Below are 57671 nucleotides of genomic sequence, written 5' to 3' on the forward strand. Positions count from 1 at the left end.
GCGAGTCGTCGATGAAACGTTCCCCCTGGGCGACGCGCCGGATGCCGCGCACGAGTTTCTCGGGCGAGCTCTCCTTGTCCACGTAGCCGAGCGCCCCGGCCTCGGCGGCCCGTTTCAGCAGGCCGGGCCTGTTGGCGCCGGCGAGCACGAGCAGCCGTGGCGGTGTCCGGCCCGCCTCGCGCGCGCAGAGCTCGCCCAGCGGCGGGATGCCGTAGGCGTCGGAGCAGTCGAGGTCGGCCGCGCAGACGTCCGGCCGCACGGATCGCAGACTGCCGGGCGCGCTGTGCCATGAGGCGTCGAACACCCCGAGGTCCGGTTCCCGGCGGAGCCACTCCGCCAGGACCGATCTGACCAGACACGCGTCGTGCACCAGAAGCACCCGGATCACTGCCCGTCCTTTCGTCTCGTCCTACGCCGGTTTCGTGGTGAGGAGCGCGTGCCCCATTGTTCGCGTCCGGCACCGCCACCGGGCGCGAAGAATCGGCCATCAGGGTGCGCGGGGGCGCACGTGCGGCGCCCGTACGCCGCGCCGCGCTTCGACTGCGGGGGCATGGGTCGGTGGGGAAGGGGTACGTGGCGGATCCCGCCGTAGTGCGGGTATCCCTGCGCCGGTTTACGGTCTCCCGCGCCGGTGCGGCCCTCGTCCTCCGGCGCACACCAGCGCGTCCCCGCGCCCAACCGGCACTCCACCGAATACCCGCTCCCGGCCACCGCAGAGACTCACCCGGCCCCCCTCACCGCAGACTCACCCGCGCCCTTACCGCCCCCTCGCCGTGCGCGAAGGGCCGTGAGGGGGGAGATTTGAGCCCTGGGGCCCGGCTCGTGCAAGCGGCCCGGGTCGCCTCCGGGGCGCGCCTGTGCGAGGAGGTGGTCGGCGTGTCCGACGGGCAGACGTCCGCCCAGGCGCCGGCGGCCGCACGGACGCGGGTCGGCCGGCCGCTGCTGTCGCTCGCGCTGGCCTCGATGATGGACGAGGTGCAGGCGCACTCCGGCGCCGTGTATCTGCTGGCGGCCGACGAGCGCGTGCTGGAGATGGCGGTGATGGCGGGGCTGCCCAGGGCGTTCGCGGCGCCGTGGGAGCGGGTCGGGCTGAGCGCGCCGATCCCGGTGGCCGAGGCGGTGCGGGAACGGCGGCTGGTCTGGGTCGGGGGCGAGGAGGACATGGCGGCGCGCTATCCCCGTATCGCCGTCGTCCTGCCGTATCCGTTCGCGCTCGCCGCGCTGCCCGTGGCCACCGAGTCCGCCGCGTACGGCGCGATCTTCGTGACCTGGCCCGGTTCGCATCCGCCGGAGCTGTCGGACCGGGAGCAGGAGCATCTGACGGCCGCCTGCCGACGGCTCGCGGTGCGGCTGGAGCGGGCCATGGAGGACAGCCGCCCACCGCTGCCCGAGCCCGATCTGGTCGCGGGACCGACGTTCAGCGGCGCGGCCGGGACCCTGGGCACGGTGGAGGCGGCACGGATGGTGTCGCGGCTGCCGTACGGGCTGTGCTCGCTCGATCTGCACGGCCGGATCAGCTTCGCCAACCCGGCGGCGGCCGAGCTGATCGGCCTCCCGGTCAACCGGATGCTCGGCAACCAGTTGTGGGCGACGGTGCCCTGGCTGAACGACCCGGTGTACGAGGACCGGTACCGGGCCGCGCTGATGAGCCAGCACACCACGTCGTTCGTGGCACTGCGCCCGCCCGGGGACTGGCTGTCGTTCCGTATGTATCCGAGCACGACCGGCCTGAGCGTGCGCATCAGCCGGGCCCGCGCGGTGGCCGAGATGACTCGCAACGGGCCGCAGCCGGGCGACGCACCGGCCCGGCTGGTGACGATCTCCCAGGTGCTGAGTCTGGCCGGTGCGCTCACCGAGGCGGCGGGTGTGCAGGACGTGGTGCAGTTGGTCGCGGACGAGATCGTCCCGGCCGTCGGGAGCCAGGCCCTGGTCGTCCTGGGATCGCGGGCGGGCCGGCTGCATGTGCTCGGGCACCGCGGCTATCCGGATCCGCACGTCGTGGAGCAGTTCGACGGGCTGCCGCTCGCCGAGCCGACTCCGGGTGCCCATGCTCTGTCCACCGGGGTGCCCGCCTTCTTCGACTCCCGGCAGGAGCTGGAGCGGCTGTATCCGGCGCGGCAGGCGACCCCCGACGGCTTCGCGGCCTGGGCGTATCTGCCGCTGATCGCCTCCGGCCGGCCGGTCGGCACCTGTATGTTCGCCTACGCCGAGCCGCACCCCTTCCCCGCGGACGAGCGGGCGGTCCTGACCAGTCTGGGCGGGCTGATCGCACAGGCGCTGGAGCGGGCCCAGCTCTACGACGCCAAGCACCAGTTGGCGCACGGCCTGCAGGCCGCTCTGCTCCCGCACTCGCTCCCGGAGCTGCCCGGCATCGAGGCGGCCGCGCGCTATCTGCCCGCCACGCAGGGCATGGAGATCGGCGGCGACTTCTACGACCTGGTGCCGACGGAGCAGGGCCTGACGGCGGCGGTGATCGGGGACGTGCAGGGGCACAACGTCACCGCGGCCGGCCTGATGGGCCAGATCCGCACCGCCGTACGGGCGTACACGACCGTCGGACAGGCACCCGAGGAGGTCATGCGCAGCACCAACCGGCTGCTGCTCGACCTCGGTTCCGACCTGTTCGCCAGCTGCCTCTATCTGCGCCTCGATCCGGCGCACGGGCGGGCGGTGATGGCCCGCGCCGGACATCCGCCGCCGCTGCTGAGACGGCCGGACGGACGGGTGCGGGTGCTCGACCTCGCGGGCGGTCCGCTGCTGGGCATCGACGGCTCGCCCGCCTATCCGACGACGGAGGTCGACCTCACGCCCGGCTGTGTGCTCGTCCTGTACACCGACGGGCTGATCGAGTCACCCGGCCTCGACATCGAGGACGCGCTCGCCGACCTCGGCCAGGTGCTGGCCGAGGCCGGGGAGCAGCCGCTCGACGAACTGGCCGATCTGCTCGTCCGGCACAGCACGGCGGAACGGGAGCGGGTGGACGACGTGGCGCTGCTGCTGTTGCGGGCGCGGGGCTGACGGTCCGGACACGAACGTGGTCCGGCCCTCCCGCCGGAGGGCCGGACCACGTTCGTGTGGATCACTCGGATCCGTACGCCGGTATACCTGTGTCGGATTCCGGCGTGCCGGTGCCGAAGTCGTCAGTTCCGAAGGTGTCGGTTCCGGAGGTGTCAGTTCCCGACGCCGTTGCCGATGATCTCGCCGAGGCCGTTGCCGGTGCCGTCGGCGTTGCCGTTGCCGACCTCTTCCCCGGCTCCGGCCTCTTCACCGGCGCCCGCTTCCTCACCGGCGCCCGCCTCATCGCCGGCCCCGGCCTCCTCACCCGCGCCCGCGCCGCCCGCGGCGTCGCCGCCGAGGGTCGCGCCGACCGCCTCCAGGGCGGTGGTCACCGGCTGGAAGAAGGTCTCGCCGCCGACCGTGCAGTCACCGCTGCCGCCGGAGGTGAGGCCGATCGCGAGGCCGTCCTGGGTGAACAGGGAGCCGCCGCTGTCGCCGGGCTCGGCGCAGACGTTGGTCTGGATGAGCCCGGTGACCGTGCCCTCCGGGTAGTTGACGGTGGCGTCGAGCCCGGTGACCTGGCCGTCGCTCAGCCCGGTGGTGCTGCCCATCCGGAAGACCTGCAGACCGACCTCGGCGTCCGCGGCCTGGCTGATCGCGACGGTCTGGTCGCCGAGGTTGACCTCGCTGGGCGCCTGGGTCGCCGGGTCGTCGTACTTGACGAGCGCGAAGTCGCCCGCGCCGGGGAAGGTGGCCTGGTCGACGGTGGCGATCGGCTGGCCGCCCTCGGCGTCCGACCACTGCTCGGCCGCGACCCCGCAGTGACCGGCGGTCAGGAAGGCGGGAGTGCCGTCGCCCGCGGTGACGTTGAAGCCCGCGGAGCAGCGTGAGCCGCCGGCGAAGATGGCGTCGCCGCCGGAGAGGAACGTCTTGAAGGTGCCGGCCGACTTCTTGACGGACGCCATGCCCGAACCGAGGCTCTGGACGGTCGACTCCAGCTGGTCCCAGTTGTCGCCGGTGACGGTGCTGTCGGCGGTGACGAGGATCTTGTTCGTTCTGGGGTCGACGGCCCACGCGGTACCCGGGATGGTCGCCTCGGACTTCAGGGTCTGCGCGCCGGACGCGAGCTCGTCCAGGCTGTTCTCGACCTCACGGACCTTCGCGCCGGCCTGCTTCGCCTGGACGATCACGTTGTTGTTGTCGCCCGGGACGACGTTGACGACGAGCTGCTGGCTCTCGGCGTCGTAGTACGAACCGGCAAAGGCGTCGCCGAGCAGACCCGCGAGCTGCGAGGCGAGATCCGACGCGTCCCCCGCCTTCAGGGTCTTGGGGGCGGCGGCGGTGTCCGACGCGCCGTCCTGGGACGCGTTGGCGTTCGGCAGCAGGATCGCGGCCGCTCCGAGCGCCACCACGCTCCCCGCGGCTATCGCGGCCTTGCGCTTCGGAATTCGCTTGTGACTCAAACTTCTCGACCTCCTGGGGGACGGGGTCTGTGCCGCTGTTCGTGCGGCAGCTGTTCGGGGCGCCTGGTTGGCAGTTGGTACGCACGGGTCGCGTGGTGCGTTCAATTCCGTTTGCGCGCGCCTTGCTCGGAACACCGAATCGGCCAAGGACCACATCTGGGAGTCCGGCGGCGGGAACAATCCCCCATATGACGATGACCACCGCTGAAGCCGACAAGATCCTCTCCACCAATTTCGCCCCCTGGGTCCTGGCGCTCGGCCTGTCCGTCGAGTCGGTGGAGAGCCACCGCGCGATCCTGCGTCTGCCCTGGTCAAATGAGCTCGCCCGGGAGGGCGGCGCGCTGTCGGGGCAGGCTCTGATGGCCGCCGCCGACACCGCGACCGTGATCGCCGTGTCGGCGGCGCGCGGGGCGTACGGGCCGATGACGACGGTGCAGCAGTCGACGTCCTTTCAGCGCGCGGTGATCGGTTCGGATGTCCTGATCGAAGCGGTCGTCACCAAACTGGGCCGCCGGATGGCCTTCGCCGACATCTCCATGACCGTTGAGAGTTCTGGGGAAATCGCGGCCCGGGCGAGCACGGTGTACGCCCTTCTGGGCTGACACGATCCGCTACTGATCGGCAACGGTCAGTTGAGAACCTCGATCGGAATCCCGGCTCCAGGGAATCTGCACATTCAATGCTCAACGAAGTCACCGTGCGCCGGGGTTCTGCACAAGGGGCTACCCACGGTCACCCCCTTGGGGCGGGAGTGTCGGATTCGCCTCCGCGCCCTCCCGGACCGCCTGTAACAGAAGCAACAGCCCGTCCGAGCCGATGCTGTGACGCTTGTGAAGAAGTCGCCGACGAGACGTGCGCGAGTCTGCACGGATCGATGCCTCCCAGGCTCAAGTGCCCTGGTGAGACCGTCGTTTGATTGGAAGCCCGCACCCGCAGCGTGCTTTGATCCATCGCACCGCAGGGGCCACTGACGGTTCCCGGAAACGGGCGCCGGGCACCCGCGGTCGCGGCCGTCATCTGTCCCCCAGAGGGGGCCGCTCCCCCTTGTGAAATACCCATTAGGAAGGGAAGTTCCATCATGAACTCCACCCCCCAGGTTGCGACCGTCGAGATCTCCGACGCCGAGCTCGACAACGTCTCCGGCGGCCTGCAGGTCAACGCCGTGAACGGTGCCCTCGACGCTGTCAACGGCATTGCCCCGGTTTCCGGCCTGGTCGACACGGTCGTCGGCACCGTGGAGGGTGTCACCGGCCTGAACACCGCCCCGGTCTCGGGCCTGGTCGCCGGTCTCTGATCGCGCCTTTGTACCGCTGAGTCCCGGAGCCGTTCCCCGGCTCCGGGACTCTCGGGTGCCGGAAAACAATTCCGGCACCACTCGCAAAACGACCGGCCCTCTCGAGCGCCGGTCTCCCGTCACATCAGGTGAGGGATAGTTCCATGCAGTTCCGCCAACAGGCCCTCGCCAAGCTCCAGTCCCCGGAGGAGCTCGATCTTCCGGTGCGCTTCGCCCGCCCCCAGGGCTGGCTGGTCCTCTCCGTGACGGTCGTCGTGATGGCCGCCGCCTCCGTGTGGGCGGTGACCGGCTCGGTCACCTCCACGGTCAGCGCGCCCGCCATCCTCACGCACGGCCAGGGCAGCTACATCCTGCAGAGCCCGGTCGCCGGCCAGGTCACCGCGGTCGTCGCGAAACAGGGCCAGCGGCTCCCGGCGAACTCCCCCGTCCTGAAGGTCCGTACGGCCGAGGGCGAGACCGTCGTCCGGACGGTCGCCGCGGGCCGGGTCACCGCGCTCGCCGCCACCATCGGGCAGATCATCTCCACCGGCGCGAACGTCGCCGCCGTCGAGAAGGTCGCCCACACCAAGGACCCGCTGTACGCCACGGTGTACGTCCCCGCCGAGAACGCGGCCTCCATCCCCGACAAGGCGGCGGTGGATCTCACCGTCTCCTCCGTGCCCACCCAGGAGTACGGCGTCCTGCACGGCCATGTGAAGTCGGTGGACCGCTCCGCGCAGTCGGCGCAGCAGATCGCCGCGTTCCTGGGGGACAACCAGCTGGGCGAGCAGTTCACCAAGGACGGCAGGCCGGTGGCCGTCCTGGTGAAGCTGGACAAGAAGTCGACCACGAAGAGCGGCTACGCCTGGTCGTCCGCGGACGGGCCGCCGTTCGACCTCACCTCCATGACCCTGGCCTCGGGCTCGATCCGGCTGGCCGACGAGCGTCCCGTCGATTGGCTGCTGCCGTGAGCGCCGCCCAGGAGACCCGCAGCAGGCGCCGCGCCGCCCCGCCCAAGCGCCCTGTCCCCAAGGGGCGGGTGAAGACCGTCCGCACGCCCACGGTGCTGCAGATGGAGGCCGTGGAGTGCGGCGCCGCCTCCCTCGCGATGGTGCTCGGCCACTACGGCCGCCATGTCCCGCTGGAGGAGCTGCGCATCGCGTGCGGTGTCTCCCGCGACGGCTCACGCGCCAGCAACCTGCTCAAGGCGGCCCGCAGCTACGGCCTGACCGCCAAGGGCATGCAGATGGACACGGCCGCCCTCGCCGAGGTGAAGACCCCGGCCGTCCTGTTCTGGGAGTTCAACCACTACGTCGTCTACGACGGCATGGGCCGCCGCTTCGGCCGGCGCGGCGTGTACATCAACGATCCCGCCAAGGGCCGCCGCTTCGTGCCCATGGAGGACTTCGACGGCAGCTTCACCGGCGTCGTCCTGGTCATGGAGCCCGGCGAGGGCTTCAGCAAGGGCGGCCGCAAGCCCGGCGTGCTCGGCGCGATGCCGGCCCGTCTGCGGGGGACCGCGGGCACGATGCCCGCAGCGGTGCTGGCGAGCCTGCTGCTGGTGGTGGTCGGCGCGGCGGTGCCCGCGCTGAGCCGCACCTATATCGACATGTTCCTCATCGGCGGCCAGACCTCCCTGCTGAGCGTGCTGTTCGCGTCCATGGGGGCCAGCGTTCTGCTCACGGTCGTGCTGACCTGGCTGCAACAGGCGAACCTGCTGCGCGGCCGCATCATCTCCTCCACCCTCTCCAGCGCCCGCTTCCTGCGCCATCTGCTGCGGCTGCCGGTGACGTTCTTCTCCCAGCGCAGCCCGGCCGACCTGGTGCAGCGGCTCCAGTCGAACGACGCCGTCGCCGAGACACTCGCCCGTGACCTCGCGGCGGCCGGCGTGGACGCTGTGGTCGTCGTCCTCTACGCCCTCCTCCTCTACACCTACGACCCCCAGCTCACCTTCGTCGGCATCGGCGTGGCCCTGCTGAACGTGGTCGCCATGCGGGTCGTGATCCGTCTGCGCGCGACCCGTACGGCGAAGCTGCGCGCGGACAACGCCCGGCTGACCAACACCGCCTACACCGGTCTTCAGCTGATCGAGACGATGAAGGCGACCGGCGGTGAGGACGGCTACTTCCGCAAGTGGGCGGGCCAGCACGCCACGACGCTGGAGGAACAGCAGCGCCTCGGCGTGCCGAGCGCCTGGCTGGGCGTGGTCGCCCCGACGCTCGCCTCGCTCAACAGCGCGCTCATCCTCTGGATCGGCGGCATGCGGGCGGTCGAGGGTGGCATCTCCGTCGGCCTGCTGGTCGCCTTCCAGGCCCTGGTCACCCGCTTCACCGCGCCGATCACCCGCCTCAACGGCGTCGCGGGCCGCATCCAGGACTTCGCCGCCGACGTGGCCCGCCTGAAGGACGTGGAGAACTTCGAGGCGGACCCGCTCTACGGCCGCCCCGGAGCGGGCGAGTCGACGCGCCGCCTGCACGGCCACGTCGAGCTGCAGAACATCACCTTCGGCTACAGCCCGCTCGACAAACCCCTGCTCACCGGCTTCGACCTGACCGTCGGACCGGGCCGGCAGGTGGCCCTGGTCGGCGGCTCGGGCAGCGGCAAGTCGACGGTCTCGCGCCTGATCTCGGGCCTGTACGCCCCCTGGGAGGGCGTCATCCGCATCGACGACCAGCGCATCGAGGACATTCCGCGCGGCGCGCTCGCCGCGTCCGTCTCCTTCGTCGACCAGGAGGTGTTCCTCTTCGAGGGCACGGTCCGCGACAACGTGGCGCTGTGGGACCCGTCGATCCCGGACGACGCCGTGGTGGACGCGCTGCGTGACGCGGCGCTGTACGACATGGTCATGCGCCGGCCCGGCGGCATCCACAGCAGGGTGGAGCAGGACGGCCGCAACTTCTCCGGCGGGCAGCGTCAGCGCCTGGAGATCGCCCGGGCGCTGGTGCGCCGCCCCAGCATCCTCGTCCTCGACGAGGTGACGAGCGCGCTGGACGCCGAGACCGAGCAGGTCGTGATGGACAACCTGCGCAAGCGCGGCTGTGCCTGTGTGGTGATCGCACACCGGCTCAGCACCGTGCGCGACAGCGACGAGATCGTCGTACTCCAGCACGGCACGATCGTGGAACGCGGGCGGCACGAGGAGCTCGTGGCGCGCGGCGGCGCGTACGCGGCACTGGTCAAGGAGCGGTGAGATGACCTCCGTCCACGAGGGTGACCTCGTCCTCGACGCGCTCGGTCAGATGGGCACGCGCATCGACTGCGCCGGATTCAACCGCCTGGACCTCGAAGGCCCGCAGGTGCTGTGGCTGGTCGCGTCCGGCGCCGTGGACCTGTTCGCGGTCGACGCCGGGCAGCAGGGCCACTGGCATCACCTCGGCCGCCTGGAGGCGGGCTCACTGCTGCTGGGCCCGGTCGCCGGACCGCAGCACACACTGGTGGCCCGCCCGCTCAGGGACTGCGTGGTGCACCGCATAGGGCTGCGCGAGCTGTACCAGCCGGCCAACACCCAGACCTGGTCCTACGACGAGTACGGCAACCCGCAGTACGTCCCGCCGCAGACGAGCCCCCTGGAGTACGCCCTCGCCCTGGGCGTCGGCCGCAGCCTGACCATCCTCTTCCAGGCGCCCATGGCCACCGAGCGGGCCGCCGAGGTGACCGACGACGACGTCTTCTGGATGCAGGTGCCGCCGGGCAGTGTGCAGTACGGCTCGCTGTACGGCGCGGAGGCGGCCGCCGACCTGCTGATGGACCCGGCGGTCTGGCAGTCCATGGTCGACCAGCAGTACCGCCTGCTGACCACGCTGGACCGCTGGATCGAGCAGCTGGAGCGCACCCACGAGTCGCGTACGGCCGAGGGCATCAAGGCCGGTGAGGCGGTGCGCGCGCAGGCCGACCGGACGCTGCTGGCCTCCATCGGCAAGCGCAGCGACAAGCGGACGACGGCCGCCGACGCGGACGCCAGCTACGCGGCCTGCAAGCTGGTCGCCGAGGCGGCCGGGATCACCCTGGCGGAGCCCGCGCAGAGCGGCACCGAGAGCGACCGTCTCGACCCGGTCGAGCGGGTGGCCCTCGCGTCGCGCGTGCGCACCCGGGCCGTACGGCTGGACGGGCGGTGGTGGCGGGACAACGTAGGGCCGCTGGTGGGCCACCGCGCGCTGTCGGGCGCGCCCGTGGCGCTGCTGTGGCGGCGCGGCGGCTATGTCGCCGTCCATCCGGCGACCGGCCGTGAGACACCGGTCGAGAAGGCCAACGCGGAGGAGTTCGAGCCGCGCGCGGTGATGTTCTACCGTCCGCTGCCCGACCGCGCGCCCAGTCCGCTGCGACTCCTGCGGTTCAGCATGCGGGGCACGGGCGGCGATCTGACGAACCTGCTGATCAGCGGCCTGGTGACGGTCGCGATCGGTGCGCTGGTGCCGATCGCGACCGGCAAGGTGCTCGGCGAGTTCGTGCCGAAGGCCCAGACCGCGCTGATCGTGCAGTTCTGTCTGGCCGTGATGATCAGCAGCGTGGTGGCCGCGGCGTTCATGCTGCTGCAGAACCTGACGATCCTGCGTCTGGAGGGCCGGATCGAGGCGACCCTCCAACCGGCCCTGTGGGACCGGCTGCTGCGGCTTCCCACGAAGTTCTTCACCGAGCGCTCGACCGGCGAGCTGGCGAGCCAGGCCATGGGCATCAGCGCGATCCGCCGCCTGATGGCCGGAGTCGGCCCCGTCGTGGCGCAGTCGGTGACGGTGGGCGCGATGAACCTGGCGCTGCTGTTCTGGTACAGCGCGGCGATGGCGCTGGCCGCGATCGGCATGCTCGTCGTCATCGCGGCCGTGTTCCTGGGGCTCGGGCTGTGGCAGGTGCGCTGGCAGCGGCGGCTCGTGGTGCTCGGCAACAAGCTGAACAACCAGGCGTTCCAGACGCTGCGCGGCCTGCCGAAGCTGCGGGTCGCGGCGGCGGAGAACTACGCGTACGCGGCCTGGGCCGACCGGTTCGCGCGCAGCCGTGAGCTCCAGCAGAAGGTGGGGCGGATCAAGAACCTCACCGCGGTGCTGGGCGCCGTGTATCTGCCCCTGTGCACGCTGGTGATGTTCATGCTGCTCGCGGGCCCGGCGCGCGGCTCGATGTCCGCGGCGGCGTTCCTCACCTTCAACACGTCGGTGACGATGCTGCTGACCTCGGTCACCCAGCTGACCGGCGCATTCGTCTCGGTGGTGGCCGCGCTGCCGCTGTTCGAGGAGATCAAGCCGGTGCTGGACGCGACGCCCGAGGTGCGCACGGCGAGCACCCGCCCGGGCCCGCTGACGGGGTCGATCGAGGCTCGCCGCCTGTCCTTCCGGTACTCCGACGACGGTCCTCTGATCCTCGACGACGTGTCCTTCGACGTACGCTCCGGCGAGTTCGTGGCGATCGTCGGCCCGAGCGGCTGCGGCAAGTCGACGCTGCTGCGCCTGCTGATCGGCTTCGACAAACCGGTGTCCGGGAGCGTGCTCTACGACGGCCAGGACCTGTCGGCGCTCGACCAGTCGGCGGTGCGCCGGCAGTGCGGGGTGGTGCTCCAGCACGCCCAGCCGTTCACCGGGTCCATCCTGGACGTCATCTGCGGTACGGAGCCGTACACGCCGGAGGAGGCGATGGCGGCGGCCGAGATGGCGGGGCTCGCCGAGGACATCAAGCGGATGCCGATGGGACTGCACACCATCGTCTCGGGCAGCGGCGCGGTCTCCGGCGGCCAGCGCCAACGGCTGATGATCGCCCAGGCGTTGATCCGCCGCCCGCGCATCCTCTTCTTCGACGAGGCGACCAGCGCCCTGGACAACGAGACGCAGCGCACGGTCATCGAGTCGACCAAGGCCCTCAACGCCACCCGCATCGTCATCGCGCACCGCCTGTCGACGGTGCTGGACGCCGACCGCGTGATCGTCATGGAGGACGGCAAGGTCGCCCAGCAGGGCCCGCCCGCACAACTCCTCGCGGACACGAACGGGCGGCTGCACGAGCTGGTACGGCGCCAGATGGCGTGAGTGCGCATCAAGTCCGGGGAAGCTTCGGGGGTTCGTCCGGCAACCCCTGGGGCGTCGCCCCGGAGACGGCCCTGACCCCGCCCCCGAGCCTTCCCTGATTCCCGTCCCGCACGGTTGTGCCCCCGATTGGATCACTGTCACGTTGATCATGCGGGCGACCCCCGTGATCCGTTTCGCAGGACTTTCGGAAGGGACTTCATGCAACCGCTCTTCAGGGCTCTCACCGGAGTGCTCGCCGCCGGATTATTACTGGCCGGAGTGTCGATCCCGATCGTGGAGGCGGCGGAAGCCGACCCTCGCGGCCATGGCTCCACCAAGCCGCGGGCGATCAACTGGAAACCCTGCCCGCAGGACGCCACGGCGGAATGCGGGACCCTGCGCCTGCCCGTCGACCGGGCCCGGCCGACGGGCGGGACGTTCGACATGGCGGTGGCCCGGCGCAAGGCGACCGATCCGGATCGCCGGGTGGGTGTACTGCTGGTCAACCCGGGTGGACCGGGCGCTTCGGGCGTGGCCTTCGCGGTGGACCAGGCCAAGTCCCACTTCAGCCCGGACATCCAGGAGAGGTTCGACATCGTCGGCTTCGACCCGCGGGGCGTCGGCCGCAGCCATCCGGTGAAGTGCTCCACCGAACTGCTGAGCCGACAGCCGTCGGTCCACCCCCGCAACCAGGCGGAGTTCGATCGACTCGCCGAGTTCAACCGCGCGTTGCGCGAGGACTGCCGACGCCACACCGGCCCGCTCTTCGACCACGCCGACACCTTGAACGTCGTCCGGGACATGGACGCACTCCGCGGGGCGCTGGGCGAGGAGAAGATCAACTACTTCGGCCACTCCTACGGCACCTTGATCGGCGAGCAGTACGCGGAGGAGTACGGCGACCGCATCCGGACCATGGCCCTGACCGCGAACATCGACCACAGCCTCGGCGCCCGGGAGTTCCTCGTCTCCTCCGCGGCCGCCGCCGAGGACTCCTTCCACCAGTTCGTGAAGTGGTGCGACCGCACCAGCTCCTGCGCCCTGCACGGCCGGGACGTCACCGCCGTATGGGATCGCCTGCTCGCCAGGGCGGACCGGGGGGAGATACGCGATCCGCACAAGCCGGACCGGGTCCTGAGTGCGTACGAGATCACCTTCTACGCCTTCAAGGAGAAGTTCTACGGGCCGGACTGGGACGAGCTGGCCACCTATGTGGCGGGCCTGGACGCGCAGGAACAGAACGAGCCGCGACGATCCGCGCAACCGCGGCAACACCGGCCGCCGTTGCCGCAGGCAGCGGACGAGCAGACGAAGGCGGAACCGTTCTACGCGGTCTTCTGCCAGGACTGGCGTATCCGGCCGAAGGACCACCGGGAGTACGCCCGGCTGACCCAGGCCGAACTGCGGGCCGCACCGCACATGCGCGGCTCACCCCGTGTGCATGCCGCCGTGGCCGGCTGCATAGGCTGGCCCGACGAGGTGAACAACCCGCAGCACCGTCTGCACGTCACCGACGCGCCCAAGATCCTGATGCTGCATTCGCGGCACGACCCGGCGAACCACTTCACGTGGGCGGCCAACGTGCACCGGCAGACCCGCGGGACGACCGTCCTGCTGCCGTACGCGGGCGCCGGACACAGCGTCTACGGGCGCAGTGCCTGCACTCGTGACGCCGTGGACGACTACCTCACGCAGTTGAGGACTCCGAGTGCCGGAAGCGAGTGCGCCCCCGCCGGGACGCACTGACCGCACCGCCCGCGCCCGGATCAGGCGTCGACGCCCGGGACCGGGGCGCCGGAGGGGACGCCTGCGGTCACATAGCCGTCGTAGATCTCCTTCCAGGGCGCCTCGGCCCCGGCGTGCGGCCCCTCGAAGCGTTCCCCGCGCGCGTGAGCGTCGAGGGCGGCCAGGCAGACCTCCCAGCCGGCGCCGTTGCGGGCGGCCGTGTTCTCGGCGGCGAGGACGTTGGTGAGCGTGAAGCGAGTGCGCCTGTCGTCCAGGGCCTCCAGGTCGAAGTGCAGCTCGTCGCCGCCCCACTCGAAGGACAGGTGCCGGGGCTCGTCGACGGCGATCACTCGGCCGGTGGAGTCCTCCATGTGGGGGTCGCCGCCGAACCTGATCGTGCCGCCGGGGCGCAGATCGATGTCGGCGCGGGAGGGGAACCAGTGGGCCAGTTCGTCGGCGTCGGTCACGAACTGCCAGACGCGCTCGACGGGATGGTCGTAGGTACGGCTGAAACGGACGGCCGGGCGGCCGTCGTCCAGGGTCAGAAAGGTGCCGGTGAGGTCGGCGGTCATGGTGGATCAGTCCTTCGTGGTGGGTCCCTCGGTGTCGTGCGGGGTCTCGTCCGACGCCTCCCGCCCTGTCTCGTCGAGACGGCGGCCCAGGGCGTCCAGGCTGCGGTTCCACAGCTTTCTGTACGGGGCCAGCCAGGCGTCGAGCGCGGCGATGGGGGCCGGGTCGAGGGCGTAGACGCGGCGCTGGGCGTCCTGCCGCACCCGTACCAGGCCCGCCTCGCGCAGCACCTTCAGATGCTTCGACGTACTCGGCTGGCTCAGCCCGCACCCCTCCACGATCTCGCCCACGGGCCGCGGCCGCTCCAGCAGCAGCGCGACGATGGCCCGCCGGTGGGGATCGGCGAGGGCGCTCCAGAGGGAGGCGTCGTCGGACATGAGACCAATATGCCTCGGCGGTTATATGTCCGTCAAGGAATACACAACGGTCGAGGGATACGACAGCTCCGACCGTTCTCCCTGGTCGGGGTCACTCCGTCGGCACCGCCGCCGGCAGGCCGAGGGCGGTGGAGACATGGCGCCAGATGGAGGTGAGGGCCGTGTCCAGGGTGACGGTCGGGTCGCGCAGCATGAGGCGGATGCCGTAGCCGTCGCTCAGGGACAGCACGAGGGTGCTGAGGTCGTCCACGTCGGTCGGAGTGAACTCACCGGAGGCGATGCCCCGCCGTATCGCGTCGGACACCCAACCGTGCAGCTGGGCGTACAGGTCCACGGCGAAGACCCGGGTGGTCTCGTCGCGCAGCGCCCGCACCCACAGTTCCTGCCACAGCCGCCAGTCCTGGTGGAGTTCGGGATCGGCCGGCAGCAGGTTGCGCAGGATGCGGGCCAGGATGACCGCCGCCGGTGCCGTCTCCGCGTCGCGTTCCAGGTCGACGGCGGTGTTGGCGAAGGAGTGGGTCATCGCCTCGGTGAACAGCTTCTCGCGTGTGTCGAAGTGGTAGTGGAGCAGCGCCGTCGACACCCCGGCCCGCTCGGCGACCATGCGCATGCGGATCTTCTCGAAGCCGATGTCGGCGATGACCTCGCACGCCGCGGTCAGGATGCGCTCGCGCGTGTCTGCCGTGCGCACCTTCGTGGACACCCTGCCGCTCCCCTCGTTCTGTGGTCGTAGGCCCTGACCATCTTCCCTCACGGCCGCCTCGCCGGTGCCGGTGCGTCGCGATGCGGCTCCTCGTCGTACGCGTGGAAGCCCCGCCCGGACTTCCGCCCCAGCAGCCCGGCCTCCACCATCCGGGACAGCAGCGGGGGCGGTGAGTACTGGGGCTCGCGGAACTCCGCGTACAAGGACTCGGCGATGGCCCGTGTGGTGTCGAGACCGATCAGGTCGGTCAGGGCCAGCGGCCCGAGCGGGTGCGCGCAGCCGAGGACCATGCCGCGGTCGACGTCCTCGACGGTCGCGCTGCCCGACTCCACCATGCGGACGGCGGCCAGGAGATAGGGCACGAGCAGCGCGTTCACGACGAACCCGGCCTTGTCCCTGGTCCGGACGACCTCCTTGCCGAGCGTGCCGGTCACGAAGTCCTCGGCCCGTGCCGCGGTGGCGGGCGAGGTGAGCAGCGACGGCACCAGTTCGACGAGCCGCAGGACCGGTACGGGGTTGAAGAAGTGCACGCCGACGACGCGATCCGGGCGGGATGTCGCGGCGGCGAGCCGGATGACCGGTATGGAGGAGGTGTTGGTCGCGAGGATCGCACGGTCCTCGGTGATCACCGAGTCGAGGCGGGTGAAGACGTCGACCTTGAGGGCCTCGTCCTCGGCGACCGCTTCCACGACCAGGTCGTGGTCGTGGAGTGCTTCGAGCTCATGGACGACGGTGACCAGGGCCGCGGCCACCTCCCGTCGTTCGTCGCTCAGTCTGCCGTTGGCGGTCGCGCGGTCGAGCGAGCGGGTGATGCGGAGGCGGCCGGCCCGGGCCGCCTCCGCGTCGCGCTCCACGACCGTGACCGGTACGTCGGCGCGTGCGCAGACCTCGGCGATGCCGGCGCCCATCAGCCCGGCGCCGACGACTCCCACGCGCTTGATGTCGGTCATCCGTCTCCCTCTCTGCGGTCTGCGTGGTTCGGGTCAGGCGCTGGGCAGGTCCAGGACCCCCGAGCCGCGCTTGACGAGCTCGTTGGCGATGATCAGCCGCTGGATCTCGGAGGTGCCCTCCCAGATCCGGTCCACGCGCAGTTCGCGGTAGAGCCGTTCGACGGCGTACGAGCGGTCGTAGCCCCGCCCGCCGTGGATCTGCAGGCACCGGTCGACGACCCGGCCCGAGGCCTCGCTCGCCGAGAGCTTGGCGATGGCCGCCTTGGCGTGCAGCGTCTTGCGGTCCTCGGCCGAGGCCTGGTCGATCTCCCAGGCGACCTGGTGGGTGTAGGCGCGGTTGACCGCGATGTCCACCGCGCTGTCGGCGAGCATGCCCTGGATCAGCTGGTACGAGGAGATCGGCGCCCCGAACTGCTCGCGCTCCACCGCCCAGTCACGCGCCAGCTCCAGCGCCCGCTCGGCCGCGCCGACGGTGCGGGCGGCGATCATCAGGCGTTCCTCGGTGAACCAGGAGCGGGTGATGTCGTACCCCTCGCCGACGCCGCCGAGCACGGCGTCCTCACCCACCTGCACGTCGGTGAAGGTGAACTCGGGGTGTTCGTACACGAAGGTGTGCATCCAGCGCGGGACGCGCGTCATCTCTGTGCCGGGGGTGTCCTTGTCGACGAGGAAGAGGGTGGGGGCGCGCTCGGGGCCGGCGGCCGCGAGCACGATCAGGAAGTCGGCGTGGTCGCCGACGGTCACGAACCACTTCTCGCCGTTGAGCACCCAGCCCCGGTCGTTCCTGGTGGCGGTGGTGGTGAGGTTCTGCGGGTCGGAGCCGGCGCCGGGCTCGGTGACGGCGTAGCAGTCGCGCCGCTCGCCCTTGATCACCGGGACGAGGAAGCGCTCACGCTGCTCGGGGGTGCAGAAGCGCAGAGCGTTGGCCGGGCGCCACACCATGTCCCACAGGGCACCGGTGAGCCGCCCCAACTCCTCCTGCACGGTGACCTGTTCGGCGATGGTGAGACCGGCGCCGCCCCACTCGGCCGGCATGTTGACGGCCTGGAGCCCGGCGTCGAGGACGGCGTCACGGACCTTGGCGTGCGCGTCGGCGGACAGGCCGTTGTCCTCCTCGCACTGGATCTCGTACGTGGCGATGAAGTCGGTGAGGGCGCGCGCGTCGGCCTTGAGCTGAACCTGGCGCGGGGTGAGGCGGAAGTCCATGGAAGTCCTCGCTGGGGAAGGGCTGTTGCTGGTGAAGGGCTGTTTCAGTGCGTGGGCAGGGCCAGGGCGCGGGTGCCGCGCTTGATGAGCTCGTTGGCGATGATCAGCCGCTGGATCTCGGAGGTGCCCTCCCAGATCCGGTCGACGCGCAGCTCGCGGTACATGCGCTCGACGGGGTAGGTGCGGTCGTAGCCGCGCCCGCCGAAGATCTGCAGACAGCGGTCGGCGACCCGCCCGGCGGCCTCGCTGGCGGCGAGCTTGGCGGTGGAGGCCTTGGCGTGCAGCGTCTTGCGGTCGGTGCCCGGCTGGTCGGCTTCCCAGGCGACCTGGTGGGTGTAGGCACGGTTGACGGCGATGTCCACGGCGCAGTCCGCGAGCATGCCCTGGATCAGCTGGTACGAGGAGATCGGCGCCCCGAACTGCTCGCGCTCCACGGCCCAGTCGCGGGCGAGTTGCAGGGCGCGCTCGGCCGCGCCGACCGTGCGGGCCGCGATCATCAGGCGTTCGTCGGTGAACCATTCCTTGGTCAGCTCGTAGCCGTTGCCGACACCGCCGAGCACGTCCTCGTCGGACACGAAGACGTCGGTGAAGGTGAACTCGGGGTGCCCGTTGACCGCGGAGTGCATGAAGTGCGGGACCCGGGTCATCTCGACGCCGGGCGCGGCCCGGTCCACGAAGAACAGCGTGGGCTGCCGCTCGGGTCCGGCGTCCGCCTGCACGAGCAGGAAGTCGGCGATGTCGCCGCAGGTGACGAACCACTTCTCCCCGTTGAGCACCCAGCCGCCGTCGGTGCGGTCGGCCGTGGAAGTGCCGGAGGACGGGTCGGACCCCGCGCCCGGCTCGGTCACCGCGAACGCGTCGAACTTCTCCGCGCGGATCACGGGCAGCAGGTACTTCTCGCGCTGCCGCTCGTCGCCGTACGCCAGAACGTTGGCGGGCCGCCAGGGAATGTCCCACAGGCAGTTGGTGACCTTGCCGAACTCCTCCTCCACGATGACCTGGTCGAGGAGGCTGAGACCGGCACCGCCCCACTCGGCGGGCATGTTGATGGCGTAGACGCCCGCGTCCATGGCGGCCTGGGTCAGCTCGGTCACGAGGTGCTGCGGCAGGGGTCCGCCGGCCTGCTCGGACTGGTCCTCGTACCGCATGAGCAGCCGTGCGTACTCGGCGGCGCGACGCTTCAGGTCGGCCTGCTCGGGGGTGTAGCGCATGTCCATTCGGACCTCCGTGGTCGGGCGAGGGGCAATCAGTCGAGTACGGCGCGGGAGTCCAGGGCGAGGACTCCGTCGGGGCGTACGAGCAGGGGGTTGACCTCGATCTCGGCGATCTCCGGGTGTGCGGCGGCGAACGTCGTGATCGTCTCTACGGCCCGCGCGGCGGCGGCGACGTCGACGGGCGGGCGGCCGCGCACCCCGTCGAGCAGTGCGGCGGTGCGCAGTCCGCGCAACAGGTGCAGGGCGCGGTCGGCGGGCACGGGGGCGAGGGTGAAGGCGACGTCGTGCAGTGCCTCGGCCAGCACGCCTCCCAGACCCACCATGGCGACCGGGCCGAAGCGCGGGTCCCGGTTGACGCCGACGATGAGCTCGATGCCGTCGGTCAGGTCCGCCATGGCCTCGACGGAGTAGGCGCAGGCATCGAGCCGGGCGTGCATCTCGCGGAAGGCGGCGAGGAGTTCGCCGGGGCCGGCCAGGCCCAGTGCCACGCCTCCGGCGTCGGACTTGTGGAGCAGATGCAGGGCCTTGAGGACGTAGGGGCCCGTGAACTCCTCGGCTGCGGCGAGGAGTTCGGCCTCGTCGTGGATCTCCCGGGCGGCGGGGAAGGCGAGTCCGGCCGCTCCGAGAGCGACGCGCGTCTCCATGTACCCGCTCTCGCTCATCGGGGAGGCGGGGCGAGGAAGAGGGGAGACGCCCGGTGAGGCCAGTGACCCCGGTGAACCCGTCGCCGTGGCGGCGAGTGCTCGGGCGGCGTCCTCGGTGGCTCCGAAGACCGGTATGCCGGCGGCGGCGAGGGTGCGGCAGCTGGGCGAGTCGGGGTACATCGACTGCACGACCAGGGGTTTGGCGGTGGCGCGGTGCCGGGCGGCGATGAGGCGTGCGGCGGCCTGTTCCCCGTCCGCGAGGGCCGTACCGCCTCCGCCTAGCCCGCCCTGCGCGGCCGCGTAGCCGCCGAAGTAGCCGGTCATCAGCACGGCGGCGACCTCCTCGGCCGCGAGCAGCGCGGCGACGATCTCCGCGTAGGACCCGGGGTCCTGCTCCCCCATCCCGGCGAGGTCCACCGGGTTGGCCACGGCCGACTGTTCCCACAGGGCTTCGCGCAGCCCCTGCCGCGTCGGCTCCCGGAGTTCGGGCACGGCGAGGCCGGTCGCCTCCACCGCGTCGGCGGCGATGACACCGTGGCCACCACCGTCCGTGAGCACGGCGACCCGGTGGTCGGCGGCCCGGCGCCCACCGTTCAACGCGGCCAGGACGACGGTGAGTTCACGCGGCGTGGCGACCAGCTCCACCCCGGCGTCCCGGCACGCCGCGGTCACGACGTCGGCCGAGGTGGTCAGCGCGCCCGTGTGCGACTGCGCGCTGCGCGCCGAGGCGTCCCCGCGCCCTGCGGTGAGCAGCACCACGGGCTTCCCGGCGTCGGCGGCCGCCTCGGCGAAGGCGCGCCCGTCGCCGAAGTCCTCGGCGTAGACCGCGATGGCCCGGGTGCCCTCGTGCCGGGCGCAGTCGGCGAGCAGGTCGACGAGGGTGACGTCGGCCTGGTTGCCGAGCGAGACGAAGCGGGAGAAGCCGAGGCCGTGCGGACGGAATCGGAGCTGGAGTTCGAGCGCGAGGTTCCCGCTCTGGCTCAGCAGCGCGACACCGCCGGGGGTGAACGTGTCCGACGCGAGGAAGAGGTCGGTGGTGTTGTCGGCCAGCCCCAGACAGTTGGGCCCGACCATCACGGCACCGGCGGCGCGCACCCGCTCGGCCACGGCGTTCTGCCGGATCCGCCCCACGTCTCCGGTCTCGGCGAACCCGGCGGTGATCGCTACGATCGCCCGCGCCCCGCACCGCAGGGCCTCGTCGACGGCGTCCTCGAACCCGGCGGCGGGCACGGAGACCACCGCCAGGTCGACGGGTTCGCCGATGGCGCTCAGGCTGGGCGAGGCGGTGCGTCCGAGTACGGTTCCGCCACGGCGGTTGACCAGGTGCACGGGACGACGGCCGTTAGCGCGAACCGCCTGGGCGGCGATGGCGTGGCCGTACTTGGCCGGGTCGTCGCTGGCTCCGACGACGGCGACGGAGACGGGGTCGAAGAGCGCCGACAGATCGCGTCCCATGTCACTTCACCAGCCGCAGCGCGGAGTTGGGGCAGGCGGCGACGGCGGCCTCGGCGGCGTCCTCGCCACCCGACGGCACTTCTGCGGCGCGCACCCGCGCATAGCCCCACTCGTCGAGGTCGATCAGCTCGGGCGAGGGTTCCTGGCAGAGGCCGTAGCCCTGGCAGCGGGTGGAGTCCAGCAGGAGTTTCATGGTGCGGTCCTTTCAGTACGGCGGGTTCGTGCGTGTCGGCTGGGGGGCGACTCGTGGGTCAGGGGCCGACTCGTGGGTCAGGGCACCGGCACCGCGAACCGGCGTCCGTCCTCGGACGCCGCGTCCGAGCACGCGGGGCAGCCGGAGCCCCGATGGGCGTCGACCTGATCGGGAAAGCGGTCGAGGAGGGTGGCGCCGATGCGTGCGGCGGCGTCGAGCAGCCCGCAGGCGCCACGGCCGGGCAGTTGCCGCGACCAGCGGTGCAGCTTCTCGACCGTGTCGTAGCCCGCCTCCCCGTGCGCCACCGCCGACAGTGCCCTGGCCAGCGCCCCGGTGCCCGAGACACACACCCCGCACTGCCGGGCGCTCTGCGCCCCGAGGTAGGCGGCGGCCTCGACGGCCACGGCGACCGGGCAGTCCTCCGGGCCGAGAAAGTGCAGCGCCCCACAACCGAGGGCCCCACCAACCGCGTTCAGGCTGTCGTGCCCGAGCGGAAGATCCGCCCACCCCTCGCCGTACAGCCCGCCGAAGAGCCCACCCAGCAGCACCGCATCGGCCCTGCCGTGCCCGGACAGATCGGCCAGGACCTTCAGATGCGTGCCGGCGGGCACCTCGACGAGCGCGGCACCACCACCTGGACCTGACACAGTCACCAGATGGGAGCCCGCGACGGGATCCGCCGCGTCGGGCCGCGAGTACATCGCCGCGACGCGGGCCAGCGTCTCCACGTTGGCGACCAGGGTGGGCGCGCCGCCGACTCCGCTCTCGAACGGGCGCGGGGGTTTGGCCGTGGGCAGCGCCGGGCCACCGTTGATACGGCGGACGACCGCGCTCTCCTCCCCCGCGACGTAGGTGTGCTCCGTCCGTACGACGTCGATGCGCAGCTCGGGGGCGCACTCGGCGAGCGCCCTTCGCACGGCCCGCTCGGCGGGGGCGTCGGAGAGATACACGAAGCCGCGCTCGGCGCCGGTCATGGCCGCGGCCAGCCGGAGTCCGTCGAGGACCACGTGCGGGCGATGCCGCAGCAGCCAGCGGTCCTTCACGGAACCCGGCTCGCCCTCCTCACCGTTGGCGACGACGACGCGCGGGCCCGGTGCGGCACGGACGGCACGGAGCTTGACCGCGGCCGGGAAGCCGGCCCCGCCCCGGCCGCGCAGTCCCAGGGCGGCGATCCGGTCGAGCAGGCGCTGGGGCGCGACCAGCGGCGCGTAGCCGCCGACGGCTAGGTAGCTGTCGAGGTCCTCGCTCCGGCCGAGCGGCGGGACGAGCAGGCCGTGCCGTCCTTCGGGGAGGAGGGAGATCACGCCGGTCATACGGTGCTCCTGGGCTTGCCGGTCATACGGTGCTCCTGGGCTTGGAGGGGCCGAAGAGTGCGGGCCCGGGGTGCGACCTCAGGCGGGCCAACGCGCGCTCCAGATCGCGCCGCTGCGTGGCGGTGCGCTCGTAGCCCGCTCCGGGCAGGCCGATCAGCATGCGGTGGTGATCGAGGACGACCTCGCCGGCCAGCAGCGCCGCCCCGGGGTCGGTGCCGGGGGAGCCCGCCGCGTCGACGACCAGGTCGGTGACTTCGCGCAGGTAGCGCAGCCAGCCGCGTTGTGTGCCCCGCAGCACCAGCCGCTCGACGCGGTGACGCTCGAGGGCGACGAGGGCCGACGGCGGGCGGCCGGGCGCCGGGGACCGCAGGGCGGCCACCGCGGCGGGCAGCTCCTGTTCGGGCTCCGGTGTGAGGCCGAGCCATACGAGACTGCGGCGAGCGCTCATGCGTGCCTCCGGGGTCGCACCGTTTCCGGGTGGTCCGGAGTCGCTCCATGTCCGGGTGCTCCGGAGACAGGGGTGGCGCGGCCATGACGTGGGACGGGGATGCTCCGGTGCCGTGACGCGAGGGGCGAGGGAGCTGTGCGGAGTGTCCGGATCGTTGGGCGGGGTGTACGGATCCGGACACTCGGCGTGGCGCGGACCGATGGCCCGCGGGCTTGCGGAATGCGCCTGGGCATCCGTCTGCGGGCCCCGGGCCATTCGCTCGCCACGAGACTAACTAACTAATTAGTCAGCTCACAAGTCTTGACTTGCCGCCACGGCGATCCCACTCTGACTAACCAATCAGTCAGCCGGATCCCGGCAGGTCCGCAAGCCGTACCCGCCCCTGTCCGGCCACGCCCTCACCGCCCATCGCCGCCGCAGCGGCGCGGAGGAGGACCCGCACATGAACCCCTCGACGACCCGGGCAGTCCGTGCCGTCTCCCCTGCCCCACCGCAGCCGCCCCCCGAGCATCCCGGGGAGGCCCTGCCGGCCCGCTACTACACGGATCCGGCCATCGCGGAGGCCGAGACCGGCCGCATCTTCGCCAAGTCCTGGCAGCTCGTCTGCCACGAGTCCGACCTCCCCGGCCCCGGCGCCCGTTTGACCGCCACCACCGCGGGCCGGGAGGTGCTGGTCGTGCGCACCGAGGGCGGCGGACTCGCCGCCCACCTCAACGTCTGCCGGCACCGCGGCACCCGCCTGGTGACCGAGCCGGAGCCGTCGGGCAAGGCGATCCGCTGCCCGTACCACGGCTGGACCTACAAACTGGACGGAAGCCTAGTCGGCGCGCCGGAGGCCCGCCGGATCCCCTGCCTGGACAAACCGAAGCTCGGTCTCCACCCGGTCAACGTGGAGTCCTTCCTCGGCTTCGTCTTCGTCAACCTCGACATGGAGGCGACTCCGCTGGCCGAGAGCTGTGCCGGACTGGCCGAGGCCGTCGGGCGCTACGCGGGGTCCGGCCTGGTGCCCGTCGGCAAGCACCGCATCCATGACCTGGCGGGAGGCGAGCAGCAGAACGCCAACTGGAAGGTGATCGTCGACAACTATCTGGAGGGCTATCACGTCCCCGTGGCCCACCCGGCGCTCATGCGGCTGCTGGACTACGCGGCGTACACGGTGGACGTCCAGGAGAACTACGTACTCTTCGAGTCCCCCCTGCGCGACAAGCCCTCCTCGAACTGGACCGAGCGGCTCTACCAGCGGCTGGCGACCCCGATGCCGGGGCTGACCGAGGCCGACCGGCGTGTGTGGCGGTACGCCGTGATCTATCCCAACACTCTCATCGACTTCTACCCTGACCACGTGCTCGCGTGGACCGCCCTGCCCACCGCCCAGGACCGGGCGGCGATCCCCGGCGCCTTCTACACCCGGCACGGCGAGAGCGTCCGTACGCGGCTGGCCCGGCGGCTGAACATCCACATCGGTTGGGTCACCAACGACGAGGACGCCGAACTGGTGGAGCGGGTGCAGGCCGGCCTGCGCACCCCCGGATTCGAGCCGGGTCCGCTGTCGCAGCGCGAGGCCGCCGTCGGCTGGTTCGCGCGCCGGGTCCGCGAGGACCTGGAGGGGGACGCTCGGTGACGGCCGCCCACACGGCCCCGTCGTCGCGCCCGCGTTCCGCCGCCGTACACCTTCCGCCGGCCCCGGCGTCGCCCTTACCGCGCGCCCTCTGATCCGCGCACGCACCCTCCCCCAGACCGGTCTTCACTACGGAATCAGGGCCTGAAGTGAGCCGACCAGCCGGTCCAGCCCTGGACTTGTGCCGTTCCTCGACGGAGAGGACGCTCCATGTCCCCCGAGGTACCACCCCCGTCCCGACGCGCCTTGCTGCGGGCGGGCGCCTGCGGCCTGATCGGCGCCGCGGCCGGCGGTTGCGGGTTCATGCCCGCCAAGAAACCCGACACCAAGCAGCTCGCCCCGGTCGAAGCGCGCGTCGACGGCGATCTCGTCTACTTCAACTGGGCCGACTTCGTCGACCCGTCCGTGTTCAAGGGCTTCGAGAAGGAGTACGGCGTCAAGGTCGTCCAGTCGAACTTCGACTCGATGGAAGGCATGGCGGCCAAGCTCAACGCGGGCAACCGCTACGACATCATCTTCCCCACCGCCAAATGGGCACAGCGGCTGGCCCGCGGGGGTCGGCTGCGCCGTATCGACCACTCCCAGCTCAGCCACTCGCAGGACATATTCGGCGCGTACCCGTACTTCGCCGACCCCTGGTACGACCCCGGCTCCGCGCACACCGTCCCCTTCACCGCGTACAAGACGGGCATCGGCTGGCGCCGCGACCGGATCGGTGAACTCACCGATTCCTGGCGGGACTTGTGGAGCGACCGGGCGAGCGGCAAGGTCTTCCTGCTGGACGACCGCGACGAGGTCCTCGGCATGGGCGCCCTCGCCCTCGGTCTCGACGTCAGCACCGGTGACACCGGCGACCTCGACCGCATCACCTCCCTGCTGGGCACTCTGCGGCCGCGGCTGCGCGGCTTCTCCAGCGACAGTTACAACAACCTCCTCAACGGCAACGCGCTGATCCAGCAGGCCTGGAGCGGCGACATGGCCGCCATGCTCTACCAGGCGAAGGACCCGTCCGTGTTCGGGTTCGAGGCCCCCGAGGAGGGCACGCCGATCAACACCGACTGCTACGCCATCCCCTGGAACGCGCCCCATCCCGGTACCGCGATGCTGTTCATCGACTACATGCTGCGGCCGGAGAACGTGAAGAAGAACATCGAGTACATCGGCTACCCGATGCCGGTCGCGGGCTCCGAGAAGACCTACGCCGATCTGGTCGAGCCCTTCCCGGAGTGCATGGTCACCCAGGACGACCTGAAGGCCGGCCTGTTCTTCCGCAACGGCGGCAGCGCGGCGGAGGACGCCCGCGACACCGCCTGGACCCATGTGAAGGCGGGTTGAGACATGGCGCTGCTCCGCCCCTCCTCACGCACCCGGCGCCGGGACGCGAACGGCACCCGTATCTGGACCTGGCTCATGCTGCCCGGCACCCTGTGGATGACCGGCTTCCTGATCGCCTCGCTGGTCCTCGTCGCCGTCCTCGCGGTCGGCACCACCGACGAACTCGGCAACCCCCGCTTCGGCTTCGACCTGGCCGGCATACGCGCCCTCGCCGACCCCGCCTACACCGAGGTCCTGGCCCGCTCCCTGGGCTATGCCCTGCTGACCTGCGTGATCTGTCTGCTGATCGCCTATCCGGTGGCGTACACGATCGCCCTGTACGGCGGCCGGTACAAGCACGCGCTGATCGCGGCGATCGTGGTGCCGTTCTTCGCCAACTACCTGGTGCGGATGTACGGCTGGTCGGTGGTCCTCTCCGACGACGGGCCGGTGCTGAGCGCACTGCGCGCGATCGGTCTGGCCGACGCCGGCACGAGGATCCTCAACAGCGGGTTCGGCGTGGTCGCGGGACTCGTCTACGGCTTCGTCGTCTTCATGATCATCCCGCTGTACGCGGCCCTGGAACGCCTCGACGTCTCCCTCATCGAGGCCGGCCGCGATCTGTACGGCGGCCCCGTGCGCACCTTCTTCTTCGTCACCCTGCCCGCCACCCGGCAGGGCGCGGCGGCCGGGCTCGTCCTGGTCTTCCTGCCCGCCATGGGCGACTTCGTCAGTGCCCAGCTCATGGGAGGCCCGGACCAGATCATGATCGGCAACCTCATCCAGGACAAGTTCTTCCAGGGCCAGAACTGGCCGCTCGGCTCCGCGCTCACCATGCTGCTGATGCTGGTCCTGCTCGTCGGGATGCTCGGCTACCTGCGGCGCACCCGCAAGGACGAGGCGGAGGCACTGCGATGACCCTGGTCCGCATGCCCTCCGCCACCGCCCCGGCGAGTCCGACCTCGCGGACCCGCGCCCGGCGCGCCCGCGCCCACCGCCGGCCCCGCGTTCTCATCGCGGTCACCGGGCTGTTCTTCGCCCTGCTCTACCTGCCCATCGCCGTAGTGGCCCTCTTCTCCTTCAACTCCCAGAAGTCCCTGACCGTGTTCGACGGGTTCAGCCTGCGCTGGTACCGCGCCTTCGTCCACGACGACGTGCTCATCGCCTCTCTCGGCACCAGCCTGCGCATCTCCCTGGTGGCGATGGCCGGTTCGGTGATTCTCGGGGTGGCGCTCGCGCTCGGCCTGGTCCGCTGCCGCACCCGGCTCGGCTCACTGGCCGGACTGGTCATGCTGGTGCCGCTGATCACGCCGGAGATCGTGACGGGCGTGGCGTCGATGCTGCTGTTCAAGGGCCTGGGCGTGCCCCTGTCCACCGCCACGGTGATGCTCGCCGAGATCACCTTCTCGATCTCGTACGTCACCGTCATCCTCCGCTCCCGGGTCGCCGCGCTGAACCCCGAGGTGGAGGAGGCCGCTATGGACCTCGGCGCCACCCGCTGGCAGGCGGTCCGGCTGGTGACGCTGCCGGCGCTGCTGCCCGCGGTGCTCGCCTCCGCCGTACTGATCTTCGCGCTGGTCTTCGACGACTTCGTCCTCGCCTACTTCACCACCGGCGTCGACCCGCAGCCCCTGTCGGTGCGCATCTACTCGGCGATCCGCTTCGGCGTGCAGCCCACCATCAACGCGGTCGGCACCCTGATGCTCGCGGGCTCCATCGCCCTGATCGCCCTGGCCCTGTTCATCCCGCGCCTCTTCGGCCGCCGCGGCGGCCTCGACATCCTCTCCGGGAAGTGACTCCATGGACGCGACCCCTGCCGTCCGGCTCGACGGCGTCTCCAAGCAGTTCGCCGACTCCTACGCCGTCCACCGACTCGACCTCGACATCGAGGCCGGACACTTCTACTCCCTGCTGGGCCCCTCCGGCTGCGGCAAGACCACGACGCTGCGCATGATCGGCGGGTTCAGCGACCCCACCGAGGGTTCGGTGCTGCTGGCCGGTGAGGACGTGACCGGCCTGCCGCCGAACAGGCGCAACGTCAACACGGTCTTCCAGAGTTACGCGCTCTTCGACCACCTGAGCATCGCCGACAACGTCGGCTTCGGCCTCAAGCGCCGCGGCGTCGCCAGAGCCGAGATACGGCAGCGGGTCGGCGAGATGCTGGAGTTGGTCCAGCTCGCCGGATTCGCCGACCGCAGGCCCCGTACCCTCTCCGGCGGCCAGCGCCAGCGCGTCGCCCTCGCCCGCGCGCTCGTCAACCGCCCGGCCGTCCTGCTCCTCGACGAGCCGCTGGCCGCCCTCGACCTGAAGCTGCGCCGGCAGATGCAGGTGGAGCTGAAGCAGATCCAGCGCGAGGTCGGCATCACCTTCGTGTTCGTCACCCACGACCAGGACGAGGCGCTGACCATGTCCGACCGGATCGCCGTGATGAACGAGGGCCGTATCGAGCAGTGCGGCACTCCCGAGGACATCTACGAGCATCCCGCCACCCGCTTCGTCGCCTCCTTCATGGGCACCTCCAACCTGATGACCGGCACCTACCGGGACGGCGAGGTGGCGCTGGAGAAGGGGCCCGCCCTGCCGGTCGGGACGCGCTCCGACATCGCGGACGGCAGCGCCGTCAGTGTGTCCGTGCGCCCCGAGAAGATCTGGCTGTCCGACTTCGAACCGGGCATGTCGATGCTCAGCGGGGTGATCCGCGAGACCGTCTACAGCGGCCCGACCACGACCTATCTCATCGAACTCGCCCCGGGCCTCACGCTGTCGGTGCTGGAGCAGAACACGGCCCGTGCCCGCATGGAGGACCGGTGGAGCGGCGGTGAGACGGTGGAGTTCGGGTGGCGGCCCGAGCACTGCCTGGTCCTGGCCTGACCGACCCCTTTTCTCTCAGGAAAGCGAAGCTGATGCATCACGACGTGATCGTGCTCGGCGCCGGTCTCGCCGGGCTCGCCGCCGCCCGGGACCTGGCCGCCGCCGGCACCGACGTACTCGTCCTGGAGGCTCGGGACCGCGTCGGCGGCCGGGTCGAGCAGACCCGTACGCCCGACGGCCGTACCGTCCAGCTGGGCGGTGAGGTGGTCGGCAACGGGCACACCGCCTATCTCCGACTCGCCAAGGAACTCGGGCTGGAGCTCATTCCCAGCTATGTCTCTGAACCCGGCCGCATGATCCGGGCCACTGCGGAGGGCCGCTCGTCCGGCGATCCGCCGCACTGGTTCGGCCCCGGGGACGCGGCCCTGCACGAGCGCCTGAGCGGCGAGTTCACCGCGCTCGCCGCCACCGTCGACCCCGACGACCCCTGGTCCCATCCGGACGCGGCCGCCCTGGACCGCCTCTCCGTGGCCGACTGGCTGCGCTCCCGGCAGGCCACGCCCGCCGTGGTCCGCCTGTGGGACATCGGCCAACTCGCCCTGGCCGGCGGCTCGTACGAACGGATCTCGCTGCTGGCAGCACTGCGCAAGAGCGCCGCGGTCCCGGGTTCGGGCACGGGCGACTACGACTACGCCGACTGGGAGGGACTGCGGCTGGCCGAGGGATCGGCCACGCTCGCCGAGGTCATGGGCCGCGAACTGGGTCCGCGCATCCGGCTCGGCTCACCCGTCGCCGCACTGGAGGTACGCCCCGGCAGCTGCGCCTTGCGCCTGGTCACCGGCGAGACCCTCACCACCGGTGCCGTGGTGAGCGCCCTGCCCGTCGGTCCGCTGCGGGACATCGCCGTCACCGGTGTGAGCGAGGCTCGGCTCGCCTCCCTGTACCGGCAACGCCAGGCGACGGCCGCGAAGTTCGCCGCCGTCTACGACCGTCCCATCTGGCGGGACGCCGGTCTCAACGGCCTGTCCGAGGCCGAGGGGGTGCTGGGCAGTACGTGGCCGCAGAGCGAGGGCGTCCTGTCGGCGCTGATCCCGCCCGAGAGGTACGGCGTCCTCCTCGGCACCCCGCCCCAGCTGCGTACACCCGAGCTGCTCGCCGAGGTGGCCGCCATGTTCGGCGACGAGGCCCTGCGGCCGAGCGCGTGTCATCTGCGGCTGTGGGGCACGGACCCGTGGACGCGGGGCTATGTCACCCAGTGGCCGCCCGGCGAGGTCATGGCCGTGGGCCCGCTGCACGGCACCCATGAACCACCGTTCTATGTCTGCGGCTCCGACCAGTGGGTCGCCGGGTACATGGAGGGCGCGGTCCGTACGGGCCGCGCCGCCGCCGAGGAGGCGCTGCGCCGTGGCTGACACCGACCGCCTCAACCACTCCGACCGTCACAACCACTCCGCCCGTCACAACCACATCGGCGGAAAGGAGGTACCGGCCGCCTCCGGTGCCACCCTGCCCTTGATCGACCCGGCCACCGCCCTCCCCCACGGCACGGCCCCGCTCTCCGGCCCCGAGGATGTGGACGCCGCCTGCCGGGCCGCCGAGGAGGCCTTTCCCGGCTGGTCGTCGACGACTCCGGCGCAGCGCCAGGTCGCGCTGCTGGGCATCGCCGACGCCCTGGAGCGGGAGGCCGACGCGCTCGGCGCCGCCGAGGTGACCGATACGGGCAAGCCGCGCGCCCTGTTCCTCGCGGACGAACTGCCCGCGATCGTGGACGTGTTGCGGTACTTCGGCGGAGCCGCCCGGAACCTGCCGGGCGCCGCGGCCGCCGAGTACACGCCGGGCCGCACCTCGGTGCTGCGCCGCGAGCCGGTCGGCGTGTGCGCCCAGATCACACCGTGGAACTACCCGCTGATGATGGCCGTGTGGAAGGTCGCCCCCGCGCTGGCCGCCGGTAACACCGTCGTCCTGAAGCCGTCCGACACCACGCCGTCGTCGGCCACGCTCCTGGCCCGGCTGGCCGCCGAGCACCTGCCGCCCGGTGTGCTGAACGTCGTGTGCGGCGACCGCGACACCGGGCGTGCCCTCGTCGCCCACCCGCACGTCCGGCTGGTGGCCGTCACCGGAAGTGTCCGCGCCGGGCAGGAGATCGCCGGCGCGGCGGCCGCCGACCTCAAGCGGCTGCACCTGGAACTCGGCGGCAACGCACCGGTGCTGGTCCACGCGGACGCCGATCTCGACGACGCGGTCGACCAGTTGTCCTCGCTCGCCTTCTACAACGCCGGGCAGGACTGCACGGCGCCGACCAGGATCCTCGTCGCCCGGAGCGTCCACGACAGCTTCCTGGCCCGCTTCGCCGACCGGGCCGCCCAGTTGCTGCCCGGAGCGCCGGACGACCCGCACGCCGACTTCGGACCGCTCGCGAACGCGGCTCAACTCGCCTCTGTAAGCGGCCTGTTGGAACGGCTTCCGGACCATGCGGAGATCGTCACCGGTGGCGGCCCGCTGGATCGTCGCGGCTACTTCCACCGGGCGACGGTGGTCGCCGGGGTGCGGCAGGAGGACGAGATCGTGCGGAGCGAGCTGTTCGGCCCGGTCGTCACCGTGCAGCCGTTCGCCGACGAGTCCGAGGCCTTCCGCCTGGCCAACGGCGTGCCTCAGGGGCTGGCCGCGAGCGTCTGGACCCGTGATCACGACCGTGTCATGCGGGCGAGCCGTGTGCTGCGGACCGGCGTCGTCTGGGTCAACACACACGGCACGACGGTGTCGGAGATGCCGCACGGCGGCGTCCGCCACTCCGGCTACGGCAGCGACCTCTCCCTCACGGGCCTGCTCGACTACACCCAGGTCAAGCACGTCATGCTGTGACCGGCGGCCGGCGCCGGCGGCCCTACAGCTTGGCGCCGAAGTTCTGCGTCCACCAGGGGCCGCCGGAGCCGTCGTGGATGCCCACGCCGATGTCCTTGAACGAGCAGTTGAGGATGTTGGCGCGGTGCCCGGGGCTGTTCATCCAGGACTCCATCACCGCCTCCGGGGTCTGCTGGCCCTGGGCGATGTTCTCCCCGTAGGTGGACCAGCGGTAGCCCGCCTCGGTGATGCGCCGGCCGGGGTCCTCCCCGTCCGGGTTGGTGTGGTCGAAGAAGCCACGGGCCGCCATGTCCTCGGAGTGGCCCTGCGCGGCCTTGTTCAGCAGCCCGTCCTCGGCGAGCGGACCGCACCCGGCGGCCGACCGCTCCTTGTTCACCAGCGCGACCACCTGCCCGACGGTGTCCGTGGGGACCGGCTGGGACTGCGGCGTACTGGACGCGGTCCGGGTCGGCTTGGGTGTCGGCCGGGGAGTCGGCGTGGCCTTCTTGGTGGGTTTGGGGGTCTTTGAAGGGGTTGCCTTCTTCGACGGTGACGCGGACGGCGACGGAGACTTGGACGCCGACGCGGAGGTCTCGACGGGGCTGGCCTGCGCTAGGTCCAGATCCGGGGAGCCGGCGGTGCGCGCGGCGGTCGGCTCCTCGGTTCCGGTACCGGGGGCCTTGTCGAAGTACCAGAGGCCGCCGCCCGCCACGCAGGCCGCGACGACGACACCTCCTACGGCGCGGCGCCGGATGCGCCGACGGCGACGGGCCTCGCTACGGGAGGCCGCCCGGCCGCGCGCGGAACGGTGACCGGCGCCGCCCGGTCCGGCGTGGGCCACGGACGCGCTCAGCCCGGTGGCCGAGCCGACCGCGGCCATCCCGCCGGTGGCCGACAGCACCCGCTCCAGCAGCGCGGGCGCCGCGGCGACGAGCGCGAGGCCGGCCAGGAGTCCTTCGGCGGGCATCAACCCGCTCCACAAACCGGAACATTGCATGCAACCACGGGCATGCCGGGCTATTCGCTTGCGCCACAGCGCCGAGGGCCGGCCCTCCCAGGAGGCCAGCACGCCCTGCAGTTCCTGGCATCGGGGCCGGGAGTCCAGGGCCCGCACGACCACCCGAGCCGCCTCCAGCTGCGCCTTCATCCGCTGCACCCGGACCGCGGTGTGCTGCGGGGACAGTTCCAGGGCTGCCGCGACCTCGGCCCGGGTCAGCTCGCCGGCACACTCCAGCCACCACAGGGACAGCAGCCCTCGGTCGTCGGGCTCCAGCCAGCGCGTCGCGCGTGCGGTCTCCTGGCGCTGGCCGGACAGCTGGAGCTGCACCATCGTCAGGTCCACGAAGTCGGCGCCGGGATCCGCCAGGTCCTCGGCCTCCGACACGGCACCGGGGGCCGACTGGCGGTCCTGCCAGTGGGCCCGGACCTGGTTCATCGCGATCGCCACGAGCCAGGAACGGAAGCTCTCGGGGGCGCGCAGAGCGCCGAGCGCGTCGAGGGCGCGCAGCATGGTGTCCTGCACGACGTCGTCGACGTCGACGGAACCGTTCAGAGCCCTCCCCACGACGTTGTAGACCAGCGGGAGGTACGCACCGACCAGGGCGTCCTGGGCCGCCTGGTCACCGCTTCGGGCCGCGGTGACCAGTGCCGCCAGTTCCGTCGTGCGCTCTGTACTCATCAAAAACTTCCCTGTCCTCGACGCCGAACGAAGCTGTCCGATACATGGGAGATCGGTCGACGAGCCGCGGATAACGGTTCTTCGGACGCTTGTTCCACGAGAGACTCACGGGGCCGGCGGGGTGGCGCAATGGGGGAAGTCACATTGGCGGGACCCAGCCGTAGGCCGTCCGGAGAGACCGGCGAGTGACAAATGGGATGAAAAGTCAATCACCTTGGGTCGAATTCACCAGGTCGAGTGAACCAGATCTTGCGCGCGGCGCGTGAGGGATGCTCAGCCTCGACCGGGGGTAACTACCCGGATCAAATGCCCCCCCTGCGAGGTGGAGCGGACATGACGCCGGACGCCGACGACCGCGCCCCCTACTCGACCGAGGACTTGGCCGCGGACTCTCTCCGCTCGGCGCCGCCCCCGGCGAACGCCCATGCCCGCACCCGTGGATGCGGTCCGTTCACCGTGGTCGAGGTCGTCGGCGAGATCGACCTGGCGACCGCCGTGTTTCTCACCGAGCATCTGGACGCGGCGGCGGCGCGGCCGGAGCCGGACGTCCTCGTCGATCTGCGCCAGGTGGACTTCTTCGACTGCTCGGGACTGCGCGCGCTGTGCCGGGCCGAATCGCGGATCAGGGACCGGGGCGGCCGCCTCCGGATCGTCTCCGAAGCGCCGCGTATACAGCGACTGCTGAGCGGTGCGGGCCTGCTGGGCCGTTTTGCTCCCTTACCGGGCATCCCGGGGGAAGATGACGATTTCCGCACTCAAGGCAATAATCCGTAACTCTGTTGGGGAAGCGGGAGATTCTCCGTGATCCAAACAGAACACGGTGATTCTCCGCAGCGATCCGAGGTGTCGACCGGGCGGCCCCACTCCGCCCGGCCGACCCCCAGTGCGAGATCGCGGGGGCCCTCGGCAGGACGCGCACTCCCCATCCGCGCGCCGCTGCCGAACTGCACAGGGCCATGCGATCCCGGTCCCTTAGAACGCGAAGAGGCTCGTCCCGTAGGAGCCCTTCACGCACTCGTTGGAGAAGGTGCGCTCATAGGAGACGCGCTTGCCCTGCCAGACGCCGTCGACCGTGACGATCACGGGGTCGTACTGCTTGGTGCACAGCACGCCGTCCCTGGCTCTCAGCGCATCGAAGTCCCCGCCCACGCCCCGCAGTTCGACACAGGCCGACATGGCGTCCGGGTGCGTGCCGGAGGCCGTCGGGGAACAGCTCAGGGTGACCGCGCGCACCGGCGTGGTCATGGTGGCGGTGTCGCCGTGGGCCAGGGTGAGCACCAGGGCCGAGGGGGCGTAGAGCGAGGCGGGGGCGGCGTCCTGGCCGGCCAGGGCGGATCCCGTGAGGGGTCCGCAGACGGCGGTGGCCGTGAGGCCGAGGGTCGCTGCCCAGCGCGCGGTGTTCCGCATTGTGTGCATCCTTCCGCTCGAGTCGAGGGTGTGTCGGCTCCGGCGCGATCGGTGCCGGAGCAACGAGCGGGAGTCTGCCGAGTCCGCCGCCGAAACTCACATCGACACCACGGGTTTCAGTAACCTTGCGTATTGAATCAGTGGCGTGAAGTAACGGACTTCGAACGTTCCAACGCCGGAACTTGGCGGCTCTTGATCGTTCCAAGGCCCCTAGTGGCCGGTTTCCGCACGCTGATTAATAGGCCTGAAACATTCCGGTTGGGCCCTCCGGTTGAGCTCTCGGCTGACTCGCCGCCCGCCTCTTGTGTTCATGAAGCAGTGGAGTAATCGTCATTACATGATTACCAGCGAACAACGAGAGAAGCTGCGCGGCTGGTTCGCCGGCCGGCTGCCGGACGACCTCTTCGAGGAGCTGACCGAGGTCACGGTCGACCGCGAGGAGATCACCGTGATCGGCCGTATCCCCGCTCCCCACCTGGCCGAGGGCGTCTCGGCCGCCGAGCGGGAGGCGGCCGTGGAGGGCCGGATCCAGGAATTCCGGGAACGCACCCGGGAGACTCGGATCGGGGTGGCCCGGGAGGCGGAGCACCGGTTCCGCAGGAAGGTGTCCTGGGGCGTGGAGTGCGACGGTGAGCGTGCGTTGTTCACGCACATCGCCGCGCCGGTGATGACGCGGCTGCGCCAGCCCGAGCGCCAGGTCCTCGACACCCTGATCGCCGGCGGGGTCGCCCGCAGCCGCAGCGACGCCCTCGCCTGGTGCGTACGGCTGGTCCAGCGGCACACGGACGACTGGCTGGCCGAGCTGCGCGAGTCCCTGGAGAACGTCCAGCGGGTGCGGGCCCAGGGGCCGGACACCGAGCCCGAGGAGGAGGCACCCAAGGACGGCGACTGATGGAGGTTTCGTCCAGTCAGGGCACCGAAGATGGATGAACCGTCCTCTGGTGCGGATCTCACGCCCGGCCGTACCGTCTGCAGATCCCGAGAGGACGGCATCCGCCCTGCCCGCACACCCCAGCGGCAGGCACCTGGCCGTCGCCGCCGCCGCGCCACAACGCGCTCCACCGCCCCGCCCTCGCTGGAGCCCCCTTGTCCTCACAGTCCCCTCAGGCCTCGCAGTCCCCTCAGGCCTCGCAGTCCCCTCAGGGCCCGCAGTCCCCTCAGGCCTCGCAGTCCACACCCCCCTCCCCCGCCCCCTCCCTGACCGAGGTGGAGGCCCATGGCGTCGACCGCATCCCCGACGCCGAGCGCACCGCGACCCCGCTCGACCTGTTCCGCCTCGCCTTCGGCGGCGCCAACACCTTCTCCACCTGTGTCCTGGGCGCCTTCCCGATCCTGTTCGGCCTCTCCTTCTGGCAGGGCCTCGCGGCCACGCTGCTCGGGGTCGTCGTCGGCGCGCTGATCCTCTGCCCGATGGCCGTGTTCGGCCCGGTCAACGGCACCAACAACGCCGTCTCCTCCTCCGCGCACCTCGGTGTGCACGGACGCGTGGTCGGCTCCTTCCTCTCCCTGCTGACGGCCGTCGCGTTCTTCTCGATCTCGGTGTGGAGCTCGGGCGACGCCCTGGTCGGCGGCGCCCACCGGCTCTTCGGCCTGACCCGCGGCAACCTGTCGTACGTCGTCGCGTACGCCCTGTTCGCCGGGCTGGTCCTCGCGGTCTGCGTGTACGGCTTCCGCTTCATGCTGTTCGTCAACAAGATCGCCGTGCCCTCGGCCAGCGTGCTGTTCCTGATCGGCGCGATCGCGTTCGCCGGCGACTTCGACCCGTCGTACGCGGGCGTGTTCACGGACTCCGCGGATGCGGCGACCCAGTCGCTGTTCTGGCCCTCGTTCATCGGCGCGGCCCTGATCGTGCTGTCCAACCCCGTCTCCTTCGGCGCGTTCCTCGGCGACTGGTCGCGCTACATCCCGGCGAGCACCCCGCGCCGCAAGGTGATCGGCGCCGCGTTCCTGTCGCAGATCGCGACGCTGCTGCCGTTCGTGTTCGGCCTGGCGACCGCGAGCATCATCGCCACGAAGGTTCCGGAGTACGTCGACCCGGCGGCACCCGACTTCGTGGGCGGACTGCTGGCGATCTCGCCGGGCTGGTACTTCCTGCCGGTGTGCCTGCTGGCGCTGATCGGCGGCATGGCGACGGGCACGACCGCGCTGTACGGGACCGGGCTGGACTTCTCGTCGGTGTTCCCGCGGCTGTCGCGGGTGCAGGCGACGCTGCTGGTCGGCGGGCTGTCGATCGCGTTCATCTTCGTCGGGCGGTTCGGGCTCGACCTCGTGCAGTCGATCTCGACCTTCGCCACCATGATCATCACCTGCACCACGCCGTGGATGGTCGTGATGATGCTCGGCTACTGGACCCGGCGCGGCTGGTACGACCCCGACGCCCTGCAGGTCTTCAACCGCCGCCAGCGCGGCGGCCGTTACTGGTTCGCGCACGGCTGGAACTGGCGCGGCATGACCGCCTGGTGGGTCGCGGCGCTGACCGGTGTGCTGTTCACCAACATCCCGGGCCAGTTCGTCGGCCCGCTGGGCGATCTCGCGAACGGGGTGGACATCGGCCTGCCCCTGTCCCTGGCTGTCGCCGCCGTCCTGTTCCTGACGCTGCTGCGGCTGTTCCCCGAGCCGAGGGCGGTGTACGGGCCCGAGGGCGCGCGGCTGGCGCGTACCGTCGAGGCGCCGGTGCCGCCGATCACGGGGCCGGGTGCGAAGGACGACGGGGAGCCGTTGTCAGACCCGTCCGCTACGTTGCGGACATGACCAACTTCGTACTGGTGGCAGGGGCGTGGCTCGGGGCGTGGGCGTGGGACGAGGTGGCGGCCGAGCTGCGCTCGGAAGGGCATGACGCCCATCCGCTGACGCTGTCGGGCCTCGCCGAGAAGCAAGGTGTTCCCGCCGGGCAGCAGACCCATGTCCAGGACATCGTGGGGGAGGTCGAGCGCCTCGACCTGCGGGACGTCGTCCTCGTCGGGCACAGTTACGCCGGCGTCCCGGTCGGACAGGCTGCCGAGCGGCTGGGCGACCGGCTGACCCATGTGGTGTTCGTCGACGCCATGGTCCCGGTCGACGGAGAGTCGTCCCTCTCCGGCTGGCCGAGCGACGAGGTGCGGGAGGCGATCGCCGCGAGCGGCTTCTGGCCGCCGATGGGCGCCGACGACTACGCGGGTCAGGGCCTGACGGACGAGCAGATCGCACGGATCGTGAACGGCTCGACCCCGCACCCGGGGGCCACGGCGATCGAGCCGGCGGTGCTCACGGGCGACCTCGTCGAGCTTGCGGGGACGTACGTCAAGTGCCTCCTCGACAGCGACGAACCCTGGGGTGCCGCGGCCGACCTGCTCAAGAGCGACCGCTGGGACCTGGTGAACCTGAACACCGGCCACTGGCCGATGTTCTCCCAACCGAAGGAACTGGCCCGGATCCTGCACGAGGCGGTGACCGGCCCCTGATCCACACCCACCCCTACCGGTCGGTATGGTCGGCGTACAGCGCGTTCTCAGTGACGAGAGGCGGGGCCTACGCATGGGCAAGCACTGGGCGGACTTCCAGTACGAGATCTATCTGAACGGGATGACGGGTGCCGTACCCCGGCTGCCCACCGATCTGACCCGGCTGGAGGCGCTGACCGAGCAGCGCCTGGGTCCAGGTCCCGTCGGCTATGTGGCGGGCAGCGCGGGCGACGGCAGCACCGCCCGGGCCAACCGGGCGGCCCTCGGGCGGCGCCGGATCGTGCCGCGCATGCTGCGGGACGTGCACGAACGGGATCTGTCCGTGGAGGTGCTGGGCCGCGCCCTGCCCGCTCCGCTGGCGCTGGCGCCGGTCGGGGTGCTGTCGATCATGCACCCCGACGCCGAGTGCGCGGCCGCCCGGGCCGCCGCCGCACAGGGCGTGCCGTTCACCCTGTCGTCGGCGTCCAGCACACCCATGGAGCAGGTCGCGGAGGCGATGGGCGACGCCGAGCGCTGGTTCCAGCTGTACTGGCCGAAGGACCCGGAGGTGGGCCGGAGTTTTCTCACCCGGGCCAAGGCGGCCGGGTTCACGGCGCTCGTCGTCACGCTGGACACGCCCATGCTGGCCTGGCGGCCACGCGACCTCGACCAGGCGTATCTGCCGTTCCTGCACGGCGTCGGCACCGCCAACTACTTCTCCGACCCCGCCTTCCAAGCGGGCCTCGCCAAGCCGGTGCTGGAGGACCCCAACGCTGCCGTCATGCACTTCGTCGGTATGTTCTCGGACCCCGCCAAGACCTGGCCGGACCTGGCGTTCCTCCGGGAGAACTGGGACGGCCCGATCGTCCTGAAGGGCATCCTGCACCCGGACGACGCCCGCGCGGCCGCCGACGCCGGGATGGACGGGGTCGTCGTCTCCAACCACGGCGGCCGCCAGGTGGCCGGGTCCGTCGGGGCGGCCGACGCCCTGCCCCGGGTCGTGGAGGCGGTCGGCGACCGGCTGACGGTGCTGTTCGACAGCGGCATCCGCACCGGCGACGACATCTTCAAGGCACTCGCCCTCGGCGCGAAGGCGGTTCTCGTGGGACGGCCGTACGCCTACGGGCTCGGCCTCGACGGGCAGGCGGGCGTCGAGCACGTCATCCGCTGTCTGCTCGCCGAACTCGACCTCACCCTCGCCCTGTCCGGGCACGCCGGCCCCACCACGATCGGCCCCGCCGACCTCGTCGAGGACAACGCATGACCGCCCCGAAGAACGTCCTCGCCGTCATCTCGCCCCACGTGGGCGGCCGTGGGATCGGAGCCGGACTGGCCACCCTCTTCCCCGAGGGGGCGACCGTCACCGTCGTCGAGGCGGCCGAGGAGGACCCGGCCGCCCTGCGCTCCGCCCACGCCGTCATCACCGCGCTCGCCCCTGTGACCGCCGAACACCTCGCCGCCGCAACGGAGTTGGAGCTGGTGCAGTGCGCCAGCCACGGCTTCGACTACGTAGACGTGGACGCGGCACGCGAGCGCGGAGTGCGCGTGTGCAACATCGGCTCCAGCGGCGCCGAGGCACAGAACGTGGCCGAGCAGACCTTCGCCCTCATGCTCGCCCTGGCCAAGCAGCTGGTCCCCGCCCACACCGCTCTCGTCGAGGCCGACTGGGCACTCCCCCGCCTCCAGCACTCGCTGACCGAGCTGTGCGGCAAGACTCTCGGCATAGTGGGCCTGGGCCAGATCGGGCGGCAGGTCGCCCGGCGCGCGGTCGCGTTCGACATGAGCGTCGTCTACGCCGGACGACGCCGGCTGCCGCCGGAGACCGAGGCCGAGTACGGCGGCGCCCGCCACGTACCGCTCGACGAACTGCTGAGCACCGCCGACTACATCAGCCTGCACGCCCCGCTCACCGACGAGACCCGGCATCTGCTGAGCGCCGAGCGGCTGGCGCTGCTCAAGCCGACGGCGTTCGTGATCAACACCGCTCGGGGCGCCCTGATCGACCAGGACGCCCTCGCCGACGCACTGGAGAAGGGCACCCTGGCCGGGGCGGGCATCGACGTCTTCGACCCCGAACCCCCCACCCCGGCCCTGCGCCTGCTCCGTGCCCCGAACGTGGTCCTCTCCCCGCACGTGGGCGGCGTCACCCGCGAGACCCTCGTACGGATCGCACTGGCCGCGGTCGAGAACGTGGCCGCGTTCCTGGCGGGCAGAGCACCGCAGGATGTCGTGAACTGAGCAGGCGGGGGCGCGAGAGGGTCGTTCGGAGCCTTACGCCTCCTCCTCCGACGCCAACCCCACCACCCGCGCCGCAGGCCTCTCGCTCTCCCCGCTCGAGAGCGAACCCGGGCTCGCCGACGCCACCGGGTCGGTGAGCCAGCGCTGTGCGTCGGAGCCGTCGCGGGGCTTGACGACGATGTCGGCGTCCGTGTCGGGTGTGGTGGACGCGAGGGCCAGCCGCTCGTCCCAGCGGGTCAGGAACTCGCCCTGCACGGTGAGGTCGTAGCGCACGTCGTCGGCCCGTTTCGTGTCGTCGTCGGCGCACGCGCCGAGGATCACCACGCCCGTGTCGAGGTGGGAGTCCAGGCACAGTGCGGGGTCGGCCACGCTGCGCAGCAGGCCGTCCTTCTCGTACGACCACTGCTGGGTGTCGTCGTCCGAGCACTCGGCCAGTTCGGTGCCGGCCCCGGCCTTCGGCTCGCCCCGGATGTCGAGGCACAGCTCGGCGTCGGCGTTGCGCAGCCTGGACCGCAGCGGTGCGGTGGGGAGTTGGGCCGTGCCGGGCGGTGCGGAGGACACGGCGGGCGGAACCCCGGTTCCGGTGCCGCCGCCGGTGGCGGAGGCGGCCGGGTCGACCCCGTCGTCGTCCGACAGCAGGCCGGCGGCGAGCATGGCCGCGATCAGGCCCGCGGAGGCCAGTCCCACGCCCGTGAGCAGTGTCCGCGAGGAGCGCGGTCCGCCGGCGGGTCTGCGGACCTGTGCGGGGATGCGGGACAGAAGGCGTCGGCGTCCGGCGCCGTGCCGGGCGGTGCCGCGTGCGCGGGGCCCGCCGGACTGCGTACGGCCCGGGCGGGTGTCCAGATAACGGCGCGCGCCCCAGCCGAGCACCGCCTCGGCGATCAGCACGCCCAACCCGCCCTCGAAATGGCTCAGTTGTTCGGCGGCGTTACGGCAGTAGCGGCACTCCGTCAGATGCTGCTGGACATCCGGCAGCAGAGCTCCGCCACGGCGAATCGGGACGTCGAGGAGGCGGTTGTAGAACCGGCAATCCTTCGTCGGCGCGAGTTCCCGATGGGCATGTACACAACCTTCGCGGAATTTATCACGCGCTTGTTCGAGCGCGACCGAGGCGGTAACGGTATCCATGCCCACCAGACCCGCCGGGACGCTTAACGGCTCGGCCTCGACCTCGGTATGCCAGAGCAGACATCGGGCAAGTCCCGGAAGCGCCTGGAATGACCGATCGGCGAGCTTTCGATTTTCGGGCGTCATCGACTTCGCCGTACGCATACCGCGACCGCCCGCGGGTTTCGCCAACTCCGGCAGAACACCTGTTACTCGTTCCTCGGACGACCACTGCCGGACCGTGTCCCGGACGGCGACGAGGAGCCGGGGCCGCAGCGCGGCGGCAGGTTCGCCCAGCGCCAGACGGTCGAGGACCTGATGGAAGGCCGCGGCGGTGACCATGTCGGCGGCGCCCGCCGGAGAGGCGAGACAGATCACCGCGTATTCACGGCCCGATTGCCAGTGCCGCGCCATGAGCAGGGCGACGGACGGAGCGGCCTCGCTGTCCGGACGGCCCCGCAGCCGGGCGGCGAGACCTTCGTCGGATTCCTCGGGAACCCCGCCGGGCGGCGGGTAAGGGGGGCGAGGGGGGTGGGGGGTGGGCACTGAGGGGATTCCTTCCCACGCGCATGGGACTCAGAAGGTCTGGTGACCGAAAAGGAGGAGCGGTCTGGTGTGTACCTTTTCGGCGCGAGCGCGGGGAGCCCGAATTCACCGACGTCCATCCGTCCCGGTTCCCCACGGCACGAATGAGCATCGGCCTTTTCCAACCCCCCACGGGTGGTTCACCCTTGCACAGCACGCTCACGACCAACAAGGCACTTGGGCAACATGCGCACCTTTGAAAGAAAGTCAGATACTGCGGCAACTCGCCACACCCGCGCGAGCTTTCGACTTTCCATGCGCCCCGTGTGAAACTCGCGCACGCGCCGGAGCACCACGCACGCTCCCCGTCGCACACGCCGGCGTAGTCCACTGGAAGCGGCCCCTCGGAAGGCCCCGCGCAGGAAAGGGGCCCCCTGCTCGAGCGAAGCCGAGAGCTTGGGGGAGGTTCTCCTGCGTGTCACAGGCCGCCGACCCCGTTCCTCCCGCCCTCGGTCGGCGGCCCCTGAGGGGGAGGAACGGGGCGGCCGGCCGACGCCCCTCAGATCTGCCAAGAGCGCAGCCGGTCGGCCGCGCCGTACACATCGACCTTGCCGGAGATCAGGTCACGGGCGAGGTCGACGAGGGCACCGTAGGGCGGGTCGATGCCGACGCCGCTGACGAACATGTAGGCCACCGCGGCCGCGCAGGCGAAGCGGGCGTTGGCCGAGGGAAGCGGCTTGAGCAGGGCGAGGGTGTGCAGCAGCGCGGCGGCCCGCCAGGCCGGGTCGGAGTCGACGCCCAGGCGGGGCGGATCCACGCGATGGCGCGCGACGGCGGCGACCAACGCGGAGAAGTCGTTGACCGTGGGCTGGTCCGGCAGGACCTCTTCGTGGCGCTGGAGCAGCCAGGGCACGTCGATATGAATGACGGGTGCCATCGGTCAGGCAGCCCGCCCCTCGCCCTTTGCGGGCGGTTCGTCGTCGGGGAAGGCGGCCGCGAACTCGTCCGCGTGCGTCGCGAAGAACCGGCGGAACGCCTCGGCGCCTTCCTGCAGCGCCCGGTGCCGGGCTATGTCGGCCGCGGCCGCCTCCCGCACGAGCGCCTTCATCGACGTACCGCGTTCCTTGGCGATCTGCCGCAGGTCCTCTAGCTCGCGGTCGCTGAACTCCACGTTGAGAGCTGGCATGCCCTCACGGTACCGCTCGGGTACTTACGCGTAAATACATGCAGGTCAAGTGTGATGCACGACGGTACCGAGGGGATACGGAACGCTCTGTCGGGCACCGGGCCGCTCGGAGGGCGACCCCTGGACGCTCACACGACGACCCCGAGACGTGGGTCACATTCGGCCGTGGGATGTCACACTCCGGCCCACGCCGGGCCTCGCAGTAGTGAGCGCGCACTGGGAGGCCCCCGTATGTCCGACAGCCCCGTACCCGTCACCGACGACGCGACCGGCGTCTTCGTCCGGCACCGTGAGCTGATGTTCGGCGTCGTCTACAACATGCTCGGCAGCGTCGCCGACACCGAGGACGTCCTGCAGGAGACCTGGCTGTCGTGGACGGCGCGCGGCGGGGGCTCACCGCTCGACGGGATCGCGAACCCGCGGGCGTATCTCGTGCGGATCGCCGTGAACCACGCCCTGGCCCGGCGGGCCGCGGTCAGCCGCCGCCAGGAGACGTACGTGGGCCCGTGGCTGCCCGAGCCGCTGGTCGCGGACGGCGATGGGGCCGGCGCCGACGACCCGGCGCTGCGCACCGAGTCCGTGTCGCTGGCGATGCTGGTCGTCCTGGAGTCGCTGTCACCGCTGGAACGCGCGGTGTTCGTGCTGCACGAGGTGTTCGGGTACCCGCACACGGAGATCGCGGAGATCATCGACCGCAACCCGGCGGCCGTACGGCAGCTGGCGCATCGCGCGCGGGAGCATGTGCATGCGCGGCGGCCGCTGTACGAGGCGCATCCGCGGGTGCGGCGGGAGGCGACCGAGCGGTTCGTGCGGGCCGCGGTCGGCGGTGACATCGCGGCACTCATGGAGATCCTCGCGCCGGACGTGACGGTGTGGACGGACGCCGGGGGCAAGCGCAAGCCGGCGGGGCTGCGTCCCGTGCGGGGCCGGGACAAGGTGGTCCGGTTCTTCGGCTCGTACGCGCGCCGGGGCGGCGGTGCGGGCGGGCTGGACCTGACGTACCGGCGTGTCAACGGCGACGACGCGGCGGTGCTGTTCCAGGGCGAGGAGCCGTACGCCGTCCTGGTGCTGGACCTGACGCCGGACGGCGACCGGGTGTCCGGCGTCTACGTCGTGAGCAACCCGGACAAGCTCACGCATGTGCGCAGGGAGGAGGCGTGAGCACCCGGGAACTGCCCGGGCCGGGCAGGGGCGAGCGGGTCGCGGACTGGTTCGACGGGCGGCTCGGCATCCACTCCCTCGGCCGGAAGTACCTGCGCAAGGTCTTCCCCGACCACTGGTCCTTCCTGCTGGGCGAGATATGCCTGTACAGCTTCGTGGTGCTGATCCTGACGGGCGTGTACCTCACCTTCTTCTTCCACCCGTCGATGAACGAGGTGACCTACCACGGCAGTTACCTCCCGCTCAACGGCGTGCGCATGTCCGAGGCGTACGCCTCCACGCTGGACATCAGCTTCGACGTGCGGGGCGGGCTGCTGATGCGGCAGCTGCACCACTGGGCGGCGCTGGTCTTCGTCGCGGGGATGCTCACGCACATGATGCGGCACTTCTTCACCGGGTCGTTCCGCAAGCCGCGGGAGATCAACTGGCTGTTCGGGTGGAGTCTGCTGTTCCTCGGCATGTTCGAGGGCCTGTTCGGCTACTCGCTGCCGGACGACCTGCTGTCGGGGACGGGTCTGCGGTTCGTGAACGGGGCCCTGCTGTCCGTTCCGATCGTCGGGACGTATCTGTCGATGTTCCTGTTCGGCGGCGAGTTCCCGGGCGACGACATCGTGGCCCGCTTCTACTCGCTGCACATCCTGGTGATCCCGGGCATCATGGCGGCGCTGGTCGTGGCCCACCTCCTGCTCGTCGTGTACCACAAGCACACCCAGTTCGCGGGCCCCGGACGCACCGAACGCAATGTCGTCGGCGCCCCGTTCATGCCGGTGTACCTGGCGAAGGCGGGCGGCTTCTTCTTCCTCGTCTTCGGCGCCCTCGCCCTCATGGCCGCCGTGGCGACCGTCAACCCGGTCTGGTCGTACGGCCCTTACCGCGCCGACCAGGTCTCCACCGGCGCCCAGCCCGACTGGTATCTGGGTTTCGCCGAGGGACTGGTCCGCATCATGCCGGGCTGGGAGATCACACTGTGGGGCCACACGCTCGTCCTGGGGGTGCTGATCCCGGTCGTGGTCTTCCCGCTCCTGCTGGTGTTCATCGGCGTGTACCCCTTCCTGGAGTCCCGGGTCACCGGCGACAAACGAGAGCACCACCTCCTCGACCGCCCCCGCAACCGTCCTGTCCGCACGGGGATCGGCGCGGCCTGGATCAGCCTCTATCTGATCCTTCTGGCGGGCGGTGGCAACGACATCGTGGCGACCCGGCTCCATCTGTCGATCAACACGGTGACCTGGACGATCCGTATCGCCGCCCTGGTCGTCCCGGTGTTCGTGTTCGTCGTCACCCGCCGCATCTGTCTCGGACTCCAACTCCGCGACAGGGAACGCGTGTCGCACGGCCGCGAGACCGGCGTGATCAAGCGGCTTCCGCACGGCGAGTACGTCGAGGTGCACGAGCCGCTGAGCCGCGCCGAACTCCACACCCTGACCGCTCACGAGCGGCCCGGCGAGCTCGTGGAGCACGAACCGCAGGGAAACTGTCGGCGCCAAGCGGTCGTACGGCGTGTACCAGGGCCGTCCCCTCCCGACGGCCCCCACAACCCCGGGTGACGCCCCGCTGTCACACCCGAAGGCAGCCTCACCCGCACCGACGGCACCCCCGTCGCCGACGCGCCGGTCCAGCTCGAGGAATCGGTGCTGTTCGACACCTGGAACCCCTGGGGAGACCCCATCGACCCGACCCAGTGGGAGACCCGGGGCCTGGGCACCGTCCGCACGGACGCCGAGGGGCGGTTCACCCTGGAGGACGTTCCCGCGGACCGCGTCGACGACCGGCCGAGCCCTTGTCCGGCCCCACGCCACCAGGTGATGTTCCGGGCGATCTACGACACCGACCCCACCGACTTCCACATGGCCTTCGCGGACACCACGGTCAAGGTGGAGCCCGTCACCAGCGTCATCAGCTACCGGGTCAACAGGACCAAGGTGCGCGAGGGCGACACCCTCGTCGTCAAGGGCAGGGTCGCCTGGCCCGCCGGGCACGGCCCGATCGCCGGCACCCGGGTGTTCCTGCGGACGTACTTCGAGAGCGAGCACAACGCGCAGACCACCACCGACGCGCGCGGCAACTTCACCGTCCGCGCCACGATCCGCGACTACGACAACGAGTTCGCGATCTTCTCCGCGCCCACGGACTACTACATCGCCGGCGCGAGCAAGGATCTCCCGGTCAAGAACGTCACCCCGTAGCGAGCGCCGCGGACACCGCAGGGGCCCGCCGCCGCACCCGTCGGCAGCGGGCCCCTGCTGTGCTCTTCCGCCGTCAGCCCTGGTCCGCCACGAAGGAGGCCATCCGGGTCAGGGCGGAGTTCCAGTTGATCGTGTGCTCGTTCGTCGACCAGGACTGGATGTCGTCGATGTAGCAGAACTGACCGACGCAGCCCTGGAGTTTGCTCTGTGCGTAGGGGTCCTGGATGCTCGAGTTCGGGCCGCCGGCGAGCGTGCCGGCCGGCGGGTTCGGCTGGCTCGGGTCGAGCTGATGGGCGTACCAACGGGCGTGCTGGTTACGGGAGTTGACCTCGCCGTACCCGGTCACGTACGAGATGTTCAGCGCGTTGCGGCCGAAGAGGTAGTCCATGCTCTGCACCGCCGCGTCACGGTACTTCGAGGCACCCGTGATGTCGTACGCGGTGGCGATGACGACGGCGTTGTGCAGGATCTGGTGGTTGGAGCCCCAGTCGTAGAGGTTGCCGTCGGGGGCGTACGGCATCCCGTAGGGCTGCGACTTCAGCGTGGCCACGTACCGGTCCGCCCCCTTGACCACGGACTGGCGCACCTTGTCCCGGCCGGGCAGCCTGCTCGGCACGGTCGCCAGGTCCAGCCGGGCCGCTGCCGCCGTCCGGGCCCAGTCGTATCCGAGGGCGCCGAAGATGTCGGCCGTGTGCACCGGGGAGTTGAGGACGTGGTCGGAGAACTCCTTTTCCCCTGTGCTCAGATACAGCTCGGCGGCCGCCCAGTAGAACTCGTCGGTGACGTTGTTGTCGGCGTAGGCGCCGCCGCCGATGCCGTCGCTCTCGGAGGCGTACCGGTCGGGGTGTGCGAGCGCTGCCGTCCAGGCCTTGCGGGCGGCGGCGAGCGCATTCGCCGCGAACTCCTTGTCGTACGGCCTGTACAGGCGTGCCGCCTGCGCGGCCGTCGCCGCCAGGTTCAGGGTCGCCGCGGTGGACGGCGGATGCAGTTCACGTTTCTGCGGGTCGTCGCTCGGCAGCAGCGGCAGGCCCGTCCACTGCTCGTCGTGGATCTTGTGATGCGCCATGCCGGCCAGCGGCTGCCCGGCGGGCACCTGCATCTTCAGCAGGAACTCCAGCTCCCAGCGGATCTCGTCCAGGATGTCCGGGACCTTGTTGCCGCTCTCCGGGATGGCGAGCGTGCCGTCGCCCAGCTTCGCCGGCTCCCCGGTGCGGGCCAGGCGTTCGCGTTCGTACGTGCTCAGCAGCTCCCACACGGAGATGCCGCCGTTGACGACGTACTTGCCGTGGTCGCCCGCGTCGTACCAGCCGCCGGTGACATCGAGCGTGTAGTCGCACACGCCCGGCTGGCAGGGCACCGCGCCGTCGCCCCGGTTGGGCGCCACGTCGACGTGTCCGGCGGGGCGGGCGTAGCCCGGTCGCAGGTCGTCGCGGATGGCGATGCCGCTGCGCTGCGTGTAGTAGTACTTCACGGCGTCCAGGCGCAGCCGCTCGTAGGCGGCCGTGCCGATGTCGAAGGGGCGGCTCGTCTCTCCGTCGACGACCAGCGTGAGGTCCTTGCCCTGCTTGCGGTAGGCGCCGAAGTCGATGGAGTGGACGTTCTGCGCGGAGGAGCCGTCGGTGCCGCGCGGCACGGTCAAGCCGTGCGCGACCACGGCGCCGGACGCGTTCTTCAGCTGCCAGGGCAGCTTCTCGGTGGCGGCGGTGACCAGGGTGGCGTTCTTCGGTCCGGCGGGCAGATAGGCGACCTGGTTCACCCGCACCCGGGGCCCGGTGTCGGGCTCGTACACCTCTGGCGGCACGCCGCCCAGCAGCGACGCGTTGTCCATGCAGAAGCGCCACGGGTCCGCGCTGCCGCCGAGCTGGAAGGCGACCTGGCCCTGCGGGGTGTCGACGGGGGCGGTGAAGGTGTACGCGTAGGAGTTCCCGGAGACACTCAGCTCCGGCGTCACCTCGAAGTAGGTGTCGTACGGCGCCGCCGACAGGCCGACGACCGCCCGCACGACGTGCCCCTCGGGCGAGCCGTTCGCGGTGAAGGAGATCCGGTACGACTCGCCCTTCACCAGGGTGATGTCGTTCTGGCCGACGGCGGCGTCCCAGGGGTTGGCGGTGCCGCCGGGCACGTCGGCACAGAGCTGTCCGGCGGACAGGCCGGCGGTGACGTTGCCGGTCGTCCACCACGGCTCGGTGGTGGTGTCGAAGGTGCCGTTCTTGAGCTGCTCGACCTCTTCGGCGCCGGCCGGTGCGGCGAGGCCTGCGGCCAGCAGGGCCGTCAGGGTCAGCAGGAAGGTTCTGCGTCGTTTCACGTCTGGGCTCCTCGGGGGAGGGGCGGGTGACGCTCGCGGTGGGAGCGCTCCCAGATGCGGACGCAGCCATGTTTGTTGGCGACATGACACTCCGTCAACAGTCCGGACACAACGCTTCGCTGGAAGGTGCCGGGACAGGCCGTCTGTTAGCTGCGGCGCCGCTGTGGCTTGTCGCGCCCGCGCGGCGGATCCGCATATCGATACAGCCCGCGCCCCTGAAGGGGCGCTGCCGAACCGGCCGTCCGGACCGTGACGTGGGTCAGGTGGCGGGTGCCTCCAGCTTGCTGATCCGTATCGCTCCGCGAGGCTCCCAGGGGGTAGACGCTGGTCAGGGTCAGTCGCAGTCGGGAGCCGCGCACCGCGTCGAAGGTGACGACGGTCGGCGTGTCCGAGGCAGTCGCCCAGTCGACGGCCGTGCCCTCCACCGGCGCATACCGGCGGCCGTCCCACACCTCCGCCGCGACCGACGCGGGCAGGGTGTGCGTCGCGTCCACGGTGAACGAGACCTCCACCCGGTCGAACATCCGCGCCCGGCCGAAGTGCACACTCACCCAGTCCTCGGGCCTGGCCCCGTCGAAGGCCGACAGCAGCGCCGTCGCCACCTTGAGGAATCCGTTGGACCAGCCGGTGGCCGGCCTCCTTGCCGTCGCAGTAGACGTAGGAGTCCATGTAGACGCCGTCGAACCCCACCTCCCGTCGTGCGGCACCGCGACCTCGCGCCGGCCCGAGTCGTCATGGCCGGGCTCGGCGGCGTCGGCGCACTCGCCGGTCGGGTCGGTGATGCCGCCCGGGTTCACCAGGGCGAAGCGAGCCGGCGCGCAGCGGGACCGTGCGGCGGCCGGGCGCGCCGGCCTCGGCGAGTTCCACGGCCCGTTGCCGTGGGGCCGCTCAGCAGCCCTCCGGCCGTCGGAGTGGCCGTGGAGGCCAGCAGTAACGATCTTCGAGTGACTGTCGTGCCCCTCCCCCATCAGGGCCCATAAGTACTCACAACTGATCGTGAACAAACAGATTCTGACGGGATGGCACGCGGAGCAGTCAAGAGTGCGCCAAGAGGGTTCCGGGACGTACGGGTCGCCGAAGCACTACGCTGGAGCCCGCTGACACGCTTGTTCACCGTGAGTGTGCGCGTTGGAGTGGCGAGCATGAGCCCGGAGTATCCGTTCGACGAGGCCGCGACGGCCCGGGCGGTCATCGACGACAGCGGCACGCTCGTCGAGTGGAACGCCGGGGCGGAGCGACTGCTGGGCCACCCGGCCGCCGCGGTCCTTGGACGCCCCGCCACGGATCTGCTGGCCGACGGGGGGCACCGCGGTTCCGGCGCCCCCGAGGGCGAGCGGTGGGACGGCATCCTCACCCTGCGCCATCGCGACGGCAGCCACATCACCGTGTGGCTGCTCGCCCACCGGGTTCGGCCGCAGGACGCCGGGCCCGACCGCTGGCTCGTGGTCACGCCGATCGAGGCGGACCGCCCTCGGCTGCCCGACGATCCGCTGGACAACGTCGGGCTGCTCGAATCGCCCTGCGCCATCGCCATCTACGACGAACGGCTCCGCCTGCGCAGGATCAACCCCGTCATGGCGGAGGTCCTCAGCCTCTCCGAGGAACATGTGCGCGGGCTGCGGGCGCCCGAGCTGACCGGAAGGGCCCAGAGCCACGACATCGAGCGCCAGCTCCTGCGCGTGCTCACCACGGGCCGGGGCACCGACGTACGCACGTACATCCCGGTCGGCGGCGACAGGACGTACGCCTGGCTGGCCCGCATGGCCCCGATCACCGACGGCAAGGGCCGGGTGCGCGGCGTGTCCGTGGCCGCGCACGACTTCACCGATCAGTACCTGGCCCAGGAGCGGCTGCAACTGGTCAACGAGGCCAGCGTGCGCATCGGCACCACCCTCGACGTCACCCGGACGGCCCAGGAGCTGGCGGACATCTGCGTCCCCGCCCTCGCCGACTTCGTGAGCGTCGACCTGCTGGACCCTCCGGAACACGGGGGCGAACTGCCCACCGGCCGGCTGACGGCCCCGGTCGCCCTGCGCCGGGCCGCCCACCGGTCGGTCAACCACGGCACCCCCGAAGCCGTGGTCAAGCCGGGGACCGTGGACGAGTATCCGGCCCCGTCGCCCCAGGCCGACGCGCTGTTGGCGGGACACGCCATCGTGGCCTCGACCTCGACCGGCGACCTCGGCCAATGGCTCTCCTGGGACCCGGCACGCGCCGAGCGGATCCGGGAGTACGGCATCCACACCACCATGTCCGTGCCGATCCAGGCCCGCGGCACCACGCTGGGCGTCACCGTGCTCACCCGGTTCATGAACCCCGAGCCGTTCACGCCCGACGACGTGCTGCTCGCCGAGGAGATCACGGCACGGGCGGCCGTCTGCATCGACAACGCCCGCCGCTACTCCCGCGAACGCGACACCGCCCTGGCCCTGCAGCGCAGCCTGCTCCCCCGGTCCCTGCCGCGCACCGCCGCGCTCGAAGCGGCCTCCCGCTATCTCCCCGCGGCGCGGTCCGGGGTGGGCGGCGACTGGTTCGACGTGATCCCGCTGTCCGGGCTGCGGGTCGCGATGGTCGTCGGGGACGTCGTCGGGCACGGCATCCAGGCCTCGGCCACCATGGGCCGGCTGCGCACCGCCGTACGCACCCTCGCCGACATCGATCTCGCGCCCGACGAGCTGCTGACCCACCTCGACGACCTGGTCGTGCGCCTGTCCGAGGAGACGGGCAACGAGGGCAGTCCCGGCGAGGTCGGCGCCACCTGTCTGTACGCGGTGTACGACCCGGTCTCCCGGCGCTGCACCATGGCCCGGGCCGGACACCCCTCGCCGGTCATCGTCCCGCCGGGCGGCGAGCCGCGGGAGATCGAGCTGCCCGCCGGACCGCCGCTGGGCCTGGGCGGGCTGCCGTTCGAGTCCGCCGAGATCGAACTGCGCGAGGGCACGGTGCTCTCCTTCTACACCGACGGCCTCATCGAGACCCGTGAGCGCGATGTCGACGCCAGCCACGCGCTGCTGCGCGAAGCGCTGACGGGTTCCTACGACTCGCTGGAGGAGACATGCGACCGCGTCCTGAACGCCCTGCTCCCGACGGGCGACGCCGCCGACGACGTGGCACTCCTGCTGGCCCGCACCCAGGGGCTGCCCGCCTCCAGGGTCGCGACCTGGGACATCCCTGCGGACCCGGCGCTCGTCGCGCCCATCCGCAAGCAGGTCGTGGAGCAGCTCGGCGCCTGGAGTCTGAGCCAGGCGTCGTTCACCGCCGAGCTGGTGGTGAGCGAGCTGGTCACCAACGCCATCCGCTACGGCATCCACCCCATCCGGCTCCGGCTGATCCACGACGCGGCCACGCTGATCTGCGAGGTCTCCGACACCAGCCACACGGCCCCGCATCTGCGCCGCGCCAAGACCTTCGACGAGGGCGGCCGCGGGCTGCTGCTGGTCGCCCAGCTCACCCAGCGCTGGGGCAGCCGGCACACGACGGACGGCAAGACGATCTGGGCGGAGATCGGGCTCGTCGACGAGGAGTGACGATGAGTGAGTAGCCTGCGGAAAAACGGGGAGTCGTGACAACTATGGGACGTGCACGGGCATTTCACTCCTCACACCGAGCGACTCCCCTCGTGACCGCCGTCGCACTGCTGGGCCTGGTCGCCGGCTGCGGCAGCGGCGCGGACGCCGGCGGTACCGTTCGGCCACCGGCCGGCACGAGCAGCGGTACGGCCACGGCCGACACGGGGAGTACCGCATCCGGGCCGGGCACGACGGAGCCGGGCACCACCGGACCGGGCACCGACACCGGCAGCCCCGTGACCCAGTCGGCCGCCGCCGCCCCGCGCTGCCACACCTCCGAGCTGCGCGCGAAGATCGGCCGTCCCAGTCCCGGGGCGGGGCAGCGGAACTTCCCGATCGTGCTGACCAACACGACCGACCGCACCTGCACCGTCCGCGGCTACCCCGGTGCCGCGTTCGTGGACGCCTCCGGCAAACAGCTCGGCCCGGACCCGAAGCGGTCCCCCTACACACCGACGAGCGTGTCGCTGGCCCCGGGCCGGAGCGCATGGGCCGGGCTGAGCTTCGCCAGCCCGGAGATCAGCGGGGCCCGTACCGCCGTGCCCAAGGCGCTGCTCGTGACACCGCCGGACGAGCGGGATCCGCTCGAGGTGGCGTGGACGCACGGTGAGGTACCCGTGGCAGGGAACGAGTCCTCGGTGCGCCTGACGGTGTTCCAGCCCGGCACCGGAGGCTGACCGGCGGTCAGGGGCGGCCGCTGCCGCCGTATCCGTACCCGCCATATCCGCCGTATCCGTAGCCGCCGCCGTACCCCCCGGATCCGCCCGACCCGTAGCCGCCGCCGGACCCGCCGTACTGGCCGTCCCAGGAGCAGTAGTACGGGTAGGAGGAGCACACGTCGGTCGGGGACGGGCTCGTGGACGTCGGCTGATCAGCCGACGGGGTCGCGGACGGCGTCGGGGTGGGAGTCGGGGTCCTGGACGACTTGGGTGTGGGCGTCGGGGTCGGTGTGCTCGGCGTGTCGGACTCGACCTCCGTGTCCCAGTTGACCACCTCCAGCTGGAGCTCCGTCCTCGACGTGTCGATCACCCAGTGCTGGGCGTCGCCGTCGTCGTCGCGGGTCTTGAGGACCAGGGCGCCCGAGCCGTCGGTGGCGGCGGGGCTGAGGGCCAGGTCCTGGTCGAAGCGCGGCACGAGGCTGCCCTGGAGGGTGAAGTCGTAGCGGACGTTCTTGTTCTCGGAGTCGGAGGCGCCCTTGCACGGGGCCAGCCGGACCGAGTAGCCGAGGTTGGAGTCGAGGCAGAGATCGGGGTCCGCGGCACTGCGCATCAGGCCGTCGGTCTCGTACGACCACTGCTGTCCGGGCTCCGCCGAGCACTTGGCGAGTTCGGTCTCCGCGTTCTCGACGGCCTTCCCGCCGACGATGCCGACACACAGCCCGGACCCGATGTTGTGCAGTCGGCCCCGCAGATCGCCCTTCGCGGCCTCGGCGGCGCCCGCCCAGGACGGGTTGCCGGTGGTGGAGCCCGCGTCGGGGCCGGGCGTTTCGACGGGACGGTCGCCGGCGGACGGGGCGGGGTCGTCTCCGGAGCCGAGCGCTGACCAGACGACGAGGGGGAGGACGACGAGGGCGCTGACGGTGACGACGGCCGCGGTGAGGTTGCGGCGCCGGGCGGCACGGCGTGCGGCCTTGAGGGCCGAGCGGCCGGAGCAGGTACGGGTCTCGTCGGTGGGCGCGGCGGGGGTGCGGTCGCCGGGGCGGGAAGGTACGGCGGGGGCGGTGCGCGCGGCTCGACGGGCTGTCCGGCGCGCGCTTCGGGGGCCCGGTTCCACGGGCGGGGAGGCCACGTCCGCGGCGGTGAAGGGCTCGCCTGCGGGGGCTGCCGTCCCTCCCATGGGGGCGAACGGCTCACCTCCGGAGGCGAATACCCCACCTCCGGGTCCGAAGGCCTCACCTCCGGGTCCGAACGCCTCGCCTCCGGGAGCGAACGCCTCGCCTCCGGGAGCGAACGTCTCCGCGGCAGGGGCGGGAACTGGGGCCGCACCCGAAGCGGCCTCTGCGGCGGGGGCGGACGCGACCTCGTCGGCGAAGAAGGACTCGCCCGCGATCTGTGCCGCCCGCGCCGGCGGCCGCCCCTCCGCCGGCGTGTCGGCCTGTCTCGTCCTCGACTCCAGATAGGCTCCCGCGCCCCAGCCCAGCACCGCCTCGGCCAGCGCGATGCCTAGCCCGGCGTTGAAGAAGTTCAGCTCCTCGGCGGTGTCGCTGCAGTGCGCGCAGCGGCTCAGGTGCTCGCGCAGGTCGGGGTCGATGTCGACGCCGCCGCGCCGGTAGGTGACGTCCAGCATCCGCAGGTAACGCCGGCACTCCTGATCGGGCGCGAGTTCGCGGTGGACCTGGAGGCTCTCCTCGCGCAGCCGCTCGCGGGCCCGGTCCAGTTCGACGCGGGCGGACTCCTCGTCGAGGCCCAGGAGTCCGGCCGGGACGGCGAGCGGCTCGGCCTCGACCTCGGTGTGCCACAGCAGACACCGGGCCGACTGGGGAAGCCGCTGGAAGGCCCCGGTCAGCAGCCGGCGCTCGGCCGACGGCAGCATACGGGCCGCGGCCCGCTCCGCTCCGTCCGACTCGGACCGCAGCTCGGGGTGGAGCAGTTCGCGTCTGCGGTCGGTGTCCCACTCGGCCGCGATCCGCCGCACGGTGACGAGCAGCTGGGGACGCCACGCGGCCGTCGGTCCGGTGTGTCGCAGCGTTTCGCCGAAAAGGCGGGTGAATGCCGCAGTGGTGAGCATTCCCGCGGAACGGGCGTCCACGGTGCACAGCCGTGCGTAGGCGAAGCCCGCTTCCCAGTGCCGGTCGAGGAGTTCACCCACGGGATGGAGCGCCGGTGTCGCCCCAGTCCACCTCTTGAGTTCGGCGCTCAGTTGAGCGTCCGTCACTTCAAAGAGACGGGCGTCGCGAGGGGAATTCGACGGGCCAGCGTCATGCACGGTGGCATTCCTCCGGAGGGCATGCGGCATTAAAGGTCCATACCAAGGGGTATGCTCCGCGCGCAGCTCTTGTGAAGCGTGGGGCGTGTGGGAGCGAGGCACACCTTTCCACAGGTCAGCGGCAGGGAACAAGTCATTCCCTGGTTTTGCGCATTACGTTCCCGGCGATCAGTATTTGACGAACGGTCAATAGCGGGGCGAGATCATTGCGGCGTATCCGCGGGGCAATTGGAAATCGCATTCACTCGCATCCCCGCAGACTCCTTCGTAAACCATTGAACGAGCGAACTCCGGCCTTTTCGCCTGGTCATACGCGCGCGCACCCCTTCACGGAGCCTTCACAAGTCACGCGCCAACCATTGAACCGCCCGCCCGGTACACACCGGGCGGCATCCCGTACCGCTCCCGGAACACCCGGTTGAAGTGAAACGGGCTGACGAACCCCGAAGCGGCCGCCACGCGTTCCACGGACAGGTCGGTGCTCTCCAGAAGTCGGGCGGCGTGTCGCAGACGTGCCTCGCGCAGCGCGCGCATCGGTGACTGCCCGGTCTGCCCGGTGAAGAGGTGCGCGAACCGGGAGGGCGAGAGCGCGACCTGGTCGGCGAGCGAGCGAACGGTGTGCGGGGCGGCCGGATCGGCGGCGATCAGCGCCTGCGCCCGGCGCACCCGCGGATCGACACCGGGGCGGGGTTGCGGCGCCCGGGCGGTGCCCGCGGTGAGCAGGACGACCTCCTCCAGTGAGCACAGGGCGAGTTCGCGGGCCGCGGTGCCGTGCGCCACGGCGACCGGCTCGTCCTCCGGCGCCACGTCGGGCGGCGCCTCCGTCCCCGTCCAGCGCGCGTCGGCGAGCATCCGGCGGAACGCCGCCTCGACGCGGCCGTGCACCGCGTCCGGCGCCGGTGTGACGACGTACATCCCCTCACCGGTGTCGTACGGCCGCAGCCAGGACCGCCAGGAGGGCCGGGCCTGGCAGTGCGCCCACCAGAACTCCCAGTGCCGTGCGCCCGTTTCGACCCCGTAGCGGTGCGGGACACCCGGCGCGAGCACGACCAGGTCCCCCGCGCCGGCCGGCGCCTCGGCGCTTCCGTGCCGCAGCAGCCCCCGTCCGCCGGTCGTCCACGTGAACAGCCAGCTGTCCGCGCCGCGCGGCCGGTTGACCCCGTACCCCGCCGGCTGGTCGAAGTACCCGACGACCACCAGGCCCGGCGGTGGGGCGGGGTCACCCGGCGCAGCAGTCCCGGGCAATCCGTCAGCGCTCACGGTCATCCTCCTGAGGCGTCGATCGGCCTAGCGTGACAGGGCAAGGACGCCAAACCGAGGAGTGGACACATGACAGCCATGGACATCGGCGCCTCCGGCGCTCCCATCCTGCCCGAGGCCGGGCTCCGCCGGTTCCGCGAGGACGGCTTCACCGTCGTGCGCGGGCTGTTCGGGTACGACGAGATCGAGCGGCTCCGCGACCGGTTCGAGGCGCTGCACGCGGCCGGGCCGGTGCCCGGGCACTTCGAGCCGCGTCCGTCGGGCGGCGACCCGCTGGGCGTGTACCCGAGGGTGATGCAGCCGCACGAGATCGACGAACTGTCGCTGCGGGTGCTGCTCGATCCACGGTTGCGCGGCGTGCTGGAGGTGCTGCTCGGGGAGGAGGTGCTGGCGGCGCAGAGCATGTTCTATTTCAAGCCGCCGGGGGCCCGGGGGCAGGCGCTGCACCAGGACAACTTCTATCTGCGGGTCGAGCCGGGCACGTGTGTGGCGGCGTGGATCGCCTGCGATGTGATCGACCGGGACAACGGCGGTCTCGAGGTCGTCCCCGGCACGCACGAGATGGATCTGTTCTGCCCGGAGACGGCGGACTCCGACGTGTCCTTCGCCCGGGAGTACGTCCCGCCGCCGCCCGGGCTGGCGGCGGTGCCGGTGGACATGGAGCCGGGGGACGTCCTGTTCTTCAACGGGAGTCTGGTGCACGGGTCCCAGCCCAACGGGACGGACGATCGCTTCCGGCGGTCGTTCATCGGACACTACGTGGGCCGTTCGGCCGAGCGGATCGGCCACTACTACCGCACGCTGTCCATGAGCGGCGACCGGGTCGCCTTGGCGGAGAGCGAGGGCGCGGGCCCGTGCGGCACGGAGTTCGAACCGCACGGACCCCACTGAGCGCCGGCGGGACCGATCAGTGGCCGATGACCGGATGCGGGGCGTACGGCTGCTGGAGTTCGTCCAACTCCTTCTCGCTGAGCGGGAGTTCGACCGCCGCCACCGCGTCCTCGAGGTGCCGCGGCCTGGCGGCGCCGATGATCGGGGCCGCCACCGTGTCCTGGTGGAGCAGCCAGGCGAGGGCGACTTGGGCGCGCGGGACGCCGCGTTCGTTCGCGACGCGGGTGACGGCCTCGACGACGACGCGGTCGCTGTCGACGTACAGCCGGCTGCCGAAGTTGTCGTTGGCGCTGCGCTCGGTGACCGTGCCCCAGTCCCGGGTGAGCCGGCCGCGCGCCAGCGGGCTCCAGGGCAGTACGCCGACGCCCTGGTCCGCGCAGAGCGGCAGCATCTCGCGCTCCTCCTCGCGGTACAGGAGGTTGTAGTAGTTCTGCATCGAGACGAACTTGGTCCAGCCGTGCCGCTCGGCGGTGTACTGCATCTTGGAGAACTGCCAGGCGTACATGGAACTCGCGCCGATGTAGCGAACCTTGCCCGCCTTGACCAGGTCGTGCAGGGCCTCCATGGTCTCCTCGACCGGGGTGTGCGGATCGAAGCGGTGGATCTGGTACAGGTCGACGTAGTCGGTACCGAGGCGGGCGAGGCTGTGGTCGATCTCGGTCATGATGGCCTTGCGGGAGAGACCGGCGCCGTTGGGGCCGGGCCGCATGCG

Annotated in this window: 48 protein-coding genes (2 of these 48 running past the window's edge); 26 read left to right on the forward strand and 22 right to left on the reverse strand. The window is 71.2% G+C overall.

All coding sequences use genetic code 11. The annotated features are described in order from the left end of the window. Positions 1-388: the 5' portion of a response regulator transcription factor gene (locus tag EJ357_RS03045; RefSeq protein WP_126388332.1), read on the reverse strand. The gene continues 221 nt to the left of window position 1, outside the view; only the first 388 of its 609 coding nucleotides appear in the window; its start codon is at positions 386-388; its stop codon lies beyond the left edge, outside the window. A 479-nt stretch (positions 389-867) separates the two neighbouring features. Here EJ357_RS03045 and EJ357_RS03050 point away from each other — a divergent pair, with 479 nt between their 5' ends. Next, a complete protein-coding gene (locus EJ357_RS03050) occupies positions 868-3018 on the forward strand; it encodes a SpoIIE family protein phosphatase (RefSeq protein WP_126399146.1) in 2151 nt (716 codons plus the stop codon). Positions 3019-3170: 152 nt separating this feature from the next. On the opposite strand, the gene EJ357_RS03055 is transcribed toward EJ357_RS03050, so the two are convergent. Continuing rightward, complete coding sequence (locus EJ357_RS03055; RefSeq protein WP_126388334.1) at positions 3171-4460, reverse strand: S1 family peptidase; 1290 nt, start codon at positions 4458-4460, stop codon at positions 3171-3173. 188 nt (positions 4461-4648) lie between these two features. On the opposite strand from EJ357_RS03055, the gene EJ357_RS03060 reads away from it, so the two are divergent. The 6 genes from EJ357_RS03060 to EJ357_RS03085 all read left to right on the forward strand — a co-directional run bounded on the left by EJ357_RS03060 (position 4649) and on the right by EJ357_RS03085 (position 13466). Continuing rightward, positions 4649-5062 (forward strand): PaaI family thioesterase, encoded by a 414-nt coding sequence (locus EJ357_RS03060; RefSeq protein ID WP_126388336.1) that lies wholly within the window; start codon positions 4649-4651, stop codon positions 5060-5062. A 476-nt stretch (positions 5063-5538) separates the two neighbouring features. Beyond that, positions 5539-5754 carry a hypothetical protein gene (locus EJ357_RS03065; protein WP_030052098.1) on the forward strand — a complete coding sequence of 72 codons (216 nt, stop codon included), beginning with the start codon at positions 5539-5541 and terminating at the stop codon, positions 5752-5754. Between the two features lie 143 nt (positions 5755-5897). Then, the gene (locus EJ357_RS03070; RefSeq protein WP_126388338.1) at positions 5898-6704 is read left to right on the forward strand and encodes an HlyD family efflux transporter periplasmic adaptor subunit; all 807 of its coding nucleotides are present in this window, start codon (positions 5898-5900) and stop codon (positions 6702-6704) included. After that, entirely contained in the window at positions 6701-8923 is a 2223-nt protein-coding gene (locus tag EJ357_RS03075; RefSeq protein ID WP_126388340.1) for an NHLP family bacteriocin export ABC transporter peptidase/permease/ATPase subunit, read from the forward strand. Before EJ357_RS03070 ends, EJ357_RS03075 begins: the two co-directional genes overlap by 4 nt. A gap of 1 nt (position 8924) precedes the next feature. After that, positions 8925-11741, forward strand: coding sequence for an NHLP bacteriocin export ABC transporter permease/ATPase subunit (locus EJ357_RS03080; protein ID WP_126388343.1), 2817 nt, complete (start codon positions 8925-8927; stop codon positions 11739-11741). Between the two features lie 258 nt (positions 11742-11999). Then, on the forward strand, positions 12000-13466 hold the full coding sequence (locus EJ357_RS03085; protein ID WP_228472941.1) for an alpha/beta fold hydrolase: 1467 nt from the start codon (positions 12000-12002) through the stop codon (positions 13464-13466). A 20-nt stretch (positions 13467-13486) separates the two neighbouring features. Here the strand turns inward: EJ357_RS03085 and EJ357_RS03090 are convergent, their stop codons facing one another. The 10 genes from EJ357_RS03090 to EJ357_RS03135 form a co-directional block, all read right to left on the reverse strand. Beyond that, complete coding sequence (locus EJ357_RS03090; protein WP_126388345.1) at positions 13487-14017, reverse strand: SRPBCC family protein; 531 nt, start codon at positions 14015-14017, stop codon at positions 13487-13489. 6 nt (positions 14018-14023) lie between these two features. Further along, positions 14024-14392: an ArsR/SmtB family transcription factor gene (locus EJ357_RS03095; protein WP_126388347.1), complete on the reverse strand. Its 369-nt coding sequence runs from the start codon at positions 14390-14392 to the stop codon at positions 14024-14026. 91 nt (positions 14393-14483) lie between these two features. Further along, positions 14484-15095, reverse strand: a complete 612-nt coding sequence (locus EJ357_RS03100) for a TetR/AcrR family transcriptional regulator (protein WP_126388349.1) — start codon at positions 15093-15095, stop codon at positions 14484-14486. A gap of 47 nt (positions 15096-15142) precedes the next feature. Next, on the reverse strand, positions 15143-16045 hold the full coding sequence (locus EJ357_RS03105; protein ID WP_126388351.1) for a 3-hydroxybutyryl-CoA dehydrogenase: 903 nt from the start codon (positions 16043-16045) through the stop codon (positions 15143-15145). Positions 16046-16078: 33 nt separating this feature from the next. Then, positions 16079-17251 carry an acyl-CoA dehydrogenase family protein gene (locus tag EJ357_RS03110; protein ID WP_126388353.1) on the reverse strand — a complete coding sequence of 391 codons (1173 nt, stop codon included), beginning with the start codon at positions 17249-17251 and terminating at the stop codon, positions 16079-16081. A gap of 44 nt (positions 17252-17295) precedes the next feature. Then, on the reverse strand, positions 17296-18468 hold the full coding sequence (locus EJ357_RS03115) for an acyl-CoA dehydrogenase family protein (protein WP_126388355.1): 1173 nt from the start codon (positions 18466-18468) through the stop codon (positions 17296-17298). 29 nt (positions 18469-18497) lie between these two features. Continuing rightward, positions 18498-20564, reverse strand: a complete 2067-nt coding sequence (locus EJ357_RS03120; RefSeq protein ID WP_126388357.1) for an acetate--CoA ligase family protein — start codon at positions 20562-20564, stop codon at positions 18498-18500. Between the two features lies 1 nt (position 20565). After that, on the reverse strand, positions 20566-20757 hold the full coding sequence (locus EJ357_RS03125; protein WP_126388358.1) for a ferredoxin: 192 nt from the start codon (positions 20755-20757) through the stop codon (positions 20566-20568). Positions 20758-20834: 77 nt separating this feature from the next. After that, a complete protein-coding gene (locus EJ357_RS03130; protein WP_126388360.1) occupies positions 20835-22070 on the reverse strand; it encodes an NADH-ubiquinone oxidoreductase-F iron-sulfur binding region domain-containing protein in 1236 nt (411 codons plus the stop codon). A gap of 22 nt (positions 22071-22092) precedes the next feature. Next, entirely contained in the window at positions 22093-22518 is a 426-nt protein-coding gene (locus EJ357_RS03135; RefSeq protein WP_126388362.1) for a hypothetical protein, read from the reverse strand. Positions 22519-22960: 442 nt separating this feature from the next. On the opposite strand from EJ357_RS03135, the gene EJ357_RS03140 reads away from it, so the two are divergent. From EJ357_RS03140 to EJ357_RS03170, 7 genes are all read left to right on the forward strand, one after another. Continuing rightward, a complete protein-coding gene (locus EJ357_RS03140) occupies positions 22961-24139 on the forward strand; it encodes an aromatic ring-hydroxylating oxygenase subunit alpha (protein ID WP_126388364.1) in 1179 nt (392 codons plus the stop codon). Between the two features lie 207 nt (positions 24140-24346). Further along, on the forward strand, positions 24347-25471 hold the full coding sequence (locus EJ357_RS03145) for a polyamine ABC transporter substrate-binding protein (RefSeq protein ID WP_126388366.1): 1125 nt from the start codon (positions 24347-24349) through the stop codon (positions 25469-25471). Positions 25472-25474: 3 nt separating this feature from the next. Further along, on the forward strand, positions 25475-26368 hold the full coding sequence (locus EJ357_RS03150; RefSeq protein ID WP_126388368.1) for an ABC transporter permease: 894 nt from the start codon (positions 25475-25477) through the stop codon (positions 26366-26368). Positions 26369-26379: 11 nt separating this feature from the next. Next, a complete protein-coding gene (locus tag EJ357_RS03155) occupies positions 26380-27246 on the forward strand; it encodes an ABC transporter permease (protein ID WP_228472943.1) in 867 nt (288 codons plus the stop codon). A 4-nt stretch (positions 27247-27250) separates the two neighbouring features. Next, positions 27251-28321, forward strand: a complete 1071-nt coding sequence (locus EJ357_RS03160) for an ABC transporter ATP-binding protein (RefSeq protein WP_126388372.1) — start codon at positions 27251-27253, stop codon at positions 28319-28321. 32 nt (positions 28322-28353) lie between these two features. Then, positions 28354-29673, forward strand: coding sequence for a flavin monoamine oxidase family protein (locus EJ357_RS03165; RefSeq protein ID WP_126388374.1), 1320 nt, complete (start codon positions 28354-28356; stop codon positions 29671-29673). Beyond that, positions 29666-31123 carry an aminobutyraldehyde dehydrogenase gene (locus EJ357_RS03170; protein WP_228472944.1) on the forward strand — a complete coding sequence of 486 codons (1458 nt, stop codon included), beginning with the start codon at positions 29666-29668 and terminating at the stop codon, positions 31121-31123. The genes EJ357_RS03165 and EJ357_RS03170 overlap by 8 nt, the downstream gene beginning before the upstream one ends. Positions 31124-31145: 22 nt before the next feature. Here the strand turns inward: EJ357_RS03170 and EJ357_RS03175 are convergent, their stop codons facing one another. Then, positions 31146-32780 carry a sigma-70 family RNA polymerase sigma factor gene (locus EJ357_RS03175; RefSeq protein ID WP_126388378.1) on the reverse strand — a complete coding sequence of 545 codons (1635 nt, stop codon included), beginning with the start codon at positions 32778-32780 and terminating at the stop codon, positions 31146-31148. 333 nt (positions 32781-33113) lie between these two features. Here EJ357_RS03175 and EJ357_RS03180 point away from each other — a divergent pair, with 333 nt between their 5' ends. Next, the gene (locus tag EJ357_RS03180) at positions 33114-33554 is read left to right on the forward strand and encodes an STAS domain-containing protein (RefSeq protein WP_126388380.1); all 441 of its coding nucleotides are present in this window, start codon (positions 33114-33116) and stop codon (positions 33552-33554) included. 198 nt (positions 33555-33752) lie between these two features. Here EJ357_RS03180 and EJ357_RS03185 read toward each other — a convergent pair whose 3' ends face one another. Further along, positions 33753-34187 carry a protease inhibitor gene (locus tag EJ357_RS03185; RefSeq protein ID WP_126388382.1) on the reverse strand — a complete coding sequence of 145 codons (435 nt, stop codon included), beginning with the start codon at positions 34185-34187 and terminating at the stop codon, positions 33753-33755. Between the two features lie 337 nt (positions 34188-34524). On the opposite strand from EJ357_RS03185, the gene EJ357_RS03190 reads away from it, so the two are divergent. From EJ357_RS03190 to EJ357_RS03210, 5 genes are all read left to right on the forward strand, one after another. Further along, entirely contained in the window at positions 34525-35079 is a 555-nt protein-coding gene (locus tag EJ357_RS03190; RefSeq protein WP_126388384.1) for a hypothetical protein, read from the forward strand. Positions 35080-35393: 314 nt separating this feature from the next. Continuing rightward, the gene (locus EJ357_RS03195) at positions 35394-36938 is read left to right on the forward strand and encodes a purine-cytosine permease family protein (protein ID WP_228472946.1); all 1545 of its coding nucleotides are present in this window, start codon (positions 35394-35396) and stop codon (positions 36936-36938) included. Next, positions 36935-37627, forward strand: a complete 693-nt coding sequence (locus EJ357_RS03200) for an alpha/beta fold hydrolase (protein ID WP_126388386.1) — start codon at positions 36935-36937, stop codon at positions 37625-37627. Before EJ357_RS03195 ends, EJ357_RS03200 begins: the two co-directional genes overlap by 4 nt. Positions 37628-37700: 73 nt before the next feature. Continuing rightward, positions 37701-38870, forward strand: a complete 1170-nt coding sequence (locus EJ357_RS03205) for a lactate 2-monooxygenase (RefSeq protein WP_126388388.1) — start codon at positions 37701-37703, stop codon at positions 38868-38870. Then, complete coding sequence (locus EJ357_RS03210) at positions 38867-39844, forward strand: 2-hydroxyacid dehydrogenase (protein WP_126388390.1); 978 nt, start codon at positions 38867-38869, stop codon at positions 39842-39844. The genes EJ357_RS03205 and EJ357_RS03210 overlap by 4 nt, the downstream gene beginning before the upstream one ends. 33 nt (positions 39845-39877) lie before the next feature. Here EJ357_RS03210 and EJ357_RS03215 read toward each other — a convergent pair whose 3' ends face one another. The 3 genes from EJ357_RS03215 to EJ357_RS03225 form a co-directional block, all read right to left on the reverse strand. Beyond that, complete coding sequence (locus EJ357_RS03215; RefSeq protein ID WP_126388392.1) at positions 39878-41497, reverse strand: RICIN domain-containing protein; 1620 nt, start codon at positions 41495-41497, stop codon at positions 39878-39880. Between the two features lie 538 nt (positions 41498-42035). Beyond that, entirely contained in the window at positions 42036-42413 is a 378-nt protein-coding gene (locus EJ357_RS03220) for a toxin Doc (RefSeq protein WP_126388394.1), read from the reverse strand. A gap of 3 nt (positions 42414-42416) precedes the next feature. After that, positions 42417-42662: a hypothetical protein gene (locus EJ357_RS03225; RefSeq protein WP_030845137.1), complete on the reverse strand. Its 246-nt coding sequence runs from the start codon at positions 42660-42662 to the stop codon at positions 42417-42419. Positions 42663-42893: 231 nt separating this feature from the next. Here EJ357_RS03225 and sigJ point away from each other — a divergent pair, with 231 nt between their 5' ends. The 3 genes from sigJ (at position 42894) to EJ357_RS03240 (ending at position 46009) form a co-directional block, all read left to right on the forward strand. Continuing rightward, entirely contained in the window at positions 42894-43823 is a 930-nt protein-coding gene (sigJ, locus tag EJ357_RS03230; RefSeq protein ID WP_126388396.1) for an RNA polymerase sigma factor SigJ, read from the forward strand. Further along, positions 43820-45370 (forward strand): cytochrome bc1 complex cytochrome b subunit, encoded by a 1551-nt coding sequence (gene qcrB, locus EJ357_RS03235; RefSeq protein ID WP_126388398.1) that lies wholly within the window; start codon positions 43820-43822, stop codon positions 45368-45370. The genes sigJ and qcrB overlap by 4 nt, the downstream gene beginning before the upstream one ends. 84 nt (positions 45371-45454) lie before the next feature. Further along, on the forward strand, positions 45455-46009 hold the full coding sequence (locus EJ357_RS03240; protein ID WP_126388400.1) for a hypothetical protein: 555 nt from the start codon (positions 45455-45457) through the stop codon (positions 46007-46009). Positions 46010-46082: 73 nt separating this feature from the next. Here the strand turns inward: EJ357_RS03240 and EJ357_RS03245 are convergent, their stop codons facing one another. Continuing rightward, the gene (locus EJ357_RS03245; protein ID WP_126388402.1) at positions 46083-48314 is read right to left on the reverse strand and encodes a glycoside hydrolase family 9 protein; all 2232 of its coding nucleotides are present in this window, start codon (positions 48312-48314) and stop codon (positions 46083-46085) included. A gap of 146 nt (positions 48315-48460) precedes the next feature. Then, positions 48461-49111, reverse strand: coding sequence for a hypothetical protein (locus EJ357_RS50465; protein ID WP_323377802.1), 651 nt, complete (start codon positions 49109-49111; stop codon positions 48461-48463). Positions 49112-49456: 345 nt separating this feature from the next. Here EJ357_RS50465 and EJ357_RS03255 point away from each other — a divergent pair, with 345 nt between their 5' ends. Beyond that, complete coding sequence (locus EJ357_RS03255) at positions 49457-51841, forward strand: SpoIIE family protein phosphatase (protein WP_126388404.1); 2385 nt, start codon at positions 49457-49459, stop codon at positions 51839-51841. A gap of 44 nt (positions 51842-51885) precedes the next feature. After that, positions 51886-52560, forward strand: a complete 675-nt coding sequence (locus EJ357_RS03260) for a DUF4232 domain-containing protein (RefSeq protein WP_126388406.1) — start codon at positions 51886-51888, stop codon at positions 52558-52560. A 7-nt stretch (positions 52561-52567) separates the two neighbouring features. On the opposite strand, the gene EJ357_RS03265 is transcribed toward EJ357_RS03260, so the two are convergent. Further along, positions 52568-54808, reverse strand: a complete 2241-nt coding sequence (locus EJ357_RS03265) for a ricin-type beta-trefoil lectin domain protein (RefSeq protein WP_228472948.1) — start codon at positions 54806-54808, stop codon at positions 52568-52570. A gap of 345 nt (positions 54809-55153) precedes the next feature. Then, positions 55154-56074, reverse strand: coding sequence for a helix-turn-helix domain-containing protein (locus EJ357_RS03270; RefSeq protein ID WP_126388410.1), 921 nt, complete (start codon positions 56072-56074; stop codon positions 55154-55156). 63 nt (positions 56075-56137) lie between these two features. Here EJ357_RS03270 and EJ357_RS03275 point away from each other — a divergent pair, with 63 nt between their 5' ends. Continuing rightward, positions 56138-56959, forward strand: coding sequence for a phytanoyl-CoA dioxygenase family protein (locus tag EJ357_RS03275; RefSeq protein ID WP_175647292.1), 822 nt, complete (start codon positions 56138-56140; stop codon positions 56957-56959). Positions 56960-56975: 16 nt separating this feature from the next. On the opposite strand, the gene EJ357_RS03280 is transcribed toward EJ357_RS03275, so the two are convergent. Continuing rightward, positions 56976-57671, reverse strand: the 3' portion of a protein-coding gene (locus EJ357_RS03280; protein WP_126388412.1) for an aldo/keto reductase. The gene runs 273 nt beyond the window's last position; 696 of the gene's 969 nt are visible here — the last part of the coding sequence; the start codon falls outside the window, past its right edge; the stop codon is at positions 56976-56978.

The organism is Streptomyces cyaneochromogenes, assembly GCF_003963535.1.
GTDB lineage: Bacteria > Actinomycetota > Actinomycetes > Streptomycetales > Streptomycetaceae > Streptomyces > Streptomyces shaanxiensis.

Coding starts and splice junctions, on each gene's coding strand:
- EJ357_RS03065 (WP_030052098.1), top strand. CDS start 5,539: ATGAACTCCACCCCCCAGGTTGCGACCGTCGAGATCTCCGACGCCGAG.
- EJ357_RS03115 (WP_126388355.1), bottom strand. CDS start 18,468: ATGGACATGCGCTACACCCCCGAGCAGGCCGACCTGAAGCGTCGCGCC.
- EJ357_RS03205 (WP_126388388.1), top strand. CDS start 37,701: ATGGGCAAGCACTGGGCGGACTTCCAGTACGAGATCTATCTGAACGGG.
- EJ357_RS03140 (WP_126388364.1), top strand. CDS start 22,961: ATGAACCCCTCGACGACCCGGGCAGTCCGTGCCGTCTCCCCTGCCCCA.
- EJ357_RS03200 (WP_126388386.1), top strand. CDS start 36,935: ATGACCAACTTCGTACTGGTGGCAGGGGCGTGGCTCGGGGCGTGGGCG.
- EJ357_RS03060 (WP_126388336.1), top strand. CDS start 4,649: ATGACGATGACCACCGCTGAAGCCGACAAGATCCTCTCCACCAATTTC.
- EJ357_RS03165 (WP_126388374.1), top strand. CDS start 28,354: ATGCATCACGACGTGATCGTGCTCGGCGCCGGTCTCGCCGGGCTCGCC.
- EJ357_RS03070 (WP_126388338.1), top strand. CDS start 5,898: ATGCAGTTCCGCCAACAGGCCCTCGCCAAGCTCCAGTCCCCGGAGGAG.
- EJ357_RS03175 (WP_126388378.1), bottom strand. CDS start 32,780: ATGAGTACAGAGCGCACGACGGAACTGGCGGCACTGGTCACCGCGGCC.
- EJ357_RS03220 (WP_126388394.1), bottom strand. CDS start 42,413: ATGGCACCCGTCATTCATATCGACGTGCCCTGGCTGCTCCAGCGCCAC.
- EJ357_RS03120 (WP_126388357.1), bottom strand. CDS start 20,564: ATGGGACGCGATCTGTCGGCGCTCTTCGACCCCGTCTCCGTCGCCGTC.
- EJ357_RS03210 (WP_126388390.1), top strand. CDS start 38,867: ATGACCGCCCCGAAGAACGTCCTCGCCGTCATCTCGCCCCACGTGGGC.
- EJ357_RS03160 (WP_126388372.1), top strand. CDS start 27,251: ATGGACGCGACCCCTGCCGTCCGGCTCGACGGCGTCTCCAAGCAGTTC.
- EJ357_RS03110 (WP_126388353.1), bottom strand. CDS start 17,251: ATGGACTTCCGCCTCACCCCGCGCCAGGTTCAGCTCAAGGCCGACGCG.
- EJ357_RS03080 (WP_126388343.1), top strand. CDS start 8,925: ATGACCTCCGTCCACGAGGGTGACCTCGTCCTCGACGCGCTCGGTCAG.
- sigJ (WP_126388396.1), top strand. CDS start 42,894: ATGTCCGACAGCCCCGTACCCGTCACCGACGACGCGACCGGCGTCTTC.
- EJ357_RS03255 (WP_126388404.1), top strand. CDS start 49,457: ATGAGCCCGGAGTATCCGTTCGACGAGGCCGCGACGGCCCGGGCGGTC.
- EJ357_RS03125 (WP_126388358.1), bottom strand. CDS start 20,757: ATGAAACTCCTGCTGGACTCCACCCGCTGCCAGGGCTACGGCCTCTGC.
- EJ357_RS03145 (WP_126388366.1), top strand. CDS start 24,347: ATGTCCCCCGAGGTACCACCCCCGTCCCGACGCGCCTTGCTGCGGGCG.
- EJ357_RS03225 (WP_030845137.1), bottom strand. CDS start 42,662: ATGCCAGCTCTCAACGTGGAGTTCAGCGACCGCGAGCTAGAGGACCTG.
- EJ357_RS03150 (WP_126388368.1), top strand. CDS start 25,475: ATGGCGCTGCTCCGCCCCTCCTCACGCACCCGGCGCCGGGACGCGAAC.
- EJ357_RS03090 (WP_126388345.1), bottom strand. CDS start 14,017: ATGACCGCCGACCTCACCGGCACCTTTCTGACCCTGGACGACGGCCGC.
- EJ357_RS03275 (WP_175647292.1), top strand. CDS start 56,138: ATGACAGCCATGGACATCGGCGCCTCCGGCGCTCCCATCCTGCCCGAG.
- EJ357_RS03180 (WP_126388380.1), top strand. CDS start 33,114: ATGACGCCGGACGCCGACGACCGCGCCCCCTACTCGACCGAGGACTTG.
- EJ357_RS03155 (WP_228472943.1), top strand. CDS start 26,380: ATGCCCTCCGCCACCGCCCCGGCGAGTCCGACCTCGCGGACCCGCGCC.
- EJ357_RS03190 (WP_126388384.1), top strand. CDS start 34,525: ATGATTACCAGCGAACAACGAGAGAAGCTGCGCGGCTGGTTCGCCGGC.
- EJ357_RS03270 (WP_126388410.1), bottom strand. CDS start 56,074: ATGACCGTGAGCGCTGACGGATTGCCCGGGACTGCTGCGCCGGGTGAC.
- EJ357_RS03130 (WP_126388360.1), bottom strand. CDS start 22,070: ATGACCGGCGTGATCTCCCTCCTCCCCGAAGGACGGCACGGCCTGCTC.
- EJ357_RS03095 (WP_126388347.1), bottom strand. CDS start 14,392: ATGTCCGACGACGCCTCCCTCTGGAGCGCCCTCGCCGATCCCCACCGG.
- EJ357_RS03185 (WP_126388382.1), bottom strand. CDS start 34,187: ATGCGGAACACCGCGCGCTGGGCAGCGACCCTCGGCCTCACGGCCACC.
- EJ357_RS03135 (WP_126388362.1), bottom strand. CDS start 22,518: ATGAGCGCTCGCCGCAGTCTCGTATGGCTCGGCCTCACACCGGAGCCC.
- EJ357_RS03260 (WP_126388406.1), top strand. CDS start 51,886: ATGGGACGTGCACGGGCATTTCACTCCTCACACCGAGCGACTCCCCTC.
- EJ357_RS03105 (WP_126388351.1), bottom strand. CDS start 16,045: ATGACCGACATCAAGCGCGTGGGAGTCGTCGGCGCCGGGCTGATGGGC.